The organism is uncultured Gimesia sp., from assembly GCF_963976445.1.
In the GTDB taxonomy this organism is placed as follows: domain Bacteria; phylum Planctomycetota; class Planctomycetia; order Planctomycetales; family Planctomycetaceae; genus Gimesia.
The window spans coordinates 1-57671 of the sequence record NZ_CAXBKP010000028.1; the positions used below are offsets into that span (position 1 = coordinate 1).

General features: G+C 47.4%; 51 protein-coding genes and 3 tRNA genes (1 of these 54 running past the window's edge). 16 read left to right on the top strand and 38 right to left on the bottom strand.

The features are described 5' to 3' along the window. Nucleotides 1-352: 352 nt before the first annotated feature. A tRNA-Ala gene (locus tag AAC022_RS22660) sits at nt 353-425 on the bottom strand. A gap of 93 nt (nt 426-518) precedes the next feature. Next, a tRNA-Ile gene (locus tag AAC022_RS22665) sits at nt 519-592 on the bottom strand. 243 nt (nt 593-835) lie between these two features. On the opposite strand from AAC022_RS22665, the gene AAC022_RS22670 reads away from it, so the two are divergent. Together AAC022_RS22670 and AAC022_RS22675 are read left to right on the top strand one after the other, a co-directional pair. Beyond that, the gene (locus AAC022_RS22670) at nt 836-1219 is read left to right on the top strand and encodes a hypothetical protein (RefSeq protein WP_339734750.1); all 384 of its coding nucleotides are present in this window, start codon (nt 836-838) and stop codon (nt 1217-1219) included. 79 nt (nt 1220-1298) lie between these two features. Beyond that, nucleotides 1299-1601 (top strand): hypothetical protein, encoded by a 303-nt coding sequence (locus AAC022_RS22675; protein WP_339734752.1) that lies wholly within the window; start codon nt 1299-1301, stop codon nt 1599-1601. A 138-nt stretch (nt 1602-1739) separates the two neighbouring features. Here the strand turns inward: AAC022_RS22675 and AAC022_RS22680 are convergent, their stop codons facing one another. Then, nucleotides 1740-2684 carry a polysaccharide deacetylase family protein gene (locus AAC022_RS22680; RefSeq protein ID WP_339734754.1) on the bottom strand — a complete coding sequence of 315 codons (945 nt, stop codon included), beginning with the start codon at nt 2682-2684 and terminating at the stop codon, nt 1740-1742. A gap of 156 nt (nt 2685-2840) precedes the next feature. Between AAC022_RS22680 and AAC022_RS22685 the strand changes: the two genes are divergently transcribed. After that, on the top strand, nt 2841-4418 hold the full coding sequence (locus AAC022_RS22685; protein ID WP_339734756.1) for a sialate O-acetylesterase: 1578 nt from the start codon (nt 2841-2843) through the stop codon (nt 4416-4418). A gap of 630 nt (nt 4419-5048) precedes the next feature. Here AAC022_RS22685 and corA read toward each other — a convergent pair. The 4 genes from corA to AAC022_RS22705 form a co-directional block, all read right to left on the bottom strand. Continuing rightward, nucleotides 5049-6128: a magnesium/cobalt transporter CorA gene (corA, locus tag AAC022_RS22690; protein ID WP_339734758.1), complete on the bottom strand. Its 1080-nt coding sequence runs from the start codon at nt 6126-6128 to the stop codon at nt 5049-5051. Nucleotides 6129-6292: 164 nt separating this feature from the next. Beyond that, nucleotides 6293-7852 carry a GNAT family N-acetyltransferase gene (locus AAC022_RS22695; RefSeq protein ID WP_339734760.1) on the bottom strand — a complete coding sequence of 520 codons (1560 nt, stop codon included), beginning with the start codon at nt 7850-7852 and terminating at the stop codon, nt 6293-6295. A 111-nt stretch (nt 7853-7963) separates the two neighbouring features. Then, on the bottom strand, nt 7964-8386 hold the full coding sequence (locus AAC022_RS22700) for a hypothetical protein (RefSeq protein ID WP_339734762.1): 423 nt from the start codon (nt 8384-8386) through the stop codon (nt 7964-7966). Between the two features lie 57 nt (nt 8387-8443). Then, nucleotides 8444-8893, bottom strand: coding sequence for a hypothetical protein (locus AAC022_RS22705; protein ID WP_339734764.1), 450 nt, complete (start codon nt 8891-8893; stop codon nt 8444-8446). 455 nt (nt 8894-9348) lie between these two features. Between AAC022_RS22705 and AAC022_RS22710 the strand changes: the two genes are divergently transcribed. Next, the gene (locus AAC022_RS22710) at nt 9349-9573 is read left to right on the top strand and encodes a hypothetical protein (RefSeq protein ID WP_339734766.1); all 225 of its coding nucleotides are present in this window, start codon (nt 9349-9351) and stop codon (nt 9571-9573) included. Nucleotides 9574-9762: 189 nt separating this feature from the next. Here AAC022_RS22710 and AAC022_RS22715 read toward each other — a convergent pair whose 3' ends face one another. The 4 genes from AAC022_RS22715 to AAC022_RS22730 form a co-directional block, all read right to left on the bottom strand. After that, nucleotides 9763-10962, bottom strand: coding sequence for a succinylglutamate desuccinylase/aspartoacylase family protein (locus AAC022_RS22715; RefSeq protein WP_339734768.1), 1200 nt, complete (start codon nt 10960-10962; stop codon nt 9763-9765). Nucleotides 10963-10983: 21 nt separating this feature from the next. Next, the gene (locus tag AAC022_RS22720; protein ID WP_339734770.1) at nt 10984-12219 is read right to left on the bottom strand and encodes a RimK family alpha-L-glutamate ligase; all 1236 of its coding nucleotides are present in this window, start codon (nt 12217-12219) and stop codon (nt 10984-10986) included. Nucleotides 12220-12261: 42 nt separating this feature from the next. Beyond that, entirely contained in the window at nt 12262-12753 is a 492-nt protein-coding gene (locus AAC022_RS22725; RefSeq protein WP_339734772.1) for a RimK/LysX family protein, read from the bottom strand. 317 nt (nt 12754-13070) lie between these two features. Then, complete coding sequence (locus AAC022_RS22730; protein WP_339734774.1) at nt 13071-13811, bottom strand: PDZ domain-containing protein; 741 nt, start codon at nt 13809-13811, stop codon at nt 13071-13073. A 296-nt stretch (nt 13812-14107) separates the two neighbouring features. On the opposite strand from AAC022_RS22730, the gene AAC022_RS22735 reads away from it, so the two are divergent. Further along, on the top strand, nt 14108-15814 hold the full coding sequence (locus AAC022_RS22735; RefSeq protein ID WP_339734776.1) for an arylsulfatase: 1707 nt from the start codon (nt 14108-14110) through the stop codon (nt 15812-15814). A 101-nt stretch (nt 15815-15915) separates the two neighbouring features. On the opposite strand, the gene AAC022_RS22740 is transcribed toward AAC022_RS22735, so the two are convergent. Then, nucleotides 15916-17562 carry a hypothetical protein gene (locus tag AAC022_RS22740; RefSeq protein ID WP_339734778.1) on the bottom strand — a complete coding sequence of 549 codons (1647 nt, stop codon included), beginning with the start codon at nt 17560-17562 and terminating at the stop codon, nt 15916-15918. Between the two features lie 61 nt (nt 17563-17623). Beyond that, a complete protein-coding gene (locus AAC022_RS22745; RefSeq protein ID WP_339734780.1) occupies nt 17624-18595 on the bottom strand; it encodes an SgcJ/EcaC family oxidoreductase in 972 nt (323 codons plus the stop codon). Nucleotides 18596-18992: 397 nt separating this feature from the next. Here AAC022_RS22745 and mprF point away from each other — a divergent pair, with 397 nt between their 5' ends. The 5 genes from mprF (at nt 18993) to AAC022_RS22770 (ending at nt 27397) form a co-directional block, all read left to right on the top strand. Then, nucleotides 18993-21560 (top strand): bifunctional lysylphosphatidylglycerol flippase/synthetase MprF, encoded by a 2568-nt coding sequence (gene mprF, locus AAC022_RS22750; protein WP_339734782.1) that lies wholly within the window; start codon nt 18993-18995, stop codon nt 21558-21560. Next, nucleotides 21544-23643: an isoamylase gene (locus tag AAC022_RS22755; protein ID WP_339734784.1), complete on the top strand. Its 2100-nt coding sequence runs from the start codon at nt 21544-21546 to the stop codon at nt 23641-23643. The genes mprF and AAC022_RS22755 overlap by 17 nt, the downstream gene beginning before the upstream one ends. Before the next feature lie 307 nt (nt 23644-23950). Beyond that, nucleotides 23951-25207 carry an FAD-dependent oxidoreductase gene (locus tag AAC022_RS22760; protein ID WP_339734786.1) on the top strand — a complete coding sequence of 419 codons (1257 nt, stop codon included), beginning with the start codon at nt 23951-23953 and terminating at the stop codon, nt 25205-25207. A 153-nt stretch (nt 25208-25360) separates the two neighbouring features. Further along, a complete protein-coding gene (locus AAC022_RS22765) occupies nt 25361-26368 on the top strand; it encodes a prenyltransferase/squalene oxidase repeat-containing protein (RefSeq protein WP_339734788.1) in 1008 nt (335 codons plus the stop codon). A gap of 165 nt (nt 26369-26533) precedes the next feature. Continuing rightward, nucleotides 26534-27397: a DUF6159 family protein gene (locus tag AAC022_RS22770; protein ID WP_339734790.1), complete on the top strand. Its 864-nt coding sequence runs from the start codon at nt 26534-26536 to the stop codon at nt 27395-27397. 12 nt (nt 27398-27409) lie between these two features. Here the strand turns inward: AAC022_RS22770 and AAC022_RS22775 are convergent, their stop codons facing one another. Beyond that, a complete protein-coding gene (locus AAC022_RS22775; RefSeq protein WP_339734792.1) occupies nt 27410-28240 on the bottom strand; it encodes a glycerophosphodiester phosphodiesterase family protein in 831 nt (276 codons plus the stop codon). Nucleotides 28241-28426: 186 nt separating this feature from the next. Here AAC022_RS22775 and AAC022_RS22780 point away from each other — a divergent pair, with 186 nt between their 5' ends. Continuing rightward, the gene (locus AAC022_RS22780) at nt 28427-30490 is read left to right on the top strand and encodes a serine hydrolase (RefSeq protein WP_339734794.1); all 2064 of its coding nucleotides are present in this window, start codon (nt 28427-28429) and stop codon (nt 30488-30490) included. Between the two features lie 21 nt (nt 30491-30511). On the opposite strand, the gene AAC022_RS22785 is transcribed toward AAC022_RS22780, so the two are convergent. Together AAC022_RS22785 and AAC022_RS22790 are read right to left on the bottom strand one after the other, a co-directional pair. Beyond that, on the bottom strand, nt 30512-31615 hold the full coding sequence (locus tag AAC022_RS22785) for a prolyl oligopeptidase family serine peptidase (RefSeq protein ID WP_339734796.1): 1104 nt from the start codon (nt 31613-31615) through the stop codon (nt 30512-30514). Nucleotides 31616-31687: 72 nt separating this feature from the next. Continuing rightward, nucleotides 31688-32971: a right-handed parallel beta-helix repeat-containing protein gene (locus AAC022_RS22790; RefSeq protein WP_339734798.1), complete on the bottom strand. Its 1284-nt coding sequence runs from the start codon at nt 32969-32971 to the stop codon at nt 31688-31690. 481 nt (nt 32972-33452) lie between these two features. Here AAC022_RS22790 and AAC022_RS22795 point away from each other — a divergent pair. Together AAC022_RS22795 and AAC022_RS22800 are read left to right on the top strand one after the other, a co-directional pair. Then, nucleotides 33453-33526: transfer RNA gene (locus tag AAC022_RS22795), tRNA-Arg, on the top strand. Nucleotides 33527-33980: 454 nt separating this feature from the next. After that, nucleotides 33981-34805, top strand: a complete 825-nt coding sequence (locus AAC022_RS22800; RefSeq protein WP_339734799.1) for a hypothetical protein — start codon at nt 33981-33983, stop codon at nt 34803-34805. 170 nt (nt 34806-34975) lie between these two features. Here AAC022_RS22800 and AAC022_RS22805 read toward each other — a convergent pair whose 3' ends face one another. The 10 genes from AAC022_RS22805 to AAC022_RS22850 all read right to left on the bottom strand — a co-directional run bounded on the left by AAC022_RS22805 (nt 34976) and on the right by AAC022_RS22850 (nt 43219). Continuing rightward, nucleotides 34976-35509 (bottom strand): AAA family ATPase, encoded by a 534-nt coding sequence (locus AAC022_RS22805; protein WP_339734800.1) that lies wholly within the window; start codon nt 35507-35509, stop codon nt 34976-34978. A 7-nt stretch (nt 35510-35516) separates the two neighbouring features. Then, nucleotides 35517-36035: a hypothetical protein gene (locus AAC022_RS22810; RefSeq protein WP_339734801.1), complete on the bottom strand. Its 519-nt coding sequence runs from the start codon at nt 36033-36035 to the stop codon at nt 35517-35519. 1 nt (nt 36036) lies between these two features. Further along, on the bottom strand, nt 36037-37290 hold the full coding sequence (locus AAC022_RS22815) for a hypothetical protein (protein WP_339734802.1): 1254 nt from the start codon (nt 37288-37290) through the stop codon (nt 36037-36039). A gap of 5 nt (nt 37291-37295) precedes the next feature. After that, nucleotides 37296-38306 (bottom strand): hypothetical protein, encoded by a 1011-nt coding sequence (locus tag AAC022_RS22820; protein ID WP_339734803.1) that lies wholly within the window; start codon nt 38304-38306, stop codon nt 37296-37298. Continuing rightward, nucleotides 38307-38894 carry a DUF4186 family protein gene (locus AAC022_RS22825; RefSeq protein ID WP_339734805.1) on the bottom strand — a complete coding sequence of 196 codons (588 nt, stop codon included), beginning with the start codon at nt 38892-38894 and terminating at the stop codon, nt 38307-38309. It abuts the gene before it with no gap. Then, complete coding sequence (locus tag AAC022_RS22830; RefSeq protein WP_339734807.1) at nt 38895-40331, bottom strand: helix-turn-helix transcriptional regulator; 1437 nt, start codon at nt 40329-40331, stop codon at nt 38895-38897. An 8-nt stretch (nt 40332-40339) separates the two neighbouring features. Further along, the gene (locus tag AAC022_RS22835) at nt 40340-40777 is read right to left on the bottom strand and encodes a hypothetical protein (RefSeq protein WP_339734809.1); all 438 of its coding nucleotides are present in this window, start codon (nt 40775-40777) and stop codon (nt 40340-40342) included. Between the two features lie 201 nt (nt 40778-40978). Beyond that, nucleotides 40979-42607 carry a tyrosine-type recombinase/integrase gene (locus AAC022_RS22840; RefSeq protein WP_339734811.1) on the bottom strand — a complete coding sequence of 543 codons (1629 nt, stop codon included), beginning with the start codon at nt 42605-42607 and terminating at the stop codon, nt 40979-40981. A gap of 19 nt (nt 42608-42626) precedes the next feature. Continuing rightward, nucleotides 42627-42842 (bottom strand): topoisomerase II, encoded by a 216-nt coding sequence (locus tag AAC022_RS22845; protein ID WP_339734812.1) that lies wholly within the window; start codon nt 42840-42842, stop codon nt 42627-42629. A gap of 98 nt (nt 42843-42940) precedes the next feature. Continuing rightward, nucleotides 42941-43219, bottom strand: coding sequence for a hypothetical protein (locus AAC022_RS22850; RefSeq protein ID WP_339734814.1), 279 nt, complete (start codon nt 43217-43219; stop codon nt 42941-42943). Nucleotides 43220-43594: 375 nt separating this feature from the next. Between AAC022_RS22850 and AAC022_RS22855 the strand changes: the two genes are divergently transcribed. Continuing rightward, the gene (locus AAC022_RS22855) at nt 43595-43918 is read left to right on the top strand and encodes a hypothetical protein (protein ID WP_339734816.1); all 324 of its coding nucleotides are present in this window, start codon (nt 43595-43597) and stop codon (nt 43916-43918) included. 306 nt (nt 43919-44224) lie between these two features. On the opposite strand, the gene AAC022_RS22860 is transcribed toward AAC022_RS22855, so the two are convergent. The 12 genes from AAC022_RS22860 to AAC022_RS22915 form a co-directional block, all read right to left on the bottom strand. Next, nucleotides 44225-44545 (bottom strand): hypothetical protein, encoded by a 321-nt coding sequence (locus tag AAC022_RS22860; RefSeq protein WP_339734818.1) that lies wholly within the window; start codon nt 44543-44545, stop codon nt 44225-44227. A gap of 321 nt (nt 44546-44866) precedes the next feature. Next, nucleotides 44867-45499, bottom strand: coding sequence for a hypothetical protein (locus AAC022_RS22865; protein ID WP_339734820.1), 633 nt, complete (start codon nt 45497-45499; stop codon nt 44867-44869). A 316-nt stretch (nt 45500-45815) separates the two neighbouring features. Further along, nucleotides 45816-46751, bottom strand: a complete 936-nt coding sequence (locus AAC022_RS22870; RefSeq protein WP_339734822.1) for a hypothetical protein — start codon at nt 46749-46751, stop codon at nt 45816-45818. Between the two features lie 9 nt (nt 46752-46760). Beyond that, nucleotides 46761-48635, bottom strand: coding sequence for a hypothetical protein (locus tag AAC022_RS22875; protein WP_339734824.1), 1875 nt, complete (start codon nt 48633-48635; stop codon nt 46761-46763). Further along, the gene (locus AAC022_RS22880) at nt 48632-49318 is read right to left on the bottom strand and encodes a hypothetical protein (RefSeq protein WP_339734826.1); all 687 of its coding nucleotides are present in this window, start codon (nt 49316-49318) and stop codon (nt 48632-48634) included. The genes AAC022_RS22875 and AAC022_RS22880 overlap by 4 nt, the downstream gene beginning before the upstream one ends. Before the next feature lie 53 nt (nt 49319-49371). Further along, a complete protein-coding gene (locus tag AAC022_RS22885; protein WP_339734828.1) occupies nt 49372-50319 on the bottom strand; it encodes a ThiF family adenylyltransferase in 948 nt (315 codons plus the stop codon). A gap of 74 nt (nt 50320-50393) precedes the next feature. Then, nucleotides 50394-50915 (bottom strand): hypothetical protein, encoded by a 522-nt coding sequence (locus AAC022_RS22890; RefSeq protein ID WP_339734830.1) that lies wholly within the window; start codon nt 50913-50915, stop codon nt 50394-50396. A 423-nt stretch (nt 50916-51338) separates the two neighbouring features. Further along, nucleotides 51339-51638 carry a hypothetical protein gene (locus tag AAC022_RS22895; protein ID WP_339734832.1) on the bottom strand — a complete coding sequence of 100 codons (300 nt, stop codon included), beginning with the start codon at nt 51636-51638 and terminating at the stop codon, nt 51339-51341. Between the two features lie 104 nt (nt 51639-51742). Beyond that, nucleotides 51743-51958: a hypothetical protein gene (locus AAC022_RS22900; protein ID WP_339734834.1), complete on the bottom strand. Its 216-nt coding sequence runs from the start codon at nt 51956-51958 to the stop codon at nt 51743-51745. 269 nt (nt 51959-52227) lie between these two features. Next, nucleotides 52228-52953 carry a SprT-like domain-containing protein gene (locus AAC022_RS22905; RefSeq protein ID WP_339734836.1) on the bottom strand — a complete coding sequence of 242 codons (726 nt, stop codon included), beginning with the start codon at nt 52951-52953 and terminating at the stop codon, nt 52228-52230. A gap of 221 nt (nt 52954-53174) precedes the next feature. Next, nucleotides 53175-53897, bottom strand: coding sequence for a hypothetical protein (locus AAC022_RS22910; protein ID WP_339734838.1), 723 nt, complete (start codon nt 53895-53897; stop codon nt 53175-53177). Between the two features lie 142 nt (nt 53898-54039). Next, nucleotides 54040-54183, bottom strand: coding sequence for a hypothetical protein (locus AAC022_RS22915; protein ID WP_339734840.1), 144 nt, complete (start codon nt 54181-54183; stop codon nt 54040-54042). A gap of 236 nt (nt 54184-54419) precedes the next feature. Between AAC022_RS22915 and AAC022_RS22920 the strand changes: the two genes are divergently transcribed. Beyond that, nucleotides 54420-55838 carry an ATP-binding protein gene (locus AAC022_RS22920; protein WP_339734842.1) on the top strand — a complete coding sequence of 473 codons (1419 nt, stop codon included), beginning with the start codon at nt 54420-54422 and terminating at the stop codon, nt 55836-55838. Beyond that, on the top strand, nt 55825-57671 hold the 5' portion of the coding sequence (locus tag AAC022_RS22925) for a WD40 repeat domain-containing protein (RefSeq protein WP_339734844.1). It continues 943 nt past the right edge of the window; the window shows 1847 of its 2790 coding nt (coding positions 1-1847); the start codon lies at nt 55825-55827; its stop codon lies beyond the right edge, outside the window. Before AAC022_RS22920 ends, AAC022_RS22925 begins: the two co-directional genes overlap by 14 nt.

The following is a 57671-nucleotide window of genomic DNA, read 5'->3' on the forward strand; positions in this document are numbered from 1 at the left end:
CTAACAAAAATCAGCTGAATCAGTATCAGCAAAACTGAAACTAATTCAAACGACTTAAGTCAACTGTGAGAGCCAGCTTAACGCCGCCTCTCAGAAAGTCAACTGTCCGGGAAAACAATTTTGAAAACCTTTTCAAATCGCCCCAGACACCTTGTCACCACAAACTGTTTTGTGACAACAACTTGCTGCCAGCAAAACCTGCCAACAGCAAACAACCGGATCGGAATCCTAACTAAGCAGAAACCACCCGTCAACCCAGGGAGAACATTTCCCTGGAAGTTTCCCAGAAAGCTCGAAGACCTGATTCAACACCGTCTTACAGGCTCAGACCTTGTCACTTCCCGAAACACAATGGAGACGACCGGGATCGAACCGGCAACCTCCGCCTTGCAAGGGCGGCGCTCTCCCAGTTGAGCTACGTCCCCTAACAGATGCCAACAATACTATTGCCGACAAACCTCACTTGTGCAACCAAAAACTGGAAAACAAATGAGATGCCTCTTAGAGAGTCAAAAAAATGGGCGTACGTGGATTCGAACCACGGACCTCAGCTTTATCAGAGCTGCGCTCTAACCAACTGAGCTATACGCCCCAATAAGAGGACGCGTATTCTGTCTTCTTATGTTCTTGCTGTAAAGTCTCTTTCGACACTAGTTTTACAAAAAATTACATTTTCTTCACAGGAACCTGACACACCTGAATTGATTAAGTTCGCCACCACAAAAGCGAACTTTCAGGCAAAGCCGTCCAACACATTCTCTGTCTCAGGCGTAATATCATTCAGAGACGTTTTACGGAGTGCTGAATTCGTATTATCTATATCAGAATGCAAGCCATGATCAGCCATTTAATTAAAATCTGTTTGTCGCTCATGCTGGCGACCAGCCTGATGGCCCCTAGAACCTGGTGCTGTACCGATTCCGGGCAGACCGCCCTAACATCAACAGCTCCCCAGCACACCTGCTGTTTCCCTCAGCCAGCGCAGCAAGATCAACCTTCTGAACCTGTAGCGCCTCCTCACAATTGCTCCTGCTATGCGACAAATACCTTCGCGGACGCCGCGAAAACACCAAAAGTCGATCCCATCCAGATGTCGCTGCATCTGATCGATACACGGCAGGAATTGATTCCGCCGGGGAAGACTCAATCGGTTTATCACCAGAGTCCCCTGCCCCATTCTCGACCTTTGCACTTGATGCATTGCGTGTGGACTTGTTGATTCGCTGAAATTGCGTCGTTCAATTTCAACAATCAATTAGTTATTAGACAATACATTTATCCACACGAGGAGAAATTCCATGTTTACAAAAGTAATTACCGCGACCCTGTTATCCGTTGGTCTGGGAATGTCAGCCACAGCGAGTTCACAATCTAGCAGTCAAAATTGCTGTGATCTCAACCTGAAATGCTGCGAAGCGGGCCTGGCATGCTGCCAAACAGAAGCGAAGCCAGACTGCTGCGAGCAAAGCCAGGCATGTTGTGAACAGGCTCTGGAATGTTGTACTGCAGAGAAAGAATGCTGCGACACCCCGCGTTCCTGCTGTGAAACAGGCGATTCCTGCTGCACAGACGAAGCGGCTGAACCCAGCCAGAAGACGTAATACCTCCTGAACGGACAGATTGAATCTGTCTTATGAAACGATCCCCCGCTGGTCATTGTTACCAGCGGGGGATTCTCTATTCCCATTGAACCTGAGATTCGCCCGGGGACGCTTTACGACAAAGAAAGCCTGTAATGCTTATTCTGCTGCCGCAACTTTCGACTGTGCCATTTCGTGAAATTGCTTCCAGGTGATGACTTCGATGCCCAGGTCTTTGACCTCTTTTGCCACCAGAGGATCGGTAAACACGCGGCGATCGCCATCGCGGCGGGAAGAGCTGTTGGTAATATTCTGCAATTCCTGATTGTGAATCCCACAATGAATAATGATCTGCGTGACCCCTGGCTTGAGATTCCGCAGTGTCTCCAGATAGGTGTTTTTTCGCTTGTCATAATCAGGTTCTCCATAAAATTGAACCAGATCGTCCAGCACAGGTAAGCCATTTTTCTCCAGAACCACTTTCAGCTCTTTTCCTTTCTCAGCGATCAATCCATACTTTTTCGGGTCTAGATTCGCCACAAACAACACTGGCAGCTGATACTCAATGCCCAGATTGACATACATCTCCAGCAAATCAGGCCGACTGACCACTGCCCCCATATGTGTATCCAAGTGCGACAGAGGGACTCCGAACTTTTGAGCACGTTGAATCTGGGCACGCAACTCTTTCTCGGCATCTTTGACATTCACATGCTGCATCACCTGGCCCACATTGTCCCAGAGATAATTTTCACTATCGATCAGGCTGGGAACCTGATCCCGCGAAGCAACGGGACCCCAGCGATAATTTTTCCATTCTGAATTCAATGTCAGGTGAATTCCATAATCCAGATCGGGATTCTTCTTCGCAAAGTCGGCAAACTCTTTAAACCAGGGACAGGGAACCATAATGCTGGCCGAGGAAACAATCCCTTTTTTCATCCCTTCAATGGTCCCCAGATTCACAGAATGCGACATGCCTGCGTCATCTGCGTGAATAATCACATAGCGTTTCCCAGCCTCTTTCTTGCTTTCCGCCCGAACCGAAGGGAGCGCGAACACACAAATTACGAGAGACAGAATCAGAGAGAATGGTCGTTTCATGAATCACCGTACCAATTTAGAAGAAATGAAAAAGAAGATTTGATGCAACGATTTGAAAGGAATCGCTTGATAAATGATCCCGCTCAGTTCAAGCTATAGCAGGACACTCTGTTCGATACCCTTTCACTATTTTACTCATCCTGCAAGGAACCACAAATGAATTGTACTTCCGCGAAGCCGCTTGCAGCAATTTTGCTCATGCTGCTTACACTGAATGCCTTTACTGTAAACCAGGCTCAGGCCGAAATCAAACTTCCTGCCATCATCGGCGATAACATGGTCCTGCAACAGGGACAGAAAAACCCGCTGTGGGGCTGGGCCGAGCCGGGAGAAAAGATCACTGTTTCAGTGGACGGACAGTCTCACTCAGCCACCGCCGACGACAAAGGCAAGTGGAAAGTAAGTCTTGATCCCCTGAAAGTGGGTGGCCCTTACGAGATCACCATCAAAGGAAAAGAAGCCGTTACACTTAAAAACGTGCTTTCCGGCGAAGTCTGGATTTGCTCCGGCCAGTCAAATATGGCTTGGACCGTAGGTTCATCCAACGATGCTGACCTGGAAATCATGACCGCCAACTATCCGAAAATCCGATTGATATCGGTACCCCAGGTTGGTACACAGGAACCTCAGGACAACTTTAATGGCAAATGGGAAGCCTGTACGCCTAAGACGGTTGCCAATTTTTCCGCTGTCGGCTACTTCTTCGGACGCCAACTTTATCAGTCATTAAACGTTCCCATCGGCCTGATTGATAATGCCTGGGGCGGTTCTTCTGCAGAAGCCTGGGTGAATCGTAAGCGTCTGGAAGACGAGCCTGCTTTCAAAGAAATGATGCAACGCTGGGAACAGACGGAAAAAACATACGATCATAAGAAAGTCGTCGCAAGTTACAATAAGCGAGTAGATCTGTGGAAAGAGGCTGTTAAAAAAGCCAAAGCAGCCGGTAAACCTGCTCCGCGTCGTCCTCGTGGCCCACGAAATCCACTCACCGGTAACCACCGTCCTTCCAATATATATAATGGTGTGCTTTCTCCAACCATCGGATACGGCATCAAAGGTGTGATCTGGTACCAGGGTGAATCGAATGCCAGCCGTGCTTATCAGTACCGGAAACTGTTCCCATTCATGATTCAGAACTGGCGTGATGAATGGAATCAAGGCGATTTCCCCTTCTATTGGGTCCAGCTGGCCGACTTCCGCAGCGAAAAACCACTACCTGCAGACAGCGACTGGGCCGAGCTGCGTGAAGCACAGACGATGACCATGGACGCACTCCCCAACACGGGAGAAGCCGTGATCCTGAATCTGGGTGAAGCCGTCGATATCCATCCCAAGAATAAACAGGATGTCGCCAACCGTCTGGCCCGCTGGGCGCTCGCCAAAGATTATGGCGTGAAGATCGTCCATCAGAGCCCACGGTATAAATCGATGGAAGTCAAAGGCAACAAAGCCATCCTGACGTTCGATCATGTGGGTGGCGGACTGGATTTATTCGACGTCAACATCCCGATTGGCTTTACCATCGCCGGCGAAGACAAAAAGTTCGTGAACGCCAGTGCGAAAATCATTGGTGCGAACAAAATCGAAGTCTGGAGTGATGGGGTCGCTACACCAGCGTCCGTCCGTTACGGCTGGGCTGACAATCCGATCTGTAATGTGCAGAACAAAGAGGGTCTCCCTATGACTCCGTTCCGTACCGATGACTGGACCGGGATTACTGCCAATAATCACTAAATTCCCTTTGTGAATTTAATCAAGCTGAAAGGCCTCGGAGAACACGGTTCTCCGAGGCCTTTTTTTGATAGCCAACCATGTAACAAAAGTAAGGCCAGCCTGTGTACCTGCCCGTAGCAACCACTAAGCACGGTTGACTGTGAAGACATCATCGACTTTCGTGCGTCCCCGCTCGGCTTGTGCCCGATGGTGCTGCTACAAACGGCGTGATGACTGCCTTGGATGAACGTTTTGGTACCGTTAATCGCTTTGCACGGCCGGACGAGCCGGTCCGTGGCACACAGGAGTTTTTCAAACCACGAACAGGTCTAAAAGTTCAGCAGAAGACTTCCCGGGTAGCCCCGAATATAATTCGGGGTTGTTGAAAACAATAGGAAACAGTCAGAGTACGCGTCCGTTTAAGCAAGAGGTGTCCCACGAAAATAAAACCACGGTGGAAACCACGGTGGAAACCACGGTGGCTCTTTATTGACCTGTTACATTGCCAGTTTCCCGCTCGCTCCGCTCGGCCCGGATTTGATCCGGGCCACCCGGGGAGAGTCTTTTCGTACACGACATACATAGTTCTGATATCTCGATTCAGTGGGCGAACACATCGGTTCGTTCTACGAAACGTGGCCGTTCAAATTTTCAGAGCCACTTCTTCTTTTTGAAATAGACCAGCAAGACCGTGGGAATGGTCACGAAAACGACCCAGAGGGCAGGATAACTCCACTTCCACTTCAGTTCCGGCATATACTCAAAATTCATCCCATAAATCCCAGCGATAAATGTGAGCGGTATGAAAATCGACGCGAATACCGTCAGGATTTTCATAATCTCATTCATTTTATTACTGACACTCGAGACATAAATATCCAGCAGGCCTCCCAGCATATCCCGATAGGAATCGACCGATTCGGTGATCCGCAAGACGTGATCGAACACATCCCGATAATAGATATGAATCTTCTCGCTGATTAATCCATGATCAGAACGCAGAATCGCCGAGAGCAATTCTCTTTGTGGTGAAGTCGAACGTCTGATATCAATCAATTCCCGCTTGAGACGTTGGATTGCCATCAGCGTCTCTGATGTGGGATTGGCGAGCAGCTCTTCTTCGATGGCATCGATCCGTTCATCCATCGAATCGAGTAACACAAAATTCTGATCCACGATTGTATCTAAAAGTGCATACGTCAGGTAATCCGATCCCAGACTGCGAATGCGACCACTACTGTTTCGGATTCGCTGAATCAGAGGGACGAACAGATCGTCTTTTCGTTCTTTAAAAGTGAAGACAAAGTCATTCAGGACCAGGATACTGATCTGTTCATATTCCACTCTGAACTCACCGGAGCTGGAATCCCTGTGCTGCAGTGACAGCCCCTTGAGCACAATATACAGGTAATCGTCAAACTCTTCAAATTTCGGTCGCTGATGTGTATTGAGGATATCTTCCAGTACCAGCGGATGAATATCGAAATACTTACCAATCAGTTCGGTGATTTCGACATTTTTCAAGCCTTCCAGACAAACCCAGGTGATCGAGTCTTTTTCTCTGAATTTGAGAAGATCTTCGACTGTTTCCACGACCGGTTCTTCCAGATCGATCCGTCCGTAATCAATCACGGAAATCCGGGTTTCCTCTTCATCAAAATCACCAACATGAATCAGAGAGCCAGGTGGCATCCCCACCTTCTTGGAGACGCCTGCAAATGAGTCAATCATAAATTCTATCCGTTGCGATGTTTCTGCGGATCTGTATTTGCTAGAGACCAAACGTACGACATCTTTAAAGACTGTTATTAGAGTCAACTAATCATGATATCGCAGATTTTATGAGATCTCAGCAAGTCACGCGAGACCAACTCAGATCACACGCCGCAACTGGACTAAACCTCAAATGTTTTCCCATCCTCCTGGTAAACTACCCGATAGAGTTCCCGGCGGCGGTCATTCCAGTTTTGCACACTGCCCCCCTCGCGATGCCGGCGCAATTGTTCAAAATCCAGATCGTGAATGATGACCGTTTCCACATTCGGATTGCACTCAGCCGCCACCGCGTCGCGGGCAAACTCCACATCAGCGGGGGTAAAGATACCGGACTGGGCATAATGGATGTCGGCATTCTCAACAAAAGGCAGATTGCCGGTGCAGCCTGAAATGGCGACGTACAAGTGATTTTCGATACAACGAGCCTGTGCACAGTGCCTGACGCGCAGGTAACCGTGGCGGGTGTCGGTATTAAAGGGCACAAACACAATTTGTGCGCCCTTTTGGGCAGCGATGCGGGTCAGTTCGGGGAATTCGATGTCATAACAGATTTGAATCGCGACCCTGCCGCAATCGGTGTCGAAAACTTCCACGCGGTCGCCGGGGCTCACACCCCACCACTTCCGTTCACTGGGTGTAATATGAATTTTATACTGTTTCCCAATCGTGCCATCCCGTCCAAACAGATAGGAAATATTATAGAGCGTGTCATGCTCGACGACGAACTGAGAGCCGCCAATCACGTTGACATTATATTTGACCGCCATCTCGGTAAAGAAATCGAGGTATTGCGGCGTAAATTCCGCCAGCCTGCGGGCCGCCTGACCGGGTCGGGTGGGCTCAACACAGGAGAGAAGCTGCGTGGTGAATAACTCAGGAAACAGGATGAAATCGCATTTGTAGTCCGAGGCGGTGTCGAGAAAGAACTCGCATTGCTGTGCAAATTCATCAAAATTCTTTACTGATCTCATCTGGTATTGGACAACGCAGATACGAATTTGTTCCACCGTGTGATGAAACCGGCGTTTGGCGCCCCGCACATAATCCAGATTCGCCCATTCCAGATAGGTCGCATAACCACAGGAGGCGGTGTCGGAAGGTAAATAGTTGGGGATCAGCCCCTGTACTGAAAATCCATTGGCCAGTTGTGCCGTTAATACTTGATCGTAGAAACCCTTCTCGACCACTTTCTCGATATATTCACGCGCCGAAAGTGCTTCTGCATGTTGATGATATCCCGGAATTCGCCCGGCGATAATCATCTGTCCCAGATTCTTCTGGCGGCAGACTTCTTTCCGGGCATCATATAAACGTCGCGACAGCTTCATGCCACGAAATTCGGGATGCACCATGATTTCGATTCCGTATAGCGTATCACCCTGGGGCTTGTGATTGCGGATAAATCCGTCGTCGGCGACCGCTTTCCAGTTGTGCCATTCCAGACTGGGATCGAATTCCAGAATTAAACTCGAAGACGAAGCCGCCAGGCGCCCTTCAATTTCCACACACAATTGTCCTTCGGGAAACGTGGCCAGCTGGCTTTCAATATGCTCACGTCCCCAGGTTGGCATCCCGGGGAAACAGAGCTGCTCCATTTCGACGAGTGCGTCGAAATCGTCCATCGTTAATTGACGGACTTTGATTTTCCATTCAAACTGCGTCAGGTCAAGCGGCTCCATGCGGAATCCTTTATTTCAAACGGCCGGAGATAATATGCTGGCGTATTATTAGCACCCGCGCCCGTTTTGACTAGCCCTGTGAATTTGATTTGGAGCACAGATTCGTTTTTTTCAGCCGTCCTGCTGTTCTCCAAATAACTGCCTGGACTCGGCATCACATAACAGCATCAGGGACCAGACACACAGGATGGTCCCCAAAGGAAATGCCATCAAAGCCACTACTACTGCGCCGATGATACATGAACGATGGCTTTTCCGCCTGAGAATGGAAATCCCTGTGATAAGACAGATCAGAGGGAGCACGATGGAGCAGATCAACATCCCTACCAGCATGGATTTCATCACAGAATTAGTTTGTATCTTGCTTTCGTAGGTTGCCCCATCGGATGCAGGTACACTCAATTCTTGATCTGCATCCTCGTAAATTTGATTGGCAACGGAGATCATCAGAACCAGACTGAGTAAAGAAATTGCAGTCAGAACTAAAAAGAGTATGCCAATCAGATTGAGCTGTCTCGCCTTTTTTCCAGCCATCAGGGAGATCTCCTCAATAAAGTTCGCTTGAGGTCTCAAGCAGAGGCCCCCCAAGATTCAAGACAGGAAATCAGCATCGTTTAAATTCGTCTGTTCTTCAAACAACGGTTGGGCATTTTTGTCAAATAAAAGGATCAGAGACCAGATTCCCAGTGCCGTACCAAAGGGGATCCAGATGCAGATAACAGCAGAACCGACAATGCAGAAAGTCTTGTGAGATTTCCGGTACAGGTTGATCCCGGTCGCCAGCGTGAACCCGCCGAATAACAGCATCATGCCTCCCATTAAACCGTACATCACAAACATAGGTGTTTGCATTTTTTCAAACATCTCCCGGGGATCAGGACCCTCTCCCTGACGCGGAAAATCCATGTTTAACACCGACTGCATCATCATGTAATGGACTGGAATGAAGAGTAGCCCCAAGAGGCATAGTCCGGAGAGTGACATAAACAGCACTCCGACTACCTTCAGCTGTTTCTCAATCTTCTCTGTTTCAAGAGACATTTATACGGACCGGCTCTTATCAAGGTAACGGGTTAAACGCAATGAACAGTTGATCTTAGAAAACCAGACTGCAGAGAGCAAACCCGATACGCAACTCTGGCCCGTATTCCTGGAGTTAACTCGTCCCCTGCTCACTTGATTCCGTAACTTCCAACTTTTGACGCCGGGCAGATTCGGTGAAACGGTTCACTCATCCACTTCGTTCAGGTCCTTTTCAAGACAGACACAACTTGGCCCTCGCTCGCCGGTGATATCCGATAAAATACTTCTGCACCGACTGTCTGTGAGCCAATTTGCATCGACTTAGCCTGTCGTCTGCTTTGAATTACCGTTTTCGTGAAAGGGAAACTGAAAATGTCATCACCAAAATCGTGTCACACATGCGAATCGATTGGTCCAAGCCCAATTGGCAATTGGAAATGAATTCCTAATTCAGCGCAATGGTGCGATGCGGAATGCGACATTCAAACACCTTTGATCCCAGCCTGATCTTCCACGTAGCGTCTCTCAACGACAATGATGACAAATCGATCGCGCTTGAAAACAACTGCTCAACCGGAATGCGTTTTTCTGCAATGCTAAAAATGCTGCTGAAACCAGGGCCTTTTATAGTGCTGATTTTCACAGCGGCAGAAATCGTCACTAAAAACGTTTGTGTTTCTCGCGCGCGACGCAGGTAACACATCATCAAAAACGGCGCGCGGAAGTCAAGACCTGAAAATTTGGAACGATTCAGTGCTCACCAAAGTCACCACGCCGTCAAGAGAATTTCTGGTTGGCTTCCGAACGTTCCCTCTGATCAGAGGGAACTGGTGGATTGCCCCCCTTGGGAGGACGCAACCGAAGCCGAAGAAGTTTTTTATCAAGGCTCACTCGGCTGCAGTGGTTTTCCCCTGCTTGCCTTTACTCTGTTTGCCTTTAACCTGCTTGCCTTTAACCTGCTCGGCTTTACTGGCCGTGTTCTCTTTGTAGTTATGGTGGTGATGACTTGACTCTTCAGTCGGTTCGACGACGACGAGATTCGTTGAGAGTTCATCAACAACCTGTCCCTCAAGTCCATCTTCTTCCCGGCGCGCGCGACGGATATGCGATGGTTTGGTCCCTTTGGGCAACATTCCCAGATTACAGATCGGCTCACCGGGGCTAATGGCAGGCAGGGTTGTCATACCAATCACGACGGCATCGAAAGGAGCATAGAGCATGCTGTGTTCGCGACCGAGCAATGTCGTATTCGTAGCTATGGCCTGGTCTTTTGCAATAATGTCTCCCGGCTTGACATGGAACTTTAAAAAGCCCCCTCGTTCCGCACGCACCCAGGTCGATTTATCAACGACGACCTGATAATCGGGGCTTTGTGGTTCGCCATCCAACATTTTCAGATCGCGCAGCACATTTCTGACTCCGCGTGCCGCTGATTCTACAATGCCCGGTTCGACCTTCCAGACCTCTCCCCCTTCCATGATGATCGTAGGGCAGCCACTCGTACAAGCTTCACGCCGAAATGCGCCGACTGGGCCTTTCCCATTCATAATGACTTCCGAACCGAATGCCTCAGCGAGCCGACGGACTTCAGGACTCGTCATATCACCTCGAACGTTCGGGTAGTTTGTTCGACGTACCGATGCAGTATGCAGGTCAATGCCGTAGTCACTGCGCGAGACGATTTCATCAAAAATGATTCGCGCCATGCGACCAGCGAGACTCCCAGTGGCTGACCCGGGAAACGAGCGGTTTAAGTCGCGACGGTCGGGAAGATAGCGAGAGTGCCGATCAAAGGCGAGAAGATTCAGAACCGGTACCAAGATGACCGAGCCTCTCAGCAGTTGAAAGCTCTCGTCCTGAATCAATTCACGAATCGCCCCGGTACCATTGATCTCATCGCCATGCAGGGCAGCAGTGACGAAAACGACGGGGCCTTCTTCCTTTGCACGGCGAATATGAATCGGTATCTTCACCGTCATGCTGCTATAGCTCTCGCTCACAGCCAGTTTGACATCACGTGACTCACCAGCTGGAATCGAATCTCCATTCCATTGATCAATCGGCTTTCGTTTGCGTGGTTTTGTCATAGTTGCATTAGCTTTTTCCAGTTATGCCTGGTCGGCTGGTGTATGTCCTGATTCTGTGAGAACTTCTTCGGCAACGGGTAATTCGGGAAGATCCTGAACCTGTGGACGCCGATTGCGGCGTGTTTTCGCCGGGATCAGATCACGCATTAATTCAAGCTTGCCGAAACACAACAGTCGGTCATTGGCTTCCAGTTGACGATCAGAGCGTGGGTTGGGGATCACGGTTGTCCCACGGTATAAAGTCAGTACGTTAATATCTTTATCCCGCAGTCCGGACTGATTGATTTCTTTGCCAACATAATCTGAGCCCTCAGGGATGTAAATTTCCGTGACGCCGTAACCTCGACTGACCGTTAACCGCTGACGAAGATCAATCTCCGGGAAATCCACCTGAGCGGCGATGTAATCAACAATGGCACCGGCAATATCGAGCTGCGTACATTTTTCGATTCCTTCCAGCCCGGGTGACGAATTGACTTCCATAATTTGAGGTCCGTCTTTGGCCTCAAGCATATCGACCCCTGCTACGCGCAGTCCCATAATTTGAGCGGCTCTCACGGCTGTTTTGCAATAGGTTTCATCAAGCACAACCGGCTCCGTCAGACCACCTCGATGGACATTGCTGCGGAACTCCTGCCCTTGTGCGACGCGACGCATGGCAGCAACTACTCGATCTCCGACCACAAACGCCCGGATATCCCGGCCTTTACTTTCGGCTACGAATTTCTGGATTAAAACGTTCTGCTTCTGGCTTTGCAGCATCTCGATAATTGCTTCGGCCGACTTCACCGATTCTGCGAGCAGCACGCCGATGCCTTGTGTTCCTTCCAGCAGCTTGATCACAACTGGAGCGCCCCCCACACGTTCGATGGCTGGCAGAACATCCTTTTTATCGCGAACAAAAGTCGTTTGTGGAATACCAATCTGGTGTCGGCTAAAGATCTGCAGACTACGGAGTTTGTCTCGTGAGTTGGAAATTCCGGCGGAGGAATTCGCACAGAAAATATCCATCTGCTCGAACTGTCGTACCACTGCCGTACCAAAGTAAGTCACCGACGCACCAATACGTGGCAGTACGCCATCATAATCAGAGAGCGACTTTTGCAGGTAGAAAAGATCTGGCTCGGCTTGTTTCAGGTCGATCGCAAATTTAAGGGTATTCAGAACTTTCACCTTGAAGCCACGTTGCTCAGCAGCTTCGTATAATCTCCGCGTGCTATAACATTTCGGACTGCAAGAGAGGATTGCCAGTTTCATAAAATTCCTTGCCGTGCCGACTCAATCGGCGTTAAACAGAGGTTACTTTCGCCTTGACCGCTTTACTCTTAGTGGTTTACCACCGTAATAAGACACTCCTGCATCGACAAAGAACCGTTGTCGGAATGCTTCACGGCCCAGTAACATTCTGAAGCCCATTTCGTCGCGATTGGCGAGCGTCAATTCAACTTCCCAAACGATGCCAAGCAGTTCAACATTGGTGATAATCACCGGCCTCATGTTGGCCTTACCGCTGGAACTGCGAACAGACCGATACTCGAATATTCTCGCCTCTGTCTCAATGATCTCATGCGTTTTTCGCTGCACAGGGTGAACCTTGAACCGAATCCACTCTTCAGCGTCGCGCTCGAACTTATGCAAATCATAGGCATGCAGGGACGACGAGCGCGCCCCTGTGTCGACTTTCGCCTTGATCGTACTTATCCCTAAATCCGGGAGCTTCACCCATTCACGCCAGCCGATAACAGATAACTCGGCTTTTCGTCTATGGACACTCTGTGGTGTTCTCGTCACGTTTACTGCGAGGCCTCCTTAGTTGCGATTCAAGCATGATTTTACCTAGATTCAGTTTTTTTCGCTAGTTCTGTCGATCTTCATTTTTTATTCTGTCGCTTAATTCAGTAGACTTTCACACGCGCCCAAAAAGTCCACCGGATTGCCAAAGCTTGCTCCGATACCATTTGTTGACCGCGTTTTCTGCTTCTAGATCACTTGATCGGATTGTCTTTCTCAAACTCGATTTAAGACCCTATAACGTACATACAAAAAAACAGGCTATGCCCCAAAGAGAACATAGCCTGTTGAATTTTTTGCTTGTGGCTGAATCGTTTTCAGTTATTCAAACTCGATCCGAAATCCATTGGGGTGGACGGATCCAGCTTGGGAGCGTACTCATAGGGAGCCGCATATTGATACTTCAATGGTGCTTTGGGATTGATGAGATATTCATCATCGTTTCCAAAATTAGAAGCTGATGGATAGTGAGGTGTAAACGACCTTGAGGGATTTCCCCCAGCCGGTGCATTGATCCGTTCAGACCAACCTAGTTTGACATCAACAGTACTCACAGCTCCTTGCTCACCCACTTGAATGACAGACAGTTTCACATCCTGACCTGGGTGCGCTTTGGCAAGTAGTGCATTTAGCTGACGCACCGAAGCCAGACGATGTTTTCCAAACGACAAGATGATATCATATTTCATCAACCCGGCTTTCTCCGCTGGAGAGCCCGGTGCCACATGCATGATGACAACACCGTATCCTGGATTACCATTAATGTCTGTTCCGACTCCGGTCCACATATCGGGGGCCCCATTCGTCAAATGAGCCGCCAAAGGACCGGACGCATCGGTTGCAACGACGCCTAATGTTGCCTTGTAATACTTTGAATAATGCTGATTCAATCGCGTTTTATGAGCTTCACTCATCAAGGCGGCATACTTCTGACGGGCCGTTGAAGTTGCTTTATTGTTGACAGTACCTTCTTGAGCCTGTGATTCATAATTCACGACCAAAAAGAGTGTGAGAAGACAAAGCAAGCCCTTGCTCGATATAGACTTCTGCAATTTCATCTTAGTAACCCTTTATCTCAAAATATGTACGAGACACATGATATTTTGTGTGCTGAGCTTCTCGATTTTAAGGGCAATTCAACAATCGCCACACTCAACGTATTCATCTTAATCCTAGCTCACATATATACCTTGTCAAATTTGGTAACTCAAATATGATGATTAATTGCAACATGGTCACCCCTAAGAAACGGGACCCAACGCGTCTGCAATAAGCGGATCACGAAATCGCGTTCCTATTCTGGATCAGCAATTCCTGAACTCGTAAGCTGCTTAGCAAAAGATAGTTCTCTTTAGTGCTTCAAAAGAAAGACGAAACCACGATGCATCACCCTGCCCAATTCCACTTCCGTAGATCGCTCATGGTCGCAGCGACTGGCATCCTGACTCTCGCATGCTGGCAGGAATCTTCCACGAGCGCAGAACAGCAACCCCCGCGCCCCAACATCCTGCTGATCGTTGCCGACGATTTAGGCTACAGTGATCTGGGATGCTTCGGCGGTGAAATTGAAACGCCGCAACTCGATTCACTGGCTGCCAAGGGAGTGCGCTTAACACAATTCTATAACACGGGTCGCTGCTGCCCTTCCCGTGGTTCGATCATGACCGGGCAATATCCCCATCGAATCGGTCTCGGGCATATGACGCGAAACCTCAATCAACGAGGATACCAGGGACACATTGCCGATGAAGCAATCACCGTCGCTCAGATCCTGCAACAGGGCGGCTACCGAACCTTTCTCTCAGGGAAATGGCATCTGGGTACAGAAGACCCGACCAAGCTGGGTTTCGAAGAATTTTACGGAACACTGGTCAGTGCAAAAACGTTTTGGGATGTCGATCATTTCACGCGACTGCCTGCCTCTCGGTCGACGCACACTTATCCTAAAGGAGAATTTTATGGCACGGATGCAGTCACCGATTATGCGATCGACTTCCTGCGCATGGGCAGGCGAACTCCCGATCAGCCCTGGTTCTTGTATCTGGCTTATAATGCGCCCCACTTCCCTTTGCATGCTCCTAAAGAGGATATTCTGAAATACGCAGACCGCTATCATGTAGGCTGGGATCAAATCCGAAAACAGAGACTGGCCCGTATGAAACAATTAAATATTGTCTCGCCGGAAACAAAGCTTTCTCCCCGCTCCCGCTACTGGGACTGGGGTGAATCAGAGGCACGTGTGAACCCGGCCTGGGATTCGTTACCCACCGACCGCCGAGGAGATCTGGCTCGACGCATGGCCATTTTTGCCGCGATGGTAGATCGTATGGACCAGAATATCGGCCGTGTCCTCACCAGCCTGCGTCAAAACAACGAATTGGAAAACACGCTGATTATTTTCACTTCGGATAACGGTGCCTGTGCCGAGTGGGACCCGCATGGCTTTGATATCAAATCCAGCCGTAACAATACATTGTATTGGGGAGATCAGCTCGACAAGATGGGAGGCTCGAACACACATCACAGCGTGGGTTCAGGTTGGGCCAATGCATCGAATACGCCTTGGAGACTTTATAAACACTACAATCACGAAGGCGGCATTGCTTCGCCGGGGATTCTCCACTGGCCCGGTCAAGTGCCACAAACAGGCACAATTGTCTCGACCCCCGCGCACATTATTGATCTCGTTCCCACCCTGCTGGAGGCTTCAAAAGTAAGCTATCCCACAAAATGGGACGACCAGCCAACGCTGCCACTACCCGGAAAAAGTCTGATCCCTCTGATCAAAGGAAAACCACAGAAACCACGCACGCTCTATTTTGAGCACCAGGGAAACCGAGCCATTCGAGAAGGACGCTGGAAACTTTCCGCGCTCCGTGGAGCGCCCTGGGAACTTTACGATCTCTCTATAGACCGCACTGAGCTGAATAACCTGGCTCAACAGCGTCCTGATCTCGTTACGCAACTGGCTCTAAAGTGGAATGTCTGGGCGAACGAAAACTTTGTGCTTCCTTTCCCGAAAGATTACCGCATTGATTATCTGGCGCCAGTCAAAGAATAAATGGGATTACTGAACTCGTCTAAACCAAAAACAGAGTTGGCCTGGAACGACCAACTCTGTTTTTTAATTCTCAAAAGTAATCTCAGTGAATTGATTCAAGCTCATTCACTGGCAGCAGCATTTTTGTCTTTATCCTTTTGATCCAGCCTGACCATCAACCATTGCTGCGTCTGATCTTTTCCACTATGAACCAGCAAGGGGGCTTCCGCTTTGGTCAGATTATAAATACCAGTGTCATAAACGGTGTTCTTATCATCCCCCACAGTCCAGGCAGCACGTTGACTCTTTTTGTCAATTGAGCCTTGGACCTGCTGCGTCTTCTTGGTTTTCGTATTGGTATAATTCCCCCGGATAACTCCCTGCGCGTTCACAGCAAGTTCCACGACGGAATTAGACTTTGTCTGTCCACTTTCGGACAAAGCAAACACACCCAGTGGCATCCAGTTTTTCTCGTCGTTGACATCAGCAGAAGCACCGGCAGCCGCCAACTGACTGGCCTGTTGAGTATATTGCTCTGCCGTACCCACATCTTGATTATTGACGTAGACACTGTTGTCCTGATAGACCACGTTATTTCCATAGTCATAATAAACTGGTTGTGTATCTGCCAGAGTTAACCAGGCCATCATTGAAGCCCAGGTGCAAGCTCTCCAGGCGTATCCCGCAGGCCACGCAGAAGCATACCAGACTCCTGGATGAGCAGTATACCAGCCCGGGTAATACATTCCGTAACCATAAAAACCACCGCGAATCACCGCACCATGATAGTAACGCGTGGAAGGGGGAACATGCACAAAACCAGCGGCATAACCACCGTTAGGACCATGCACAACACCGCCGGCAGTCGTTCCGCCGCCGCGTCCATGAACCACACCACCAGCGGCACTACCTCCGTTTGGACCAACGGCTCTTCCACCAGCGGCAGAGGCACCACCGGGGCCGACAACGCGTCCCCCTGTAGCAGATCCGCCATTCCTTCCATCAACAGAACCACCAGCAGCATGTCCGCCGTTAGGTCCAACGGCTCCACCGCCTGAGACCGTATTTCCTCGCCGTCCTGTATAACTTCCGCCTCCTGCAACACCACCGTTCGGCCCATGATAGACGTTACCGGAACCAGAACCGTTTACTATCGACTGATTAATCGTATTGCGACCTGTAAAATCCTGAACTTGAGGATGTGAGTTTGTGACGGAATTGTGGCCGGCATCAGAAGGAAGTCCCAGAAAATTATTCAGTCCCTGACGTGTTGGCTTCTGGTTAAAATTCATGGCGCCGACATTCAGTGAGCCATCAGTTCGTGAACTACGAATCCCATTTGCCCCTGATTGATTGAAACCACCTCGGTTCCCACCACCGTTGTTCAATCGGCTGAAATCAGACCCTTTGGATTGCTCAAAGGACTTGGCCTGATTCGAAAAGTTGTTATTAAATCCGGTATTATCATTGAAGCGGCTGGGGACATCATATCGACTGCCATAGTTGGAAAACCGACTTCCATCAAAGCCACCAGAGCCACCGATATTTCGGGATCCCGAGTCGAATCCGCCACCACCACCCAAGTTGCGACTTCCGCCGCCATAGCCTCCTCCACCGCGATAACCGCCACCACCACTAAAGCCTCCTGCTCCACCTCCACGAAATCCACCACCGCCGCCGCCACCAAAGCCGCGAGCCCACGTAACAGACGATTCATGTGAGACAAAGAGTAATGTCGTAATGGAAAGGACGCTGATGAAAAGTTTCATTCGATCAATCCTCGATTTTCTGTATTCAAAAAAGCAATATTTTATTGTAAGCGAGACTACACTATTTTCGTTTAGAGACGACTTCCAGTGCATCTGGTAACGGGGTCCCATTGGCTGTCCGATGCACCGATTGCCAACGAGAACCGTTATCATCAATCTTCGAAATAATATTGTTCGCGCTGGTTACCATTCCGTTACTGGTAACTCCTCGCGATTCGATCGCCCAACCATTCTCCACAGGAGCCCAGATTCCCAAGGCATGGCTGCCGTCGGTATTGAACGTCCAGGACATGATGTCACCGCTGATCGGGTCAACGCCGATAATTTGTTTTCCGATTACCTTTTTGGAACCATTGCTGGATGAGTAGAATGTCCGGTCCATAAATTTATTGCCGGGTAACCAGCGATAGTCTGTGGTGAGAGTGATACCTCTCTCTTCAGCAATCCAGGTTCCAATTAGCCACTCCAGGTCTTTTAATCTAGAGTGAGAACCGCTCGCAGAGATTCCCGATTCTTTGACGCTAACCATCCGCCATTGACCGTTCCGTTTCATATGTGTCGCCGTATATTGGCTAGACTCGGGTGCCGCTTCAGGAACCGAAACAATCGTCCGACCTTCTTCAATCGCTAAATTTTCACCAATCTGACGAACGGAATCGACAGAGATTTGAATCTTCGCGTTCTTGTTTTGCTTAAAAAATGTATCGTAGGCGCTTTGAATCGTAGCCCGTCCGACCAGTCGTTTCCCACTGGCATCAATGAACTCGCCTTCCGGAGCCCAAAAACTGGCTACTTTCTGGGCATTCCCCTGATCGAAGGCCTCTTTAAATGCGACCGCCATTTTTTTGATGGTTTGTGTGGCTCCTGAAGTTTGGGGGGCCGCAGGAGTTGCTGAGGGAGCCGGTGGCGCCGTTTGGACATTCAGAGGAGTTCTCTGAAACTGGGCATAGCCAACAGAACTGTCAAAGACAATCAACATCAACAAAGCGGGAAGAGTAAGACCACAGCAGGTCTGCCGAAGGAGAAGATTCATTCTGACATCTTTCAGAAATTTGTGTTGTTTGTGAGAGAGTACACGGGCTGCCTGTTATCAACAGCAATTAGATTTATTTTATTCCTGTCTGTTCAATAATGCACGCTTTATTTATGATCTCTTTCAGAAATTATTTAAGCCGTGTCTATTAACGGTAAACTCAATCACCCAACTACACCAAAAGAGCAATTTAGAAATAAATCGCTCGCCTGAATTCTGAATCAAGCAGCTAACATATTCTTCATATTCGGAATACTTTATTTAGCAGTCACCTCTTCCGATTCATTTGATGGCTTAACAGAGACTAAAAAACCCAGACCGGCCAAACACATCAGATCTTACTTATGGTATGATTCCAATGCGACATATAAACGCCTTTACGATATAAGAATCATAGATGCTTCATCGTCTTAAAAAACTTGCTCCTCTGGTTGTCATCACAATTTTCATGGGCGCAATCTGGCTGCTCTCGAAAGAGTTGAAGCATTATGACCTGCACCAAATCCGAGCAGCGGTCAACCATATTCCGGCCTGGCGTCTCTGGGCAGCCGCTGGTTTAACCATATTCAATTATCTGATTCTAATCGGCTATGATTACCTCGCAGTGCGTGCCATTCAGCACCCGCTGCCGCTCCGTAAGATCTCGCTGGCTTCTTTTACCGGCTTCGTCATCAGTTATAATTTTGGCGCCCTGCTCGGGGGAACGTCAGTTCGTTACCGGCTCTATTCTGCCTGGGGACTTTCGGCGGTCGAAATCCTACAGCTCGTGATCATGCTGGGCACAACCTATTGGATTGGTGTGTTTGCTTTAGCCGGGGTCGTCTTTATTTTACAACCGTTTCCCGTTCCGGCATCGTTACATTTACCCTTTGTTAATGTTCAATCGATTGGGTATGGCCTGCTGGCGATCGCCGCCGTCTATACAGCGTTACCCTTCATTCGCAAATCTCCGATTATTGTCAAAGACATTGAATTTCGATTTCCCAAAACCAGCATGACACTGCTGCAACTCTTAGTTTCCGCCGTAGACCTGATGCTGGTTGGCGCGATTCTCTACACCCTGTTAGCGCCTGACCTGACGATCGGTTATGGAGAATTCCTGGGGATGTTTCTCCTGGCGACTGTTGCCGTGGTTCTCTCTCATGTTCCCGGCGGTGTGGGAGTCTTTGAGCTCATCATTTTAACTCTGGTTGCTTCCCCCTCATCAGCAATAATCCTGGCGGGCTTGCTGGTATTTCGTGTGATTTATTACCTGATTCCGCTCTTCATCGCAATCATCATGCTGGGGCTGCACGAACTTTCGCTTCAACGCGGACTGGCAACGCGGGTTGCGCAAGGAGTCAATCGCTGGTCGGTCGCGGTGACTCCCCTGGTGCTCTCCTGGTGCACGCTCCTGGCGGGTGCCGTTCTGCTTTTCTCAGGTTCCACTCCCATCGTCAAAACGCGACTCGCTCACCTACAGCATACGATCCCCCTGCCGCTCGTCGAAGTCTCCCATTTTGTTGGCAGTCTGATCGGTGCCGCTCTCCTGGTTCTCGCGCGCGGCCTGCAACGACGACTTGATTCCGCCTGGTGGTTAATCACCTCATTACTAGGGCTCGGCGTGGTCGTCTCGCTCTTAAAAGGCTTCGATTACGAAGAAGCGATTTTGCTGGCATTAATCATGATCGCTCTATGTGTCAGTCGCAAACAGTATTATCGCAAGGGTACTTTAATCCACGCACGATTCAGCCTGGCCTGGACCAGTACGATCCTGGTGATTGTCATTTGCTCGATCTGGCTTGGCCTATTTGCTTATCAACATGTCGATTACTCGAACGAACTGTGGTGGGTCTTTACTTTCAAAGGAAACGCGCCCCGCTTTATGCGCGGCAGTATTGGTGCTGTCATCTTTCTACTGCTGTTCGCGTTATCAAAATTGATCGCCGCCCAGAAACCCCGTTCACAGGAGCCAACCGAAAGCGAACTGTCTGCTGTTACCCAGATTGTGAAAGCGTCAACAAAAACATCATCCAATCTGGCTTTACTGGGAGACAAATCCCTGATCTTGAACGAACAGCAGACAGCCTTCCTGATGTACGGCGTTCAAAAACGTTCCTGGATCACACTCGGAGATCCCATTGGCCCGAAGCAAGAGCAGGCCGAACTGATCTGGCAGTTCCGGGAACTGGTCGACCGTTATGACGGCTGGCCCGTATTTTATCAGGTGGAACCCGAAAACCTCTCCCTCTATCTCGATCAGGGAATGAGCATCCTGAAGCTGGGTGAAGAAGCCCGTGTTCCCCTGGAATCATTCGATATTGCCGGCAGCTCTCGTAGAAAACTCAGGCAGACGGTCAATCACTGCCAAAAAGAACAATGTGAGTTTTCCATCATCCCCGTCGAACAGACTCCTGAATCACTTCCTGAATTACAACAGATCTCGGATGCCTGGCTGACGACGAAACAGGTCACCGAAAAAGGCTTCTCCCTCGGCTATTTTGACAAAGACTATCTCAAACATTTTCCGATCGCTATCGTGAAGCAAAATGGAAAAACGATCGCCTTCGCCAACCTTCTGGAGGGAGCAGATAAGGAAGAACTTTCTGTCGACCTGATGCGATATCTGCCTGATGCGCCGGCGAGTGTAATGGAATATCTGTTTATTGAACTACTGCTGTGGGGTAAACAGGAAGGTTATGGCTGGTTTAACTTTGGAATGGCTCCCCTGTCGGGAATTCAGAATCGTCCCCTGGCTCCGGTCTGGAACCGGACGGCGAATCTAATTTTTCGTCATGGTGACCACTTCTATCACTTTGAAGGTTTACGAAGTTATAAAGAAAAATTTGATCCCGTCTGGACTCCGAAATATCTGGCTTCTCCAGGCGGCCTTGCCCTGCCCCAAATTCTGGCTGACGTCGTTGCTTTGATTGGAAAACCCCACTCGAATTCAATAGGGACACCACACCATGGACCACTGGGATAAAACCGAAGGGTCTCCCATCCATCTGGGAGAAACCTGGATCGCATCTGAGAATGCTTATAATTTTGCCCTGTATTCAAAACATGCGACGCAGGTTTCATTGCTCTTCTTTACCGAAGAGAACTTGAACGAACCTGTTTATCAATTTCAATTCGAGCCGCATCGAAATAAAACCGCCGAAATCTGGCACTGCCGCATTCCGGCAACCGAAATCAAACATGCCAAATATTATGCCTATCAGATAGCCGGACCGACACCAGAGGACACCCTCGAATGGCACACCTTTGATTCGGAAAAATTATTACTCGACCCGTATTCACGTAATATTTTCTTCCCTCCCACTTTTGATCGGCACCTTGCCTGTCAACCGGGAAGTAATATGGGCCATGCCCCGCTGTCTGTCCTGCAGTCGATCAAATGCGCATTCAGTTGGGAGGATGACGAACCAATTCACCATGGTTCTAATCTCATTATTTATGAAATGCATGTCAAAGGCTTCACCAAGAATAGCAACTCCGGAGTTGCCGAAAATGCACGTGGTACGTTTGCCGGCGTCATCGAAAAAATCCCCTATCTGAAAGAATTGGGAGTCACCGCCGTCGAGCTAATGCCCGTTTATCAATTCGATACACAAGACGGAAACTACTGGGGATATATGCCCCTTGGTTTCTTCGCCCCTCATGATGGTTATTGCACGACTCAAGAAACATGCGAACGCCATATTGAATTTTGCGAGATGGTCAAGGCCTTGCATCGCGCGGATATCGAGGTCATTCTCGATGTCGTCTACAATCACACGGGGGAAGGCAATGAATCTGGCCCGACCTACAGTTTCAAAGGCATCGACAACACAACCTATTATTCAACCACAGGTGACCCGGATGCTCCGTATGCCAACTACTCCGGTGCAGGAAATACACTCCACACTGCGAATCGGGCCGTTCGCAAACTGATTGTTGACAGCCTGCAATACTGGGCAAAAGAGATGCACGTAGATGGATTTCGGTTTGACTTAGCCAGCGTGCTCACCAGAAGAGCTGATGGAAGTATTGAAGAGACGAACCCTACAACGCTGGGACAAATTGGTTCGGATTCCGTTTTGGCTGGTCGGCGTTTTATTGCTGAGCCTTGGGATGCAGCAGGTGGATTTCAGCTTGGCTCACGCTTCCCCGGTCATCGCTGGATGCAATGGAACGCCGCTTACCGGGACACGTTGCAACAATTCGTACGCGGTGACAAAGGACGGATCTCAGATCTGATGACCCGTCTTTACGGCAGTTCGGATTTATTTCCCGATGACTGCATGCATGCCCTCAGACCATACCAAAGCATCAATTACATCACTTCGCACGACGGCTTTTCGTTATACGACCTCGTTTCCTACAATGAAAAACGAAATTGGGAAAACGGCGAGAAGAATGCCGATGGCACTCGCGACTACAGCTGGAACTGCGGCTGGGAAGGCGATGAAAATGCCTCACCCGAAGTCATGAGACTGAGAAAACAACAAGTCAAAAACTTCTTTTGCCTGCTGATGGTCTCGAATGGCACACCCATGTTTCGGATGGGGGATGAGTTTCTGCAGACACAGGAGGGAAATAACAATCCGTATAATCAGGACAACGAAACAAGCTGGCTCGACTGGAGCAGACTGGACACGCACCGCGACATGTTTCGCTTCGTAAAATTGATCATCGCCTTCCGCAAACGACACTCCTCATTGTGTCGTTCGCATTTCTGGCGAGAAGATATCAAATGGTACGGAGCCACGCCTTATGTTGATCTTTCAGAGAATTCAAAAACCCTGGCGTTCTGCCTGCACGGAGCAGAAGAGGAACACGCCGACATTTATGTGATGATCAATGCATCCTCAAACGCTTATCACTTTGGAATTCATGAAGGGACTCCCGGCGAGTGGAAACGTGTTATCGATACCTCACAAGCGAGTCCCCAGGATATACTGGAACCAGAGGAGGCCAGCATCGTTTCCTCAACCACTTATGATGTCCAGCCTCGTTCTGTAGTCGTATTGATTAAACAATCACATGAGTCATGTAACTTAGATAATAGAACGGGAGTAAATTGATGATTAGCCTCATGGATGTTTTTGGCAGCCTGATGATTCTTTTTGTGATTGTTCTGTTTTCTCATCGCCATATTAAACGAAAGGCGAATCGAAAAAACGAAAATAGCCATCAGGAAGGAACATCACAACAGGATTCTGAATAACCCCAGCTGAATCCAGTCCATGCATCAGGAACGTTTTTGATGAAAGATCATCATTTTCAACTTGAGGCGTTCTATTAACTGCGCTAAGCTACTGAACCATACCCGCGTCAGAAATTGATCTCAGAAATTGATCCATCAAAGCCACTTTACAGGAGGTAAAGGTCGTGAGTGAATTTCAACCACCGCAATCAGGGGACAAGATTACTACTCGCTGCTGCGTCGTCGGCGGTGGCCCTGCCGGCCTGTTTTTAGGATATCTGTTAGCCCGAACCGGCGTGGAAGTGATTGTGCTGGAAAAGCATAAAGACTTCCTGCGAGACTTCCGCGGGGATACCATCCATCCTTCGACTCTGGAACTGATGCACGAGCTGGGTTTTCTGGATGAATTCCTGCAAATTGCGACTCACCATTTTGATTCACTTGATTTCAATATCGAAGGCAAGCAAATCCCGGGGCCAAACTTCACCCACCTGCCTACCAAATGCAAATTTATTACGTTTGCTCCTCAATGGGACTTTTTAAATCTACTTGCAAAACTTGCCGGCGAATATCCTAATTTTCAGGTTCATATGCAAGCCAAGGCAACGAACCTGATCCATGATGGCGATCAAGTGGTCGGCGTCAAAGTAGAGGGCATTAACGGTGAATATGAAATTCACTCTGACCTGGTTGTCGGAGCCGATGGACGTGGTTCCCAGATGCGAATCGACGCCGGAGTCGAAGTGATAGAAAAGGGAATTCCTATTGACGTGCTCTGGTTTCGCGTCGGAAAATTGAGTGAGTTACTTGATCACACACTAGGAAGGATCAAGAATGGTCGTATGCTGATCACAGTTGACCGGGGAGACTATTTCCAATCGGGATTGATCATTCAGAAAGGTTCCTTTGACGAATTGAAAGCGGAAGGTTTGGAAGCATTTCGTAACAGAGTTCTCGATATGCTGCCCGATCTGGCGGATGGCGTCGCAGCAATTGATGACTGGAAAAAAGTCCGCCTGCTCACCATCCAGTTGAATCATATTACCAACTGGGCACAGCCGGGACTCTTGTTTATCGGTGATGCCGCCCATGCGATGTCCCCCGTTGGCGGAGTAGGCGTCAATCTCGCGGTCCAGGACGCCGTCGCGACAGCGAACCTGCTCGCCGATAAACTTTATGCAGGTAATGTAACACTCGATGACTTAAAGCAGGTTCAACTTCGCCGTGAGACACCAGCACTCAGAACACAACGCATGCAGGTTTTCGCTCATCAGCGTCTGTTTGGCGGAAAGACCACTTCCGAAAATCCGGTTTCTATTTCCTGGGCGTCTCGAAAAATCGCCGGCCTGTTCGCCCCAATTATCCGGAAAAAAGCAGGCAAAATCATCGGTCTCGGCTTCCTCCCCGAACATATTCACACACCAGAGCGTCCCCCCAAATAAAAGTCGTCAGGCTTTGATCACCGAAGTTCCACATAGAAACGGAAAAAGAAGCTGGTCTTCCAATTCACAAGACCGTTAGAATAGAGCGAAACGATTTGATTCCTTATTCCCAGTCCGGCAGTACCCCTGCCTGCAGATACGGGAGTTGACAAAATGTATCGCGTTATTGTTCTATTCTGCTTCATCTGCTGTCTGCAAGAACCAATACTGGCTGGTGAGTCCGCACCGACTCCCACTGCGATAAAAATCGCGATTCGTAAATCGATTCCTCTGATTGAGAAAGCGGCAGCAGGTTCTGCCCGCGAACGAAAATGTTTCACCTGCCATAATCAGGCTTTAGCAGTGCTTGTGCTGGATGAAGCAAAACAGCGGGGTTTTACCATTGACGAAGCTAACTTTCAGTTACAGATTGATCATACGGCTGCCCACCTCAAGCGAGGCCTGAATAATTATCAATCAGGCAAAGGTCAGGGAGGTGGTCCGGACACCGCCAGTTATGCACTCTGGACACTCGAACTGGCAGGACGCAAGCCGGATGAAGTGACGAACGCCGTCACAGGCTATTTATTAGAGCGCAACAAAGACAAAAATCACTGGATTCGTAATTCCACTCGCCCCCCTTCCATGTCCTGTGATACGAACACGAATTATTTCGTCATCCGTGCCCTCAAAACATTTGGCACCAGCGATCAAACCGCCCGCATCGAAACACGCATTCAACAGACACAGCAATGGCTGCTCGACTTAAATCCCCAATCGACCGAAGACCGGGTATTCCAGCTCCGTTCGTTTCTCATTCTGGATGTTGATGAAGATGTCACCCAGACTGCCATTGATACCCTACTCAATCAGCAACAGGCCGACGGCGGCTGGTCTCAACTCCCTGAAATGACCAGCGACGCCTATGCAACGGGAACCGTACTCGTCGCCCTGCTCCGCTCAGACCAAATCACCGCCGATCACCCAGCCATCAGACGGGGTATTCAGTACCTGCTTAACACGCAACTGCCCGACGGGTCCTGGCACGTCGTCACGCGTGCGAAACCGTTCCAGACCTATTTTGAAACAGGCTATCCACACGGCAATGATCAGTTCATTTCGATCACTGCCAGCAGCTGGGCAACGGTCGCCCTGCTGTTAGCACTACCGACAGATAAATAATTAACCTTTTGCAAACAATCAGAATAATCCTCAAGAATTTTCTAATCGATTTCGCATTTTGGGGTCGATCTGTTATAAACCGTGCTACTCTTGATTTGACGTGACCAGCCGAGGTCAAAGCTATTTTTCCGCAACGTTGAGAGCATTCTCAAGGACTGATTAATCATGTTTTCCCGCATTTCCAATGGATGGGCATTATCCAAACAGAGTTTCCGTGTTCTCATGATGGATAAAGAACTTCTGCTGTTTCCGATCATGAGCGGTTTTGCCTGCCTAATGGTCCTGGCCAGTTTTGCAATCCCGTTGATCAGCAGCAAATACGTCACGGTGATCATGGATGAGCATCAGGCTCCTCAAGATCCACTGGCTTATTTCATTCTGTTTGCCTTCTATTTTGTGAATTACTTCGTAATTATCTTTTTCAACTCAGCGTTAATGTCCTGTGCCATCATCCGGCTCAAAGGGGGCAATCCCACCATAGGCGATGGTTTCTCCGCCGCCATGAATCGGCTCCCTCAAATCACAGGCTGGGCCCTGGTCAGCGCGACCGTAGGCTTCATACTCAGGTTGATCGAATCAAAATCGGAACGCATGGGACAGTTCGTCGCCGGCTTGCTCGGGATGGCCTGGTCGATTACTACCTATTTTGTGATTCCGGTTCTGGTTGTGGAACAGAAAAACCCCTTTGCAGCCCTGAAACGCTCTGTGGGAATTCTTCGCAAAACCTGGGGCGAATCGCTCGTCGCTAACTTCGGAATCGGCCTGATTGTCTTCCTGCTTATGATCCCCATCTTCGCGCTGATTGTAGGTGGCTTTGTTGTGATTGGATCGGTCAATGCAGTACTCGGTGGCATTATGATTGCGACCGGATTTGTCTGTATCTTACTCGTATCGCTGGTCTCTTCGGCCATTCATTCGATTCTGATTGCGGCAATCTATCTGTTCGCAGCCGAAGGCAAAGTACCCGATCAATTCGACGAATCGCTGATTCAGCACGCGTTTGCACCTAAAAAAGCCGCTAAAACTTGAGCGGTCACGGAATCAGTTTGTGGTTTCCTGATCTGCGTGCTTCCAAACCTGTCGACATTCTAAAGGATAGTCCGTTAGCATGCCTTCAATGCCCGCAGCGCGAACCTGATTCCAGACTACAGGGTTGCGACGGGCCTCCCCTGCTCCACCAAAGTTAAATAGCACCTGCTTCCCCTGCCGCTTGAGCCGATCGACTTCCGCCTTGTCAGGAACAAACGTGAGCAAAAACACGTCCAGCTGATCCTCCTTTAAACGAGCATCGATACTCTTGCGATTGACATTTTGGCCAATCCGAATTCGAGGATTCATTTTCTTCAACCGCTGGCTCATGGCAGCACTTTGATCAAACGCGAAACTGTCTTCGAACAGATCATATTTCTCGAGCAAATCCACCAGTTTCTTTTCGCCGTCGAGATTCAATTGCTTGATATTCAAGGCAATGATTGATTTCCCCTGCTTTCTCTCTTTGATCAATTGCAGCGTCTGTTCAAGGGTTGGAATTCGCGTCCCAGTAAACAGGGGATCAAACCAGCGGCCCGCATCGAGTTGCCTGACCTCAGACCAGTTCAGGTCACGCACGGAACGGTTGGGTCCATCCGTGGTTCTCTGCAAGCCGTCATCATGAATTATCACCAGCTCACCATCTTTTGTGGTGCGGATATCCAGTTCAAAACCAATCCGCAAATCCAGGCAGACACGAAATGCCGGCAGAGTATTTTCTGGAGCATGCCGCAACATTCCCCGATGAGCAATTAATACTGGATCGGCTGCGTGCAGTGTCTGTAGGAGTAAAACAGAGCTTGAAATCACGATGGAGTACACAAATTTCTTGGATATCAGCATGGGCATCATTTCTTCTCTAGTGTCTTTAAAACAGATTCCGATCACTCTTGCTCTTCTATTATATAAAGAGTCAAACCCAAAAGCAGGTCAACACATCTGAAATAATGCTTGAAGAGATCCCCTCCGCCACTCTATCATCATAGATACGAACCCTTCTGTTCAAGTCACTCATTTGGGAACCTTGCTATGTTTTACCGACGATTCCTGCTGCTGGGGTTACTACTGATGACAAATGCTTTATTTGCTGCAGAGGTGGAAGTTCAATTGCTATTAACCCCAGCGGCCTACCAGAAGCATCTCTCACGACTCACGAAACAGGGCTATGTGCTAACAGATGTCAGCGTCACGCCGGGAAAACGATTTGACCGATTCATGGCGATTGCAGTGAAACAAACGGACCAGAAAGCAAGGAAAGCGCGTCATGGACTTAACGCGCGCCAACTGGAAGAGAAACAAAAGCAATACGCCAGTGAGGGGTTCCAGCCAGTTGTCATCAGTGGTTACGAACGGGGAAATACATCACGATTCGCAGTCATCTGGGAAAAGAACGATCAAGCCGAACATATCATTCGACATTCATTATCGAACGCACAATTACAGGAAACATTAGATGAGTTAAAGCAGAAGGGCTATGTTCCGTTTAAGCTGGATGGTTACACGCTCAATAACCAACCTCTCCATGCCGGGATCTGGGTCAAACGAAACGATGTTACTTGGGATGCAACCTGTAATGTTCCTTCAGACCAATTCCAGAAAATATTCGAAAATGTTTCCTCTCAGGGATTTCGTCTGATTGATCTCTGCGGCTATGTCATTGACCACAAGCCCGTCTATCATGCGCTCTGGTATAAAGAAAGGGATCCGGCTTGGATGTCACAATTTCATCTGACTCTGGATCAGTTCCAGGCGGAAGACAAAAAAATGAGGGATGAAAATTACCAACTCACGAACATTGATGGTCATCGAATTAATAATCGCCCCTATTTCAACGCTATCTGGGAGAAAGTAGACAACGGAATCGAATCCTCTGTCTGGAAAAATGCCGATGATATTCCGGTCTCAGGCAAGGACCAAAAAGAGTTCGCTTCCCTGGATCAATCCATCAAAGAATTTCTGCAGGAACACCACCCTCCCGGAGCAGCAGTCGCCGTCAGTTATCGCGGCAGGCTCGTTTATGCGCGGGGTTTCGGATATGCAGACAGGGAACAGAAAATGCAGGTTCAACCTGATAGCCAGTTCCGAATCGCCAGCATTTCCAAACCGATCACTGCGGTCGCGGTCATGAAACTGGTTGAACAGGATAAACTGGAATTGAAGACACCGGTCTTTGATGTTTTAAAAAAATATCGAACCGAGCTATCAAAACAGGACGTTGACCTTCGCTTAAAAGAAATTACAATCCAGCAGTTGCTAAACCATACGGGGGGCTGGGATCGTAGTGTTTCTTTTGACCCAATGTTTCGTTCCGTTTCTTTCGCGAAGCAATTGGGAAAGACGCCTCCTGCTGAACCCGAAGACGTGATTCAAGTCATGCTGAAGCATCCTCTCGATTTCAAGCCGGGAGAACGCTATGCTTACTCAAACTTTGGTTACTGCCTGCTAGGCAGGGTCATCGAAACCGTAACCGGGAAATCATATCACGAATATATTCAGCAAACGATCTGTTCCCCGCTACATATGACACATACCCAAATGGGAAAAACACTGCTAAAAAACCGCCAGCAAAACGAAGTCAAGTATTACAGCCCTAAGGTAGGATCCTCTGTATTTTCCGAGGAGGCACTGGAACAGGTGCCTCAGCCCTATGGTGCCTGGTATCTGGAAGCGATGGATTCTCATGGCGGCTGGATCTCATCCGCACCTGATCTGGTGCGATTTGCAACCGCATTCAACAACCGTGAGCAATGCCCTATCCTGAACGCACCCACAATTTCCCAGATGTTTGAGCGTCCTGATGGCTTGGCCGGCTTCGACAAGACAGGAAACCCAAAAGCCATCTATTATGCCTGCGGCTGGTCCGTAAGACCCTTTAACAAACAGGGAAGTGAAAACCATTGGCACAACGGCGCATTACCAGGAACTTCAACAATACTGGTCAGACGCCGAGACGGAATCAACTGGGCCATTTTGTTTAACACACGCTACGGAAACGACAAAAAGAATTTATCGTCTCTCATTGACGGGCAGATGCATCGATGGGTGAACCAAATCAAAGATTGGCCCGAAACAGATCTGTTCCAGCAGAATTAGTGGTTGAATCACAACCAGAATTTACGGTTTCAAATGTTGATCAAAAAACTGATAAGCCGTCTCTCGTGTAGCCGGAGGAAAATCATGTTTCGCGTCGGGATAAACGGCCTGCAAATTTTCTGACTTACCTGACAACTCGTAAATCGGCCTGGCAATCTGTATCACATCTTTCACTCCCGAGACGTCAAAGTTACTGTCGCTTACAGGAGAGCAGGCAAGAAATGCCCGCGGTGCAAAGCTAGCTACAATTTCAGTAAAATCAAAAGGTACCAGATCGGGGTTATTCTGATATTTGCTATTAATTAACGGCATATATCGATCACTGGTCCAACCTTTTAACTTCCCGCCATAATACTTGTGGAAACGGGTGAACCCACAGCTGGATACCAACGCTTTAATACGGGAATCAAAGGCGGCTGTAAACATCGTGTTGTGCCCTCCCAGCGAATGTCCGATGCAGCCAATTTTCTCACCATTTACATAATCCAGCGACTGCAACAGATCGATTGATCGCATGTTGTCATAAATGGCTTTCATCGTTCCGCTACGATATTCTGGATGCGCCTTGAAATCATAAGCGTACTCACCAAACGAAGGATAATCCGGAGCCAGTGTTACATAACCCCGTTGTGCCAACTCAAGTGCATACTTTAAATTTGGCAGGCCTTGGATCCCGGCTGGTTCTTCTTTGCCGATTTTTGAATTGGTTTGATGCAGACACAACACCGCTGGCACCGGATGTTGCTTGCTGGCTGACTGCGGAATAAACAGATAAGCCTGCACCCGCTGTTGGGAATCATCCGTATGATAAGAAATCTTCAGACGTTTTGTTGTGCCGATGCTGGTTTCTTCCAGCACCTTCATCTCTAAAGGAACCGGTTGTTGTGGACGAGGCACTTCGCCCATCACGGTCTGCATGTTCGCCAGAATATGCTGACGACGTGTTTTCCAGTCTTCCCAGGATTTAATCGGCTGTTTTTGACCACTTTGGTCCAGAGAATAAGAAAGATCAAGATGCTCATGATACACAGGAGCACCTTGACTCTGTTCTGACTTTTGATCAGCAGCTAGCAGACCAGAAACATAACCTGTCAGACAAGCCAGTAATCCACAAAACCGCAACATTTTTGATCTGCCTTTCGTACAGGGAGGTTTCCGATCATCTCTGTTTCCATCAGATGCTTACTTCGAATCTGCTTACTTCGAACCTGCCTGCTTTGACTCTGGCTTGACGGGTTCAGCCGCTGTTTCCAAGATGTTTTTAATAATCGAATCCTTCAGTTTTTCATGATCCGATTCCACATCGATCAGCAGATTGTTTCCGAAGATCACATTCGTCGTTGGCTCAATCACTTGAACTGCCTTCGGTCGGACTGAAGAAAACAGATTTCCAGAAACGACTACTCCACGTGTTTTATCCAGCGTCAACCCAGAGGCTTTGAGGTCATCCGTACGACGTTTGACTTTGCCATTACCAATATAACTGTTCGAGAAGTTATTCCCGGAGACGGTAATCCGCCCGGACTTCGGACCAATCCGCAAAGCGTCTGCAGCCAACAGGGTAAAGGTATTCGCACTCACGGCACAACCGTGGGCGTCATCCAGAATGATTCCGCTCCCATTATGAGCGATCACATTCGCAGAGAGTGTGATTCCATAGCATTCCCGATCCAGGACAATCGCCCGCCCCTGACACTCTTCGATCATGTTGGCACAGACAATGGAACCATAAGTATTTTCAATAATCACACCGTCACGGAGATGGTCATCCAGATTATTACCGCTCATACACAGGTTGAAACCGTCTTTGCAGTGTAACGCGTCCAGATTTTCTTCAAAGTGATTCGCGGAAACAACAATATCGTGACAGCCGATCGTATTCAGACCGGTTGCCTTGTTGTAAGTAATCAGACAGTCGGAAACCCGTGGATCTTCAAAACAAAAATCGAGAAAGATCCCATCGCTGCCATGATAGCTGCAAGTCACACCATGAATGTAGATTTCCTGGATCCACTTTGCATTAATCCCCCGCCCGCTTTTTTCGTTGCCGGTAACGCGAAAATTCTGTAACTGCACACGCCAGATACGCGGCTTAGGATCTTTCTTACCATTGGGAAGCTTGGCATCAGTCGGCGGGTGAATCGCAATTGCATCTTTGCCTTCTTCGTTTTTGTTATGAATGTGAGTTGCTGACCCCGACCCCATGATCAGCACATCCCCTTTGGTGATCACTAGCGGCTTCTCAATCTCAAACTTTCCAGGAGGCAGCAACACAACTCCCCCTTCATCCGGAATCGCATCAATGGCTGCCTGAATCGAAGTGTAATTGATCGCATGAATCACAGGCCGCGCCCCGGCCAGTTTCGGCTTCTTCGCAGAGGATTGATTTTCCTGACCGGCAGCAACCAGGCTCAGAGTTAGATTGCATACTAGAGTCACAATTAAGAATGAAAACACAAAAGCAGTTTGAGAACGTTTCATAACAGGCAGGACCTCTCATTAAAAAGAAGCGGGGGCAAGAATCAGGGCAAGTTCGCGGGAAACGACAACTCACACTCAACAGGAAAGAATGTCCAGGAAACCCAAACAAATTAACTTTCTTACGTAATTGCATCTATGACAACCGAATCAGAGCAGATAGTCAAGCAGCAAGCGATTCTGGTGTGCAGAATGCAATTGTTTTGGACGCATTCAGAAACCAAAGAAAACTGGCTCACAAGAGCCGCCCCCAGTCTCATATTGAATTTGATAAAGTCGTTTGCCAGAACGATGGTCCCTTGTTTTTTATCGCGGGAATGCTAGAATCCCCATTCGCAACAGTTGCATCCATTTCTGATTTCAGTAACATAAGTGGAGGTAACAAGTTGCACCTGTTTTTGCAGAACAATGAGACATAAAAAAGCATCAGAGTCATTTTTTATGTAACCAGAGGCTGTCAAAGACAGTCTATAAAGCAATTCATGCACCCGTAGCTCAACTGGATAGAGCACCGGTCTTCGGAACCGGGGGTTGGGGGTTCGAATCCCTCCGGGTGTACTTCTTCAAGTCATTTCAAAACAACAACTTACAAATCCAAGGCCTTCATCACCCCTACGAAGGCCTTTTTTGTTCCCCCCACTTATCCCCCCACTAATGCGATTTTTTGCATTAGTTCAGCCCTACGCTATCCACTTATTTTAGCCTAGATTTAAACAATTGGATGCAATAATTCTGACACTTCAGTTGCTGATCTTTAAGAACTCATTGCCTTCGTTTATCACGACAACTATCTCCAGTCCGAATCAGAATTCAAATTACCTGGGCAGTCAGCAATTAGACCAGCACAGAGCAGTTTTCCACAACCTTCCAACAGGTTATTGACACATAGAAATGTGCTTACTATATTCCAATAAGCAAATTGTTTCGAACAATACTTGGACATGTTCAGATGCCCGTGAGAAATCGACTCGAAACAATCAAGAGCACTTGCAGTTTTTCGTCAGGAGAAACGGTGAACGAACTTATCAAACCTCCTCCTTTTTCGAGACTAGAGGTCATAAGACGCGCGACAGAATTGTTTCGCGGCTACGCTGATTTCGTCGGGAACGATACTGCGATGTTGGAGATCAACTTCAACATAATCTTCAAAAAGTATATTTACCCTGTATACGAGATTGATTTGATCGAAGATCATGATCTCGGCGTTGATGAAGATGGTGAAAAGATACTCGGATACTTTCAACCTCAGTTCAATCGCGTGTTCATAGATTCGTCTTTGCGGGAAGATCCTCGCAGAGTATTTACGTGCTGGCACGAAGTTGGTGGTCACGCGATTTTGCAAGGCGATTGGCTACGGCAAGAAATGAAACGTATTGGAATGGTCCGCGAGCTTGCGACGACTGCCCCAATGATGTCGCCAGATGTCGAGGACACTCTCGAACGGCAGGCGAACCTATTCGCAGCTCATGCTGCTGCTCCGATAGGGTTTGTCAACTATAGGATTCAAAAGGCCTTCGAACTAAATCAACCATATCGCTACACTGGTCCGGGAAGGTACTGCTTCTCACTTTCTAGTGGAACGAGATATCGTGAAGTGGCAGACTTCGAGCATTTGTGCAACTGTATCGCATACTACATCAAGCACTGGTTCGGTGGCTTATCAGTTGAGGCATTGGGCTACCGAGTCGCTGAATCAAAGTGGGTGGTGGACACCACTCATCAAGTAGTCAACCCACTTACAGAGTTTGGACTCAAACGATCCTCACGTGGACCCAAACGACGAAGAACAAAGAGTAACGCCACCAATCTCGGCGAATTGCTATCTGCGGTGCGTTAAATCTACCAACGTTCCGTATATAGGTTCGTAGTCGCGTTTTTCAGCCCCAGAGGCAATAGGCGAAGCCAGTAGTAAGAGATTCTAGAACCATCAACTCTTTCCGACAGACTAAAGTTATTCTGGGTCCACCGATAATATGATTTGAAAACAGTTCTTGGAGCCGTTCTTTTCTATCGATTGTGATCTTTAACGAACTCTATGATTTCATGTACAAGATCTGAAACGTTCCGAGATCCATCAAGCCGCATGTCGGCAATCTCAGGCAGTGAATCAATTGAGTCTGCTTCAACAGGATGTTTATCGAGTTGGGCAAGCATCTTTTTGTCCTTATTTTTGTTCCTTCGTGCTCGAATTGATTCGGAAGTGCTGACAACAACTAGACAAGTTTCCTTTTGAGAAACAATCTGGCACACATTTTTCCAAGCTTCGACATGACGAATACCATCCACAACTAGCGCTTGCCCTCTAGTCCAATTAGCACTTTGAATGACGTCCTCACAAAACTGTCGACAATCACCGTCGACAAGGGATTGACCGATATCTTGAAGAGATAACCTTTCACCTGATGCTTCACTTTCTTTTGCAACTTTGCGTACGAAATCCCCAAAGCTGGCCATAGGGCAACTTAAAGTTTCGGCCAACGCGGCTGCTAAAGTAGTCTTCCCGCTCGATATTTGACCTGATATGCCAATTACAAAATTCATTTTAACTTCACCAAAAAGTCAGTTGTTGAGAACGTTCACGTATTACGACCCATCCTCGTTGATCCTGTTTGTCTATGTCAATTGGCTTCAAAGTACAGATATTACTTAGACTCATTAGTGTGGCATAAGCTGCGGCAGATTTTGTCTGCCAGAATTGATCTTCTTCGATGCATAGTGCTCTTGCAAATTGATTTCGGATTTCATCCAAAGTACTCGAGTCAAGCTCGTAGGACCACACATGTTCGACAAAGCATATCCCAATAATTGGTCCTCCAACTTCTTTTATTAGGACAGAATCTCCCTTTTTTACTTTGCCATACGGTGCACAGTTATTAATAGAAAAGCGTGACTCAATCGTTTTTTTACCTTCGATGACATAGCTCAAGAAAGGTTCAGAAAAAACTGCGATATGGAGAGAAACTGACTGAGGTCCGGTTTCGTTCAGTTCTTCGACATATCGAGCCCAAAAAGAGTGTTCCACAAGGGCATTTTTAACATCGGTAACTAGTTGACATCTATCAATCATCTTAGTTGGTAATCCAATTCATTTTAGTTTCGGATGTCTCTAAATCAACTAGATTAAATATTTGTTCGACGGCAATTTTAACTTGATCTCTTTGCCGTTGACTCAATCTTAAATTCATCCTATTGCCCAGTTCATATAAAAAATCGTTTTCTTGGATTTGTAATATCTCGATAATATGTCTCAGTGTATTTGAACCATTGCACGCAAAAACTCGATTGCCCGTAGTCCAAACCATCGCCCTTTTTCGAATGGGATCACGTCGACTCACAGAAGGCAAAACATCTCCACACACTAAATTATTAAGCCTTGGATCACAAAATCCAAACTGGTATGAATCCTTTACCCTCAGAGAAAGTCCTCGGACGTGGTACGGCTTCCAGCAAGTATAAGAGTCTTGAATAATAGGACGTTTATGTTCAATCCGCCTTGCGAGCCGAAAAAGTATTAGATTGCCTTTACGCCAGCTAAGACCACCTAAATTGATATTGTTAGCGGCGAGAGAATTCCTTTCGAAGTTTGGCGTTCTGTATAATACGGCCCCCTTATCTATGCCTTCTTTTTCGAGTCCGTAATGACGTACTCGCGAAATTATATCTTTGTTTTCTTTAAAACATTCAGGACGTGTTCCCTCTGGTGGAAAACTAGCCAAGGCAATTCCATTAGGCTTCAATACTTGTGCTGCTGACCAGAGAAACAGGTCCATGTATTCCGGATACCAAGGCGGGTCCAAAATGACTGCTCCTGCTATGCCTCTAGGGATTTTATCCGAGACTAAATTGACTCGAAAGGCTTCGGCTCCAGAATCTAACTTTCTGAAATAGTTTATGATCAAATCGTTTCTGTCAAAAAGAATTGTCCTATGATCGCGAAACCACATTCGATCAAAGACAGATGGTGTTCCCAAACACATAAGGGGGCCATCCTCACCTAATAAACTAAATTGTTCGATTAGGCAGTCAACTGTTTCAGATGTAAATCGCCAATCGTAGTCGAGCGGATGTTCCATTGGCATTGGGCATGGGTCTGCACCAGAAGACATAAAGTGCACACGAGTTTGCAACAATTTTTCACTAAGACTAGCTGGAATGAGTTCGCGCATCTTCAGTCGCTCAATTGCTGCTCTCAATAGTGGAGGATATACACCAGGCAACCTAACAAGAAGATCATCGAAGGATCCAGCCCCCATACGCACACCACGAACGACCCAAGATTCTATCCGTTTTTCAAAATCAACAGTTAATAAATCAGTATTCATAATGACTATGATCCGGATAGGCAAATATCAGTTATATTCATCTCTCTTTGAGTGGATGAAAATCGGTCTTCAATTTCTCGATTCCAGAGCTCAATTGCTTTTTGTTGGTGAGCCATGGAATTCTGTATTGCAGTAGTTAGCCGGTTCTTTACTGGTGTAAAAACAGCTATTTCCAGAGGTACGACCCTCAAAGGGAGAAACTTATGAATTGATTGTAGCTTATCAATAAAATTGGGAATTCCAGAGTCAACAGATTTGAGATTTGGCGTCGTAAATGTTGCATAGCCATAAATGTCAATTCCTAGTTCAACAAATCTCTCAAACAACCGAAATTGGTTATCGAAAAGTGCTGGATCGGCTTTAGTATTGAAGGAGAACGATTCCTCATCAAATCCTTTGAAACAACAAACACGACCGTAGTTCTTGTAATCCAAAACTAGTTGACGATCTTCATCACTTAGGTATCGCCAAAAGTAATCATTGCTGAGATTATCATCTGACCAAAGATAAACCTGATCATTCAAGCCTCGCTTAGTTAGCTCCTTCATCATCCAAGGTACCCATTCCGGGACCAAGTCAGGCTGTCCACCAGTTAAATCGATTACGTAAGGTGCTTCATTCTCTGCAAGATACAGATCAATTAAGTCTGAGGCTGACATCCACGCACTGTATTTCAGATTGCCAGCTAGCAATTGGAATGGGACAAAGCAGTACCAGCATCGCCAATTACAAGATGCATTTTGAAAAACCTGTGCCTTAAGGATTTCTGCAGTTGGAAAACCCATAGTTTTGCAAGCTGGATCAATCGGGAGTGGATTTTCTGGCCAACCTTTTGAAGTAGCTCTTCGAAAATGACGTATACGTCCAAATCCGTTGCAGTTAGCAGGCTCTGTTAAATCATTTTCCTGTTCAGTATTAATCAAATTTGTGATTAACAGCCGCTGGGTTTCAAGGTCAACGGATTTCCCTCGGAGTCGTAAGGAGAAATCTTCCGTATTGATAAGATTTTCAGTCATTTACTTTTTCCGAATCGGTGGAACATGCTCGCCATCATTTGTCAGATAGGGCATACGCTCGTTTAAAAAACGCATGCAAAGCTCCGTAAAATAGCCTACCTGCCCATCCGTCAACTCGACTCCCTTGGGAATTTGGTGCCAATACTCGATACAGGTCCTGCAACAACATGCGGTGGCGTGTTGTGCATAGTAAATAGAGTTCCCTTCCATTGGTGTTTGTTGCCCATCTCGTACAGGATGAGCGTCAGCAACCGACTTTCGAATACGGTTCTCGATCGCTGGCCATAATTTACTTTTCCCTTTTCGTTTAGCATGATTTATTGCACGTTGATCAATTTCTTTGTGCCAAAAATGGTGACGGATTAATTCGCTTCTGAGTGCATCAAACGTGTAATCGACGTCATTCATATCTTGCTCGTGAACTCGATCCCAGTTGATCAATTCAACGCCACAGCTTCTGCAAGCTCCTTCTTTACCTTCTTTCTTGAGTTTTTGCGTTGCCTTGAAACAATGCAGATCATTTTTGCAATCTGAGTCAGTACATTTAACTTTCAACGGTTTCAGTTTTGGAACAGAAAATTTAGACATTTAGTCCTCCAATGTTGTTAGCGATAACGTTAGCAGCTCGCGATCAACTTCGTTTAATTCATTTAGAGAAAGCCGATCAATCAAAAAATCCCTAGCAGTGGCCCAAGGATCTTCGCCGTTAATCTGAAGGTTCGTTGCTGTTCCCCACCAATTAATATCTTGGAGCGAGAGACGGAAAGCCAAATAGTTAGCCAATGCCCCTGTCTCAACACATTCTTGACTGGCAACATCAGAAACAACACGTTTTAGTCGTTCAACGGAACCACCAGCTTCCTCAACACAGATTTGGGCAAGCTCCTCAGCTCGACAATCTAATGTCACATCGCCAGCAAACATAGTAGCCCCAATCTCCTCATCTGATTCGCGGCGTTCAAGTGACATTTCGCTCGATTCAATTATCGCACGTTCTTTTTCTTCAGGTTCCTGGGCAGCGTGAAATAATTCATGAATGAGATCGTTGACCCATCTCGCCTGTGATTTTGTCCGTTGCTTCAAGACAATGACATTTCTTCCATCGTTTCGCCAACATGCACCATGAAATCGGCCTGGATCATTAAGCGGCAAAACAGGAACACCCAAGTCCCATGCATAGGAAAGGACCGACTCCAAGTCCAATGAGCCGTATCGATCCAAAATTTCTTGTCGAAACTTGGTAGGATCGATCGATATTGGATTTGGCTTCAATTGCTTAGTCGCCTGCAAGGTCAATAAAGCTAAGTAATGGGCGTATACTGTGTAGGCACTGATTCTTTTCTCACTGGCATTTGCAGGCAATTTGAAACGAGCCATGCCCACAGCTTCTGTGTTTAGACTTAACAATCCCTTGCCAAGGATTGCATCATCTGCCCAGCCAAATGCACGACCGATAAACGAAGCGGCTTGACGAATTACATTTTCATCATCACTCGACTGAATTTGGGCTGCAATACTTTTAGGTAGCAATCGACGAACTGTAAAGCTCTTGTCGAGTTCGACCATATCAAGTTTGGCAAACAAGGCCTTCGATGTTTTTATTGCGACTGGTACGACAAGGCTGTTATGAATTTCTAACCCTAGAGCATTTGCAATTTTAATAAGCCTTGCCAAGCTTGCAGTGGTATAGTCTTGTGACTCATATCGTTGGATTTGCTGCTCTTTCATACCAAGGAGTTCAGCCAAATCCTTTTGGCTCTTTCCTGACGCAATTCGCGCCTGAATAAGGGCCTTAGGAAGATCCGCAAAAGTTGCGACAGGCAATAATGCACGTTTGCCGTCACGAAGTTCTTCATATTCTCTAATTTGGAGCTGAAGCTCTTCGTGTTGACTTTCGAGTGCGGCTTTTTCAAGCTTGGCAAGTAGTGGATCGACAAATTCTTTTTGTTTCAACTCATGAAGAGCATCTACAAACTTTTGCACACTCGTTTTAGTAATTTTGTATTGGCGATCGTTTTTGATCATTTTTGTCCCTATATGTTGATCTGTATGATGCCTTTAGGCGCAGCTGTGTTTTTATCTTTTTGAAAAAACTCTAGGAAAGTGTCTCCTACACTACCGGTTTTTGTGCTTGACGGGAAAAACTCGCCGCCGAACTTTGCTTTTTGGGTTGCTCGAAAGTTACGAAAGTCAAAAAATACTGGCTCGGCAATCATGAGGCTTGCCAAATCTACGCCCGTTGGATCCCAAGCAGCGTCGAAATCGCCCGGTAACTCCTTCTTAGTCACGAAGCTACCATCAACAAATAAGGTAGAACAACCAGCAATTTGAAGGCATTGAATTCCTGCTTCCAAGCCCGTTAATAACCCGGTTCTGTGAGAATTCCATCCAAAGTGATTGGCAAAAACACCCCATGACACGAGATGGATTCCCGGAGGTAAGTTTTCATCTGGTTCAAAATCAGGAATCAATTTCTACTCCTTGTCTTTTCGACCAACCAACAACACAAACACAACACTATTGTTGTGTCAACACCAATTATTGTCAAGATCAGATGTATATAAAAACTTATTGTTGCGTTATTGATCCAAGATTGCGATCTCCAGAGAAAACAACAGGCACCTTTTGTCCATTAAAATAGCGAAAATTCTTTCAACCCATGATCGACCTTCTCAAATCGAATTGAGTATATTCCTCAACTTCTTCAGTTCCTCAGATGATAGTAGAGGTACTTCATCCACGGACTCATTTCCAACTGAACGACTTATAAGTTTTTCATGAACTTCCGCAGCAGCAGATTGGGCAGCTTTTGTAGCCCCATAAAATTTCTCTGTAGTTGCAAAATCTTTGTGCCGCAAAATGATTTTGAGTGTTTCTGCAGAAACACCAGCATTGATCAATCGATGCGCACAACCACGTCTCAAATCATGGGCCGACGCATATTTCAGCCGGCGACCTGCTTCTTCATCAGGTTGTTGAACGACAATTCGGGCTTGCTCCCCAATCATCGAAATAATGCGACTGACACGTTTGGCCGTTAGTCTTTGTTCCTTTCGTTGAGCCTGTCTACTCGTCTGGATTTCTGCTCGTTTTCTGAGTTTTGCAATCGAACTGGAATCAATCTCTCCCTGGTGACGATTAAATTCTTCCTGCCGCTTGATCTTTGCTCTCGAAAGCCATTTTCGGACTGTCGTTTCAGAAACACCACAGGCCCTGGCGATCGCAGAATTATTATACTCCTTTGCCAATTTCTGAAGGTCGGTGTCCGTTGGCCTGAACCATTCACTGTCCGCTTTAATCTGATATTCCATCGGTAGGGGATTCACAACCCATCCCTGGCGATCCTTCTCAGGAACCTGATCCAAAAGCATCTGCAATCCTGGCAACATTGGAATTTCCTGGGTTTTACCGTTCTTCTGAGTAGAGGGAATGATCAATGTGGGATGCAAATTCTGGTGACGCGGCCAAACGGGGTGAATCTTTCGCTCATCATCCCACGAGAAATTCATCACATCCCCTATGCGAAATGCACTCTCCCAGAGTATCTGCAAAACATACTTCCAAGATTCTGCCGGTTTCTCGCCAACGACCTCTGGAGTGGCAGCAAGCATATTCTCAAATTCCTCACTGGTCACCGGCCGCCCCTTCATTACATCATCTACACTCAGTTTTGTGATTGGTGGAACTTGACCAACCCAACCATGACGATGACAGTACCTCACGAACGCCATAACTGATCCCATCATCGTATTGACTGTTGTCAGAGAACGAGATTCATAGACGCCTTCTTCACCGGCAAGCAACCGATCCTGTAAATACTCCAAGACAGTCAGTGTTGTATATTCTTCGATGTTAGCATTCTCTGGCAGCTTCATTTTTTTCCGGTAATTTTCAAAGATTCGACTGGCGATTTGAACTCGTCCAATCGCTGTTTCCAGAGACTTTGGTCGCATTCGAGTCTTGCAATGTTCATAGTAATGTTCAAAGCAATCCTGCCAATGCATCTCACTAACACATTCCCCATCACCTCGCATTACCGACGGAGTTGGCAAACGCGTCTGAATTTCCAGTTCTTCAGTGATCACCCCACCTGATTCGATATAGCGACCATTCAACAAACGCTCGCGGCACTCTCTCATGATTCGACGGGCTTCTCGACGTTCGCGAGTACCGCAACTCTTCCTGATCCGTTTCTGATGCAGCGGGCAATAAAATTTCAAGACGTAACCGTTCTTGTCGGCTTTTTTGAGTGGCCGGTCCGGATACAACTGGATATTTCCGATTTCAGGTTTACGAGGCATAATGATTCAGAACAGGGGACTATTCTGCCTCATCTGACTTGGTGTGGGAATTATTTTCTAAATGCAAAATCAGATTGTGGCCGGTTACCCAACGTGTGTGTCCGATCGTTGCATACGGCAGACCTTCATCCAGAAGTTTGTCCCAAAATCGCTGTGATATTCCGAGACGTTGCAACACCATCGTCTTGCTGTAGGCTTCCGCCGAGTGAATGACTCCACCAATGTTTTTATTCATGGCACTGTTCCTGTGATTGCCGTTGAAGTTAAGTAAAAGAAAAAGTGGGACGGTGATTGAAGGTTCAATCACCGTCCAGAAACGAATCTGTTAGGGCTCTAGTCCAGAATGATTTCGGCCTCAGCCCGTTCGACGTAGCTCTGTGCCATTTGCAAAACACGGACTGCTTGCGGTAATTCCGCCAGATTGAAAGACGAGGTGTATTTCACGTCATCTCCATCCTTGTACCGTTTCTGCACATTGACGCTACGGATCGTAATCGGGCCTTCATCCGTTTCGATTTCGTGGGCGAAGGTAGAAGCCGATACATAACCAATGCGAAAGACTTTTTCTGGTTTCTTAGCACTCTCAGATTTCTTACTGCTGTTCTTAGCCATCGGATTAACCTTTCTGTGGAAGGAGCAGTTTTGGATTGCTTCTAAAATGAATCAACAACCCGTCAGATTCGTGTACCTGTCTGCACTAAAAAACCAACAAGTCGGGCAGGCAGACTGCGACAATGACACGAGTTTGCAAAGTGCGCAAGAAGATCGTGAACATTTTCAACAGGGATGTCAGGAATTTTTTCAAATCGAAAAAGGGTGATGAGCGGGGGAGTGATTCCCGCTCATCGAATTCGATCCATCAAGTGAATCATTATCAGCCATTCACAACGCTCGGTACGCCTGGCGGCGACGCTTAACGAAGCTATCGGCTTCCTACTCCAGGGAGTAGGAAGAGACAGTTACGGCTGTCTCCGAAATTGAGAGTCATTGACCTTCGGCTTCATTGATAACAGCATCAACCATGTCTTTGATTGCCTGCCAGTGACCAATTTGTTCACCGGCATCGCAATGCCTATCATGATCGCCTTTGTCGTCACAGTCACAGTACTGGCCTTCTTCATCCTGTATCACCTCAATACGAGTAGTACAGGTAATAGAATACTCTTTGCATTTCTGCAACAGTTTAGGAGCGGCGGCAATGAGCCGCGTGTTGGCAAATCTCTCACCATGTTCGCGGTAACAAACATCTGCGATGGGATTGCCGCCACAGTCATGCCCAGTGAATTCGTCCGTCGTGTATATGCTCCATGACCCTTTGTCCTTTGTTGTCCAAGACCAATTCCACGGTCCCGGAGAGTGTGCCGATGATGTAGCACGTGAATCATCCATGATAAAGGGGGAAATGAAATTACTCCCCGGCCTCGAATGCCGGGTGAGGGGACTGCACCTCGCCCTACTCTCCACCGTCCGTAATCGGTGGAAGGCAAAGCTTCGATGCAGTGAATTGTGCGGAACGATCGAGAGGGCGATCGTTCCGAAGTTCTTTGTTCCCACTCCAGTTTTTCTGGTTTGAGCAAACTCAAACCAGAAAAAACCTCCACCGTAGCGATTACATCCTTATGCATCGTTCTTCTCCTCGGATTTGCCACCGTTTTCAATGAATTCCCATGCTTTGATGAGAGCCATCGAAGCAGGAAGTAAATGTTCCGGGAATAAAACGTGCGTTCGCTTTGTCTCATTGCCGTCCCGGTAGGAACGGGTGAGACTGACCATCCACGTTTCGCGTGGTTTACCGTCGGCAGAGGGAATCTGCTTGGGCCAGACAGCAGCACTGATGCCACTGAATTCCACACGACAAATGGGTGGCTGCTTTGCTTCCTTAACCTTGTTAGAGGTGTTAGAAACTTTTGCCGGTGTTGTTTTCTTGTCATTTTCCATAATGATCTTGGGAGTAAAGAAATTGAAATCCGTCAAGTTGACGGGACGAAAGACCTGTCTCAACTAAATACCAAACCAACCCTCTCTGGTCGGGGGAAGTTGAAACCTGTCGTTGCATCCAATAAAAGTTGATGAGCGAGGGAGAATAACCTGCTCATCGAGTTGGATTCCTAATGGGAATCATGGTCAGCTTTAGAAAGCGTCTGGTACGTTCGAAAACGACACTCAACACATCCGCGAGCCTGCATACAGAAGTTGACAACGGCAACTTCTGTATGACACACTGTTCTCACTCCTTCGGAATCGCTTCCGTCATGATGGTTAGACCATCATAAATGCGATTCCCACTACCAAATGCAGAGCCAGGAGGCTCAATTCAAGTCCCATGCCCGGGAGGACACGGGGCTTGTTGGTTTTTCGAGTTGGCTGTGAAGCCCACTCGATGGTCTGAAACAGGTTTCGCCACTTTCCTTCCTGTTTTTTGAACTGAGTTGTCTGCTTCTGAAAACTGTTTAGGTCTTCGAAAAATTTTCGCCTCTGTTCTGTTAACCGATTCCAGTCATTAGCAAGGTCGACCTGGCGGGCGAGCAGTTGCATATTGACCAGAGTGGGTTGTTTCCAAAACTGAAACCACATTGGTTTCGCAATAAAAATCGGTGCGATCATTTTGGAATCGACATCGTGTCGCACTGTGGTTGGTACGTGTTCCATACTGTTAGGGGTGAAATGGGGTACAAAAACCGCCCGTGGGCGGACATCGAAAAAATTCGCTCCTGTAAAACGCTGCCGTGTCAGCGTGTACAAGAGATCTCGAACTTCCTGGATGTATTCAATCCAGTCATGCTGGAATTTATTCGCAGGAAACGTACGCAATGGACTGTTATGCAGCCTTGCGTGCTGTCGACCAAACAAAAACAGCCCGGCATTGCCGGTTCGTAAAAAACAAAACAACATACATGGGAGGGCGTACGACTTATACTCTTCTGACCAAAGGAAGAAGAGTGGAAAATAATCCGGCAGTGTCAGGCATATGGCCGGACGCTGACGGATAGTTTTCCGGGGGTGTCGGGGGCGATCTAGCCCCGACCTCACAGGTTGACTCGTTACCCCCTTGGAAAGCTGTGAGGTCGGGGATGGATTGAGCTTGCCGAATGACAGCCGCGACACCCGTAAGTCGTTGGTGGGCAAACAAATACACATACAACCCACAAAACAGCCAGCGTATGTCGGGGCGGAGACCTGCCCGGAGACCCGGCAACAGGCTAAACAATCATGATTTTGAGACTGCCAACACATTGTCTACATCCTCTCTATTGAAAGTCGGTTCCGAAGAGATCGTTGATGGTGCCGCTGTTTTGACCAACGGTTGTGGCTCATCGGAATCGGTACGATACCAGACCCGTTCATGCAGGAATGTTTTCGGTGTTAATTCCGTCAGTGATGCGAACCGCCAGAAATCCGCACCTGTTTTTTTATGAAAAGCGCGACGCAATGCATCACGCCGTTTTTCACTCGGTGCAACCATCACCACCGTGAACCGGTTCAGGGTCGTGGTCGGAAACTGTTTCCGGTGCCGTTGTTGGCGATGGAGTTCCGTATAGCCGGGTGACTTCAACGCCGCGACACGATTGTGACTGTAATTATCACGGTCTCGATCCTGCTCCAGGTAAAAGACACCACGGTGCCCGTCTACTTCCAGCAGAAAACCGGAGTCCGGAGCACAGATGATTTTTTTAGGGACCGTCTTCAGTTCTGAATACAAGCGAATTCGCTGCTTGGAATCAGGGTTCTCTGGATTGAGAAACTCCTGCTCGTTGCACCAGGTCATCAATTTGACTTCGCTCTGTGCAATCGCTTTGTCGAGCAGAATATGAGTGTTGGCGACTGCCAGATAATGGTACAGGTGCATCGGCTGCGCGATGCTGGTCGGTTTCGCTAAATACCGATCATCTTCAAAATGCTCCGCTAAAAACTGGCAACCTTGCTTCGCCAGATGATAGACGGGAGCAGGTGTCTCATCGCGCGGGTTGACAACCAGCATTCTTTGTTTGCCGATGTAGCCATCCCGCAGCAGTGCCGAGAGGCGCCGGCGTGAAAGCCGACCATCCACGTCGGTCGGATAACACTCCTGCTGGATCATGCGTCGATTCATCAGAAAATACCGTCCCAAGGCAGCAAGTACCGGAATGTCACGTGTGGTTATCATGGTTCACCTTCAATTGGGGAAAGGGTCATCACCGGTATCTTTTTCCGGCAATGCCAGCCCCAGATTTTTGATCATGGTTTCCAGTTCAGTTTGGTGTGCTTGCAACACCTCGCGCGGCGAAGGAAATATCTGTGCCAGAATTTGTAAGTATTGTTCGACATGTTGAGCCACAAATTTGGGCGACCATCTTGCGGGGTCTTGTGCGAGAGGGAACTGAATCTTCATCGGGTTCCCTGATCCGTGGGCAATCGCTTCTCCAATCTGGAGCGACGCAAGCAGCGTGGCATTCATCATCTGATGTTCCTGGGGAGTAAAATAGGTAATCCCGGTCACTACCGACCGCCACCGCAGTCGGGGAACCAGTGATTGTTTGAATGTTTTGCCAAACGTTTTTCCGACCGACTTCGACCAACTGTTGGAAGTCTGATGGGAGTTCCCTCGTGATCCTCCCTTTGTCGTAGATTTTCCTTCCGAACTATTGGTCGAAGTCCCAGTCGCCTGGGATTGAGACTGACTCACCGCATTCTGGAGTTGTTGCATCTGCTTTGTATAACCCGAAGAATCAGAACGGTTGTTTGATGTCCCCCTTGAATGACTGTCAGTATCACTCCATTGTTCGGTATCACTCGTACCATCCGATTCGGAGCCACCGGTTCCCTCCGTTTCAGACTCACTTTCGCTTCGATCCATCAACGTGACTAAATCATGTCCCGCCTGATATTGCTGGGTCTGAACCATTTCGTGTTTGACACGTTTCGGATCATAGGTAGGAAGACCAATGATCTCTCCGAAAAACTTCGCATCATAGGGATGCTTATGCCGAAACAAAAAATGCAGCCCACACTGACCGATCAAGGCATTGAGCAAACGATCATCTGCACGATCCGGGAATGGATTGGCTCCTTGTGTGGCACAAACCAGCCGCAACATGAACTTCCGTATTTGGCCGGCTGCTGCTGTCAGTTCCGGTCCCGACCCTTTGGCAAAGACCGGAAGCTCGTCTAAGAAAGCAAAATAGGGGACTGGTCTTTCGCTATTGAATACATCATGCAGCAACTCGGCGATGAACAGATTCGCCAGAATCTGCTGGTCTTCTTCCCGTAATACACCACCCCGTCTGAGATTAACAATCACGATCGCATTTTTTCGTCGAAGCTGTCCGAAGTCGAGCACACCTGTTGTCCGGGAGAGCATCGCTTCGGTAATTGGATTGCTGAAAAACCCGAGAATTCGATTGCGTGTCGATTCTATCTCTTCCCGAATATCCTGCGGACGCCCGGCGGCCAGGTTCTCAAAGAAGTGCCGTGCCATCACATCCGGCACTGCCTGTACCAGAGCATTGTAAATATCTGAACCAACATCGAGGAATTGTTTGGCATCGGCAAGCGGCAGACCAAGTTGAGCCAAAGTCGTCAGAATGCGCATCGTCCAGGTAAACAGCCGAGGCCGGCTATTGAAGTCTTCTTCGCCCCAGGCACTCAACAATATTCGGCTGACGTGACCAATTTTATTGGTCAACCGAGCACGATATTGAATGGGATCAGAACTTGGTTCCACCGAGAGGGGATTGATACACGTCGTCCGTGACGTATCAGCCGGATCGATGTAGATTACTCGGTTACGGATTGATTCCTTTTGTGCCAGACACCAATCACGCATATCTTCAGGATCTTCGCCATGTGGACTAATAAACATCCACCCGTATCCCTCAAGAGCCAATGATTGCATCAGTACCTTCATCGCATTGGATTTTCCAAAGCCTGAATCTCCAGAAATCAGGATACCCGCCATACTCTTCTGAAAGAGCTGCGATGATGAATAGAATGATCTCTTCTGTCGCGATGGAGTTTGTTTCTGTGTGGGAACTCGGATCAGTTGATTCATGCCGTATCTCCCTGATTTCCAAGCGTCATTTCCATCAACGATTCCACCAAACGTTGATTCTGGGCTTCCAGTAGTTGCTGTTTTGTCTCCGGATCAAGGGCCGCCTGATTGAGGGCGGCTGCTCGGTCTGCGTGCTCCTGCTGCATCCGTTCCAGTGTCGTAGAAAAGTTTTCTGTTGGTTGCTGGTTCCTGTGCTGCCCCTGTCGCGAGGCTTCCTGTTGGATGTAGCTCGCCTCAAAACTGGCGATCCCCAGCGCCTCGACAAGAGTGGTCAACGAATCGAGCAAGATTTGGGCATCGGCACCCGCACGCAATCGCTTCACAAAATGCCGGACCAGTTGCGGTCGAAATCGGCGGTACTGCCGTTGCCGTGAAGCGATAGGCACATCACGGGCCGCTTCAGCACGGGAAGCAGCCCGCTGAAAATCAGGGGCCTGGCCGATTTGCAATAATACCACCTGCAATTCTCGGTATTTCTTGTTGAGTTGGATTTGTCTTTGCTGACGTTCTCTGTTTTGACGTTGAAGCTGCAATCGATTTTGGACCTGACGTTGCGTCGCAGTCGTCTCTTGATTTCTTAGTTGAGTCCGACGTGCATTCGCCGACTGACTTGCCTGGTAGAGCCGTTTTCCAATCCACCAGACTCCGCCGGTCAACGCACCGAGTACAAGAATTGGTTCCATTGATTTACCTCATGTTTCATATTCAACATTGTTATTGTGAAGTCAGCGTTCCCTTAAGTTGATTCAACAGTCTGGTCCACATGGCTTTGATCAGTTCTGCCCCGAAGGAATGAAGTCGCGCCAAGAAAAGGGGGCAAAAACTTTATTCCGCGATATTTTTCGCAATCAGGACAATACTCATTTCCCTGATCAGGATCGCTCAACGCAATCGCATTCCAGGCGAAATAGGATAGGCAGTTTTCATCAATTCCCAGGTGCTTCCGAATGACATCATTATCATTGACAAGAAAATCAGGACTGATGCTGACCTGAATGAATTGTCGATCTCCCAATTGGTCGATCAATTTACCAAAACGATTGTCACTCCCTCGGGTCAATAACCCTAAGCAGAGATGACCGGCAATCGAATCGAGCAGTTGGATATCAAAGATCGTGGCTCCGTCACTCGGTGGATCGAGTGAACGATTTTCATTTTTCGCTTTGGCTTGGGCTTTGTAGCGACCGCTACAGAGACATTGAAAACAGCACTCCAATTCAGGATGCCAGAAAACGACTTCTCCGCCTAATCCACCAGCATAAAGGCCGATCCAGGTCGCTGAGGTGTTAAGCAGTAAGGCAACCTCATTGCCACGAGATTGTGCTGCAAAGCTGTCGGTGGCAAAGATAAACAGATCGGTATCACCAAATACTTCACGAATTTCGTCATCGCTTAAGCTCGTAAAATCGATCGGGTAGCACTCGACCGTGGCACCGGGATTGATGGCTCGAATTTTATTGGCAACCGCTTCCACTTTCTCTATCCCAATATCAGCTGGAGAATGCCCTTGCCGGGAGATATTCACATTCTCAATCATATCGGGGTCAATCAGTTTCCAATGTTGAACACCAGACCGTGTCAGGTTTTCGATCAGGGGAGCCGACCCACCTGCACCGACAATGGTGACTACTTTGGTTTGGATAGCCGGGATATCAATTACATTTTCAATACGAGCAAATTGCATGAGTTCAGTCTTTCTAATAATTTAAATCGGGTTCTTGGATCAGTTGAAGCTTATTTGTGTGTTCATCAAAGCAATCAAATCAGAACCAAACGGGGAATCAGAACTTCCCGAGGACTCTCCGCCTGGATGAGATAAGGATAAAGCCGGCCATTGCAAACGATGGGCAGCATAACTTGAGTCGCTTCCGTGTTCTTGGGGTTGGCGAACAATTGGGCAACATATGCTAGGTCACCGAATGAAGGCTGCAGCACACCGGGCGGATGCGCATGCACGACCCCCTTACAGTTCAACCCAACCCCTTTTCGTTTACGCAACGTTTTATTCAGACTGACAGCGTCCAAGGTAAATGAGGAATAAGTCGCCCGTCCGTTTTTATCTGGGATATAATGCGTCACCAAATCGTCTTCCTCTGACGGTCCCAGCAACATGCCTGCTTTCTCTCTGCGAAAGGGTTGTTCAACAAGATCATCCATAATCTTACAATAAGCTGACTGAGCCATCTTCAGGATCGAACCGAACCCGGCCACTCTGTCGTTACCGAAGACCACCGTGTCGTCAGCCTGGCTGCTTTGCATTTGATGATCTGCTGGAATCATGGGGTCTGCTTTAATCAGACGATTTTGTTCTGATACTTCTGGTGAGCGAAATGGGTTAGATGCTGCGAACTGATGAGGATTTCTACGCAGAAGGCCCGGCAGATCTGCAAGAAAAGTGTTTGGTAGATGAAACATATTGGTGCTCCGAGTGGTTAAAGGTTGAACGAGGATGATTGAGGCCTAAAAAAACCAGAGACCGGTCTTTGTCCGCCGATCCCTGGTAGAGGACTTACATAACGAATGGATATGCAAAACTTTTCATTATTTGTCAGAATGTAAAGTTCCGTTATCCAGCTCTTCGATTCCAAATAGCACGATTTTCATAGCGAACCCTTTCATAAATGTCGTTCCGCATAGTGACCTGTCATCATTACATCGCCGGAAACTGGCCCGATGTGACAATGACCCGAAAAAATAATGCATTTAGACATTCACACGTTTACGACCGTTGGGAAACTTTCCAGTACGGACGTATTGGCTATATCCTTCACAAAATGCCATTCCAATCGCTTTCGCTTTATCGAGCGATTTGGGCTCTTTGCCCGCTGCAACACAGACTTCACCACTTGAGTAAAGATGACAGTCATTGACACTGTTGCTGCGAGGATTGTGAGGATGTCGAGTACAAGTAATTTTGTAGGTGGGACTGAGCCATCCTTTTTCTTCATACTTAATTGTGTAGTCATCGGTACCATCGACGCGATAGTTTTTGGTCACTGCCATTATTGGTGCTCCTTCATATCAGGAATGATTAGTTTTATTGAGCCAGTACAACCGGACTGACTCAAACAGTAAAAGATTTTTCTCGTCAGAATGCAGAGTTAAAATCACACGTGCTTCGATCCCGCGCTTTTCTCTTTAAGAGAGTCGCCATTCTTCTTTTCAATCTGTGACTGACGAAATCGAAGAATCTTTTGCAGTTCGGGGAAACTGAGGATGGCATGATCAATCGTTCCATCTGCAGATGATATTTCGACCGCCTCTCCTTCGCGTCCTGCATATTCACATTTCGCTTTTGTGTGATATTTATGGATGGTATACATCACTGTAAAACCTTTCTTTTTCATTGAACTGAGGCACAACGATTACCTTCTAATTTTTGACCAGACATAATCATGTACCAGCAAAAATGGTGCTTTGATTGATGCGGTCGTTGCTCCTGAAGCAATGGCACCAAATAAATTGTTGTTGAAGAGATACACGATGCAGAAAGAAAGCGAAAATAATGTGCACCATAGACTGATTTTCTCCATTATTTTCAGGTACATCACTTACTCCTTCAGAAAATTTTCAATAGCGGATCGGGGTGTTCTTACGACTCCTGTAGTTCGAATATTTCACCACACCACATGCAGCGTGCATAAAAGTGAGGTGCAGCGACCCGAACATTGATCGGTTTCTCACACTGGCACGACCATTTCTTCAGTTTGCTTTTCCCCTGGCCAGTGACGTAAGTCACTGGTGGAATCGCAGGTGTCTCCACACCGTACTTTTGAAGCACTGCGAAAAAAGGAGAATTCGGTTCGTACTGGGTTTGTCCTTTAGTATTGATAACCAAACCGAATTCACGGGCTTTTTCTTGAAACTGTTTGTTGTGGTAATTATGCTTACCCGGTTTCCCGTAAATTTCCTGCCAGGCATGGACTAGTTCATGCAGCAAAGTTCCTAAAATTTGCCAGGGGTCGCGGGAATGCAGGTGCCGCCGATTGATGGCGATCTCACCTTTCAAACCAAAGCCGTTTGTGCCATGGCGAAAGTGCCCCAGACGATGAATCGATAGCCATTCAATACAAAGAGAGATTTCTGAGAGTCCCAGTTTAAATTCCTCATTGAACCGCTGGGTCCAAAGCTGTAGCCATGCTGCCAGCTCCTGGAATTCCCAACTCTCTTCCTGAATCTGATGTTCGGCCAGTGCGTGATAGACGGGCTTGGTGGTCTTTGATTTATTTTCTGGTTTAAACTCAAAAACGTCTGACTCTTTCCCGTGAAGAGTAAGCGGAGATACGGGAATCAGTGTGCTGGTTGCTTCCGACAACATGGTGCTCTCCGATTCTTCAAATTCCTATAATGTTCATTACATGACCGGACACATCCGGGCATGTTTATGACAAAGAAAAAAGAGCGGGCAATTTATAAACGTTGATGATTCTGATTATCAAGATTATTTCATGCCCCTCTACTATTAGGTTGAAGCGCTGCGCTTAAAAAGAGCCCCTGGATTTCCAAGGGCTCTTATTCAGACTCCAGTGCCATAGCAAATTATGCTGCTTGAGCAGGATGCATGACTTTGAACGTCTTACCAGTTAACAGATGGAAAATGCTCTGCTGGTTATTTTCCCAGGCTATTTTTTGTGCCAACTGAAAATCTTTGATCAGAATTGAAACGTTCAATTCATACTGCTCATCGTCGGCGATCCATCCCCCCAGATATCGATCGGAAATTGGAACCCCGAAACCATCACAGTATCGTTCATTCAAAGATCGCCAGACGTCATTTAGGAATTGATAACACTGCAAGTAGCTGGGAGCGAAACGAAAGGTTTTGTCAGTCTCCTTGAGACTGACAGCATAGCCGTCTACGCCTTCAACAAGAGCGCCCTTCCTGGGACACAATGTGAATCCCGTTTTTAGTGAACCGAGTAAAAACTCTTGTGAGTCCGCCAACACGTGGATTCGGAGTTTTTCTCGCATGCGATTGACGCGACGAGAAATCGTTCCTGGATTGCAGGAGTATTCTACCATTTCAGCAAGATCACGTACGGATCGGCCCCGAAGTTCGAAATCTTCCAACAAAGCCATTTCTGATTCCGGGTGATCACGACGAAACTCACCGATGGCAGCAAGTTGTCTTTGCGTCAACGAATCCTTTCTCTCCTCATCACCCGCTCTTGTTGTGATTGTATCGGGTGGATGAGGAGGGTCAGAAACTCCCTGGAGGGCCAGAACGGGGGAAGAGGAATCAAAATAGAGAAGTCTTGGCATAATCAAACCTCCAAAAGGTTGACGACCATATTGCGCTTTGATTCCAAACATGCTATATTTGTAATCTCTGCGGCATATGGTCGTGGTGAAAGAGTCGTTGGGGTTTTGGTTTTGCGGCCTCCCCAACGACTCGCATTTTGGATCAGTCACAACGACCAATCTCATAACTGTCTTTTTCATTGATTCTCCGTTTACGGCAGATATTGGCTTCCATCACGAAAAAACCCGCTTTCAGCACAAGACTGAAAACGGGCGAATACTTGACAATTCGTACAGCATCAGGCATACTCAGTTCCAACTGGATAGTCCGTAGAACTTCGTACACAGGAGCTTTGCGGGTTGTCTGGTCGCTTGTTTCGGCCAAGGCAACTGGTGAGTGGAGTGCTTTGAACACTCCACTTGCCGTCTTTGATAATTGTCATAAGAGAGTGAAATAATCACGAGGGGCGTCTGAAGGTATCCTGCTCTTCATCTGGGGGTATTCTCAGAATTATCGTTTGAGGCGTTCGGAGGTATATCTTGATGCAAGATTGGACATCCCTGAGAAATGTTGATATCGATGGAGAAAAGCTCGTCAACTGGCTTCAGGAACGGAAAATGACGAATGAGATGTTTGCGGATAAAGCAAAGATCTCCATTGAGTCAATAAAAAAATATAGGCAAGCCGGACGAGAACGACGACGAAAGAGCGTGTATCGTAAGAATTTCGAAAATATGGTTGAAGCTCTTTCTCTTGAAGATCCACGCCTTCTCCTTTGGGGTGAGTTTTCAAGATTCAAACCATCAGACGATCGCTTATCTGCCGATGTGGATCTCTTTGAAGCGTTGATCGAAGACCGTACTGCATTTGTTGCCCCTGAGAGCCGAAAGTTTGTTTTAGACGACATTTCATCCTTTCAGGAACAATATGATGCAGGTTACTACATCCTCGAAGGTGATCCTGGGGTGGGTAAGAGCACTATTATGTCGAAATACATTCGAAACAATGATTGTGTTCGGCACTTCAATGTCGTCTCTGATGGAATCACGGAGCCGAAACAATTTCTCCGGAACGTCTGCACACAAATTCTTACTGGTTACTCATTGGGAAGTGCACCTCGCTCGCTACCGGAAGACAACCATGTGGATGGTAGCTTGCTGCGTCGAATGTTGGAGGAGGCAGCAGAAAAATCTCACGAAAGAGTTTTGTTGGTTGTAGATGCTCTGGATGAAGTCGACACGTCATCGCAAGACCCATACTCAAATGTTCTTTTCTTACCTCAAACATTGCCAAATGGGGTACATGTCGTCGTTTCTACTCGCAGAGTCAAAGATCTGAGACTCGTTTCAACATGCCCGAGAAAGACTCTCGATCTGAGAAACTATCCTCAAGAAAATAAAAATGATGCTGAAGGCTTTATTAGACATCTACTTGAAGATGAAGAATTTGAAACAGCATTTCAAACTTGGATCTCGTGTAAAAAGATATCTACTCAAGATGCAATTGAAGATCTAGTTGAGAAGAGTGAATGCAACTTTATGTATCTACATTATCTTCTCAGTGATATTGCTCATGATCCAGTTAATGTAGCAGCTTTGCCTCAGGGGCTCATTCAATATTACCACAACCATTTTCGTAGAATGCTCGCTCATCAGGGGGACCGTCCCAAAGTTCTGTTTTATCTAACAGTAAGCAAAGTAGCTCCCACAGTAAAAGAGATATCGGCGTGGTCAAAACTCAATATGCTAACTATCCAGCAGACACTTGATGAGTGGCAACCATTTCTCCGAATTGAAATCGATGCAGAGAAGAATAAACGATATTCCATTTATCATAATAGCTTCCGTGAGTTTTTAATGTCTGATGATGCTGTTCGGGCAGCTGGAATGGATAGGGGAGAAGCTGGTTACGGTAAGGCCATCTCGGATTTTGAGGAGATTGAATGGAATGAAGAGTTTTGAATGGTTTTGCCAACGATTTGCCGAGCGACATCCAACTAATTACGTGGAATACACGCGTGAATTTCTGAAAAGGACGGCGCAAGAATTAATCAAAACGGTGCGCTACAATTCTTCAATCGATGTTGTTGATAATGCACAACACAAGTTGAAACTTTTGCTGCATTGGAGATTTGTAGAGGCTAGAGTAGAAATTGGAGACACGGCATTTCTAATTCAAGATCTGTATGAGGCAGCGCGATTGTTTCCTGTCGATTCAGATTTATTTTGGCACTGTCAGCTTCTCAAAGATTCAATTCGCCAATCGAATGATTGGATTTCACGAGATTCCGAATCTCTTTTTCAGCATGTGTGGAACCACAGTTGGTGGTGGCACTCCGAAGAGTTGAAGCAGCACGTAGTGAGCGACATGAATGTCGCACCAGAAAAACAGCGGATATTAAAGGATGTTATTCGTCCATGGCTTGATGAGTGGAAGCAAGGCAAGGAGAAAAATGATTCTAAATTTCGATGGTTTCGAGCACTGCGGCCCCCTGCGGAGAACAATTTTGTTTTTCTCAGAATCCAAACGGAAACACAAAGTGGAGCATCGGTCGATGACTATCCTTGTCTCGAATCGAACGGACGTGACCTTCTGATCTGTGGCAACGATAACGGATCAGTAGAGTTCTTTTCTGCAAATAATAGCGCATTGTTATATAAGTACGAATGTCATACGGAGCCGGTTGTAAGCGTCAATCTGTCTCCAAGTGGTAATTTGTTTTGCTCGGGAAGTGAAGATGAAACAGTTGTCATTGGGAATGTTCGCTCAGGCATCATTCATCGGCTGCCTGTTGGCAAATTAGTTTCCCTATGTTTCAATCAAGTTGAAACAGAAGTTTCTTTGCTGACGAAGCGACAAGGCGTTCAATCGGGCTTGTATTTCTATCGGTACCGAATTCATGAAAATGATCTGATCGATTACTTAAAATTAAACGAGGATCATGAAACCATTTGCCTTATGGATAATGGTAATAAACTCCTAACCGTCAGTGCTACTCCAGCTGAAATCAGAGACCAACCGGGAAAAATCAATTTCAATCTTATGGAATGTGCTAATCAGAAAGTGGTTTGGACTCAAGCCATTTCCTATAAACCACAGAATGGGATTAGCTCGCGACTTTCTGTTTGCTCCATGGATATCTCAAAATGTAACCAATTTATCGCACTCGGATGCAGGCATGGACTAATCCTTATCGTTGACAAACTGAAGGGAAAGATATTTTCGCGTTTTGATGAGCATGTTAATCCAGATTCTATGTTCAATCCAGTCAAAATTCGGTTCTCGCACGATAGTCGTAAGTTGGCTTCAGGAGACATCAATGGCCGTGTGTATGTACAGGATGTTGATCCAAGCAGCAGAGTAATCAACTGCTATCAGGTAGAATCCGGCGTTTGCGATCTTGTATGGCTTGATGAGGGCAAACGCATATCTGCAGTAAGCAAAAAGGGGATTTGCTATCAGTGGCAATTGGAGGGTAGTGAGCATCTTTATAAACTGAAAATTGCCAACAATAAGGCAAAAGTGATCGCAGTTTCAGAGTCTGGTAAAATGTTTACGACTGAATCTCAAGGCGATTTGGTACAATTTGCGATATGGTATGTCGACAGGCCAAGCGATCCACTCTTGATACCTAAGATCTGTTCTATCGAAGAAAAAACTCTTAAGGCAGTTTTTCGTGAGAATGACACAGTACTCGATATCTGTGTAAGCAGGGGCTACGCTCATTCGCATCGACAGATCTCTCTACAAATTGACGAAACTAATAATTGCGCTGTAATGATTGAAGAAGCATC

Bases quoted from the DNA above. Each gene is read 5' to 3' on its own strand.
- AAC022_RS22670 (WP_339734750.1), top strand. From the start codon at position 836: ATGATCAGCCATTTAATTAAAATCTGTTTGTCGCTCATGCTGGCGACC.
- AAC022_RS22675 (WP_339734752.1), top strand. From the start codon at position 1,299: ATGTTTACAAAAGTAATTACCGCGACCCTGTTATCCGTTGGTCTGGGA.
- AAC022_RS22680 (WP_339734754.1), bottom strand. From the start codon at position 2,684: ATGAAACGACCATTCTCTCTGATTCTGTCTCTCGTAATTTGTGTGTTC.
- AAC022_RS22685 (WP_339734756.1), top strand. From the start codon at position 2,841: ATGAATTGTACTTCCGCGAAGCCGCTTGCAGCAATTTTGCTCATGCTG.
- corA (WP_339734758.1), bottom strand. From the start codon at position 6,128: ATGATTGACTCATTTGCAGGCGTCTCCAAGAAGGTGGGGATGCCACCT.
- AAC022_RS22695 (WP_339734760.1), bottom strand. From the start codon at position 7,852: ATGGAGCCGCTTGACCTGACGCAGTTTGAATGGAAAATCAAAGTCCGT.
- AAC022_RS22700 (WP_339734762.1), bottom strand. From the start codon at position 8,386: ATGGCTGGAAAAAAGGCGAGACAGCTCAATCTGATTGGCATACTCTTT.
- AAC022_RS22705 (WP_339734764.1), bottom strand. From the start codon at position 8,893: ATGTCTCTTGAAACAGAGAAGATTGAGAAACAGCTGAAGGTAGTCGGA.
- AAC022_RS22710 (WP_339734766.1), top strand. From the start codon at position 9,349: ATGCGACATTCAAACACCTTTGATCCCAGCCTGATCTTCCACGTAGCG.
- AAC022_RS22715 (WP_339734768.1), bottom strand. From the start codon at position 10,962: ATGACAAAACCACGCAAACGAAAGCCGATTGATCAATGGAATGGAGAT.
- AAC022_RS22720 (WP_339734770.1), bottom strand. From the start codon at position 12,219: ATGAAACTGGCAATCCTCTCTTGCAGTCCGAAATGTTATAGCACGCGG.
- AAC022_RS22730 (WP_339734774.1), bottom strand. From the start codon at position 13,811: ATGAAATTGCAGAAGTCTATATCGAGCAAGGGCTTGCTTTGTCTTCTC.
- AAC022_RS22740 (WP_339734778.1), bottom strand. From the start codon at position 17,562: ATGAAACTTTTCATCAGCGTCCTTTCCATTACGACATTACTCTTTGTC.
- AAC022_RS22745 (WP_339734780.1), bottom strand. From the start codon at position 18,595: ATGAATCTTCTCCTTCGGCAGACCTGCTGTGGTCTTACTCTTCCCGCT.
- mprF (WP_339734782.1), top strand. From the start codon at position 18,993: ATGCTTCATCGTCTTAAAAAACTTGCTCCTCTGGTTGTCATCACAATT.
- AAC022_RS22755 (WP_339734784.1), top strand. From the start codon at position 21,544: ATGGACCACTGGGATAAAACCGAAGGGTCTCCCATCCATCTGGGAGAA.
- AAC022_RS22765 (WP_339734788.1), top strand. From the start codon at position 25,361: ATGTATCGCGTTATTGTTCTATTCTGCTTCATCTGCTGTCTGCAAGAA.
- AAC022_RS22770 (WP_339734790.1), top strand. From the start codon at position 26,534: ATGTTTTCCCGCATTTCCAATGGATGGGCATTATCCAAACAGAGTTTC.
- AAC022_RS22775 (WP_339734792.1), bottom strand. From the start codon at position 28,240: ATGCTGATATCCAAGAAATTTGTGTACTCCATCGTGATTTCAAGCTCT.
- AAC022_RS22780 (WP_339734794.1), top strand. From the start codon at position 28,427: ATGTTTTACCGACGATTCCTGCTGCTGGGGTTACTACTGATGACAAAT.
- AAC022_RS22785 (WP_339734796.1), bottom strand. From the start codon at position 31,615: ATGTTGCGGTTTTGTGGATTACTGGCTTGTCTGACAGGTTATGTTTCT.
- AAC022_RS22790 (WP_339734798.1), bottom strand. From the start codon at position 32,971: ATGAAACGTTCTCAAACTGCTTTTGTGTTTTCATTCTTAATTGTGACT.
- AAC022_RS22805 (WP_339734800.1), bottom strand. From the start codon at position 35,509: ATGAATTTTGTAATTGGCATATCAGGTCAAATATCGAGCGGGAAGACT.
- AAC022_RS22810 (WP_339734801.1), bottom strand. From the start codon at position 36,035: ATGATTGATAGATGTCAACTAGTTACCGATGTTAAAAATGCCCTTGTG.
- AAC022_RS22815 (WP_339734802.1), bottom strand. From the start codon at position 37,290: ATGAATACTGATTTATTAACTGTTGATTTTGAAAAACGGATAGAATCT.
- AAC022_RS22820 (WP_339734803.1), bottom strand. From the start codon at position 38,306: ATGACTGAAAATCTTATCAATACGGAAGATTTCTCCTTACGACTCCGA.
- AAC022_RS22825 (WP_339734805.1), bottom strand. From the start codon at position 38,894: ATGTCTAAATTTTCTGTTCCAAAACTGAAACCGTTGAAAGTTAAATGT.
- AAC022_RS22830 (WP_339734807.1), bottom strand. From the start codon at position 40,331: ATGATCAAAAACGATCGCCAATACAAAATTACTAAAACGAGTGTGCAA.
- AAC022_RS22840 (WP_339734811.1), bottom strand. From the start codon at position 42,607: ATGCCTCGTAAACCTGAAATCGGAAATATCCAGTTGTATCCGGACCGG.
- AAC022_RS22845 (WP_339734812.1), bottom strand. From the start codon at position 42,842: ATGAATAAAAACATTGGTGGAGTCATTCACTCGGCGGAAGCCTACAGC.
- AAC022_RS22850 (WP_339734814.1), bottom strand. From the start codon at position 43,219: ATGGCTAAGAACAGCAGTAAGAAATCTGAGAGTGCTAAGAAACCAGAA.
- AAC022_RS22860 (WP_339734818.1), bottom strand. From the start codon at position 44,545: ATGGAAAATGACAAGAAAACAACACCGGCAAAAGTTTCTAACACCTCT.
- AAC022_RS22865 (WP_339734820.1), bottom strand. From the start codon at position 45,499: ATGTTGTTTTGTTTTTTACGAACCGGCAATGCCGGGCTGTTTTTGTTT.
- AAC022_RS22870 (WP_339734822.1), bottom strand. From the start codon at position 46,751: ATGATAACCACACGTGACATTCCGGTACTTGCTGCCTTGGGACGGTAT.
- AAC022_RS22875 (WP_339734824.1), bottom strand. From the start codon at position 48,635: ATGAATCAACTGATCCGAGTTCCCACACAGAAACAAACTCCATCGCGA.
- AAC022_RS22880 (WP_339734826.1), bottom strand. From the start codon at position 49,318: ATGGAACCAATTCTTGTACTCGGTGCGTTGACCGGCGGAGTCTGGTGG.
- AAC022_RS22885 (WP_339734828.1), bottom strand. From the start codon at position 50,319: ATGCAATTTGCTCGTATTGAAAATGTAATTGATATCCCGGCTATCCAA.
- AAC022_RS22890 (WP_339734830.1), bottom strand. From the start codon at position 50,915: ATGATTCCAGCAGATCATCAAATGCAAAGCAGCCAGGCTGACGACACG.
- AAC022_RS22895 (WP_339734832.1), bottom strand. From the start codon at position 51,638: ATGGCAGTGACCAAAAACTATCGCGTCGATGGTACCGATGACTACACA.
- AAC022_RS22900 (WP_339734834.1), bottom strand. From the start codon at position 51,958: ATGTATACCATCCATAAATATCACACAAAAGCGAAATGTGAATATGCA.
- AAC022_RS22905 (WP_339734836.1), bottom strand. From the start codon at position 52,953: ATGTTGTCGGAAGCAACCAGCACACTGATTCCCGTATCTCCGCTTACT.
- AAC022_RS22910 (WP_339734838.1), bottom strand. From the start codon at position 53,897: ATGCCAAGACTTCTCTATTTTGATTCCTCTTCCCCCGTTCTGGCCCTC.
- AAC022_RS22915 (WP_339734840.1), bottom strand. From the start codon at position 54,183: ATGCCTGATGCTGTACGAATTGTCAAGTATTCGCCCGTTTTCAGTCTT.
- AAC022_RS22920 (WP_339734842.1), top strand. From the start codon at position 54,420: ATGCAAGATTGGACATCCCTGAGAAATGTTGATATCGATGGAGAAAAG.